Here is a 57,671-nt window from a genome sequence, read left to right as displayed (position 1 = left end):
CCTCGGCCGCCGACCTTTCGGCGTTCGTCGCCGCTTCCCTGGCCAGCCGCGCGTCGTTCTCGGCCCGGCTCGCGGCGTCACGGGCGGCCTGGGCCTGCCGCTCGGCGGCGGCCGCGCTCCGGCCCGCGATGGCCGCGTCGGCGTTCGCCTCGTTGGCGGCGGCCCTGGCGGTCTGCGCGTCGGCCCTGGCGGCCGCGTCGGACGCGTTGGCGCGCTCACCCGCCGCTCGGGCGAGTGCGCCTTCGCTCGCCGCGCGTGCCGCCGCTTCCTGTGCCTCGGCGGCGGAATTCGCCGCCGCCGCGGCCGACGACGCCGCGCGTGCGGCGGCCTCGAAGGCCGGTTTCACCGTGTCCGCCGCTTGCCTGGCGGCCTCCGCGGCGCGCTCGGCGGCCAACTGGGCCTCGTGGGCCCGGTCCCGGGCCGCCCTCGCCTGCTCGTCGCCGACGGCCCTGGCCTGGGCCGCGACCAGCATGACGAAGTCCGCGTCGATGTCCGTGCCCGCGTAGGGCGCGACGACGCGGATCGCGGTGTTCGCCGGATCGGTGATGGCCGCCGACGAAGAGCTCGCCGCCGTGGACGCCCGAAGTGCGACGGAGGCCTGCGTGGCCGCCGAAACCGACTCGTTGAAGGCCGCGTCGGCCTCGGCGCGGGTCCGTTCCGCCGCCATCAGGGACCGCATCGCCTCCTGGGAGGCCTGTTCGGCCAGCTGGACGGCCGAACGCGCGGCCTCGGCCGCCTTGGTCTCCTCCGCGGTCGCTTCGCTGGCTTTGACGTTGGCCTGGGTCGCGTGCTGGTGGGTTTCCGCCGCCGACGACTCGGCCTGACCCGCCGCCCTGTTCGCGGCCGAGGCGGCTGCCTTGGCCTCCTGTGCGGCCGCGCGCGCCCGGGCCGCGGCCCGGGTCGACTCGGTCGCCGCCTCCCGGGCGACCACGGCCGCCCCGGTCGCCAGGTTGGCCGCGTTCCGTGCCGCGGTGGCGGCCGACGCGGCCTGGCCCGCCTCCGCACGGGCCGCGTCGGCCGCTCTGCGCGCGTCGCCCTCGGCCGTCGTCCCGCGGGCCGCCGCCTCGGCCGCCGTGAGCGCGTCCGCCTTGGCCTGGGCCGTCTGCTTCCGCTGCTCGGCAGCGTAGGCGTTGTCACGGGCCGTCCGCGCGTTGCCTTCCTCGGTGACCGCCCGCTGTTCGGCGTCACTCGCGAGCCGCTCCTGGTGCTGCGCCCGCTGGTTGGCGTCCTCCGCGATCCCGGCCTGGCGCTGGGCCTCGCCGCGTTGCCGCCGCGCTTCCGCCGCGGCCTGGTCGGCGCGCTGCCGTGCGTTGGCCGCGTTGACGCGTTCCGCCTCGGCGACCTGCCGGGCGCTCTTCGCCCGGTCTCGCTGACGCTGCGCCTCCTCCCGGTGCCCTCGGGTGCGATCCGCGGCGGCCCTGGCCGCCTCGGCCGCGGCTTCCGCCTGTTCGCGAGCGGACTTGGCGCGGACGGCGGCGTCCTTGGCCGCCGCGGCCTGCGCGGCGGCGGCATCGGCGACCGCCTTGGCTGCCTGCGCGTGCTGTTCGGCGTGCAGGCCCCACTGACGTGCCTGTTCCGCGTGCCGCTCCGCGCGCTCCTGGGCGTTGCGGGCCTGATCGGTCGCCTCGGTGGCGTCGATCGCGTGCTGCGCGGTCTCCGAAGCGTGCACGGCGCCCTGGGCGGCCGCGGCCATTCCCCGGGTCATGTCGCCCCACTGCGTGCCGTAGGGCAGGCCGGCGGCGATGAGTTCGGCCGCCTGGACGCCCGCCCGCTCGGCGGCACTGACGGCGTCGGTCGCCGCGGTCCGGGCGTTGGCCACCTGACGCGCGGCTTCGGCCTTGACGAGGGTGAACGAATCCGCCGGGTGGTTCCCCGCCGCGTCGTTGGCGTCGAGGATCTGCTTGGCCTTACGGGCTTCGTTGCCCGCCAGCACCATCGCGTTGGCCACCCGCTGCAGCGCCCGCAGCGCGTCTCCGTGTGCCACCACCAGCTGTCCGCGTGCGGTCATCGCCCTGGCGGACCGCCGGGCGAGATCGCTCAGCTGGTCGGCCGCGCGTTCGGCGGCTTCCTGGTCGCGGATCTGCTTCTCGCGATCTTCGGCGTCGCGTTTCGCGGCCGCCAGATAACCGGTGGCGAGGAATTCGGCGATCGCCGCGTCACCGGCGTCGAGCGCGGCCTGCGCCGCGGTCTTCACGTGGTGCCCGGCGACGCCGAGCAGGGCGGTGACCCGCGCGCGCAGCTGGTCGGCCCTGGCCTGCGTCCCGGCGGCCATCTGCGCGTCCCGTTCCTCCGCGATCTCCTTGCCATAGGCGAGGAACTGCTCGCGATCGGTGTCGGTGCCCGCCAGCACCCGCTGGACCTCGGCCCGGAAGATCGGGCCGCCGGTGCCCGTCATCGCCTGGATCGTGGCCCGGTTCTGTCTCGCCGTCTCGGTCACGCGTGCCGCGGCGCGGGCTCTGGCCGCGTCGAGACCGCGTTCGAGGAATTCCTCCAGCGCGGCGGCGGTGCCCGCGGCCAACGCGGCCGCGGCCGCCTCGCGGACTTCCGGCTCCTCCGCCAGTTCCGCGTGGTCGGCGACGATCTGACGGACGAAGGGTTCGCCCGCGAGCGGGGGGACACCCGCTTGCCCGTCCCAGTTGCGGTACGGGTCCTCCGGCATCGGCCGCGCGGGTGACGTCGGCGGCGGGGTGACCGGCGGTGGATCGTCGGCCGAGGCGGAACCGGGCTGGATCAGCCCGGCGAAAACGGTCAAAACCAAGAAGAGAACGAGCGCTCTCAGCGCGTGTTTCGTTCTGGACATCAGAAAACCCCCGGAAAATTCGATTCCTGGAAAGGGCGGGAGAAAAGGCGGCCTCGCCGATTCCCGGCGAGGCCACCGGCGTCACCTGCGGTACGCCCATGCTCCTTGCTGCGCGGTGTGGTCGATGTTCCCGAACTGGAACATGCTCCGGCGCTTGCCCGGTTCACCCGGGACGTCCATCTCGTCGGAGATCGGATAGCCGAGCCAGCTTCGTTCCCAGCCCATCTTTTCGTAGAGATCGCGGATGGCGCCGTAGATCAGCCGCGAATCGGTGTTGGGACTCCAATAGATGGAGCGGCCGCTTTCGAGATGGGTCGCCCGGCCGATCCCGTCCGGGAGGAAGAGATTGTCGACGACTGGCAGGTTGGCCGGGAGCTTGTGCCCGCCCATGGACCAGTACTTGGTCAGGATCGGGTACAGGATGTTCTTCGGCCCCTGCGTCGGGTTCCAGAAAGCCGCGCCGTTCTGGAACTTCCGCAGCCGTACTCCGTTTTCGATGTACTCCGGCGTGGTCGCCGGCCCGAAGTACTCACGCCACCAGTCCTCGTTGAGCAGGCGGAGGTCGATCTTCGTGGAGATGTTCGGGTTCGGGTCGACGGTCTTCCACGACGCGTCGGTCGCGAAATTGCCCGTGGTGTCGAAGTTGTTCTCGTTGCTCTGGCCGTGCGCGGCCCACAGCTCGCCCCAGAACTGCCGCAGGTACCGGCCGGGGTGCGCCTTCGACTGCAGGCTCACGTTGCCGGCACTGTTGTCCAGGCCCGGCCGCGCGCACCAGGTCGCGTTGAGTTTGAACCCGTCGGTGCCGTCGTTGCCCGCGAGCTGGACCCGCAGGTTCGCCCCGACCCGCAGGTAACTGCCGACCCGGGTGGCCGATTCGAGCGAGAAGCAGTTCGGGTCCGCCAGCCCGGTGACGACCTTCCAGCTGGCCTCGCCGAGCGGAGCGGTGACGGTGTTCGCCGGCTGCGTCCCCGGGGTCGCCCACGCGTCACCTCCACCGCTGCGCACGTGCCAGCCGCGGGTGTTCACGGTGACCCCCTGGAAGCCCTGGTCCAGCGGAACGTACTGGCCCTTGGCGAGGAAGTCCTTGACCTGGTCCCAGGTCCCGGTCGCCGCGACCGAAGCCGCCGCGGCCGAGAGCCGAGGACGCAGCCTGCTCGCGTCGGCCTTCGCCTTGATGTCCCGCACCTTCTGACGGTCGGCTTCCTCGCGCTCGCGCAGGATCCGGGCGTCGTCGCGGGCGCGGGCCTCGCCGATGCCGGTGGTGATGAACCGCGCCCAATCGGCCGCTCCGGCGATCAAGGCGGCGTTCGCCGCGTTCTTGATCTCGCGGTGCGCGGGATCGGCCAGCTCCGGGGTCTTCAGCAGTTCGCGGATGAAGTCGTCGTCGGTCATCACGAGCCAGCTCGCGACGGCGACGACCGGGATCTTGTGGCAGGCGTCCTTCTTGGCCGCGACGGCCTCGGCGCGGCGGCCTTCTTCCTCGCCCTTCTGTTTCTCCCGCTCGATGTAGTCGAGCTGGTCCTGGTGATGCAGCTCCCGGATCTTGTTCTCGATGAAGTCCTTCCAGACCGCCGCGTCGCCACCGAAGGCATCGAGGGCGCCGAGCTTGAGCTTGGTGCCGGCCGGGGCCCGTTGGTAGACCTTGTAGACGAAGTTCTGGTCGTTGTCGTTGAGGATGACGTCGTCGTAAGGGAGTTCGGCGTCGATCAGCACCTCCCGCCGGATGCGGACGGTCTCGTTCCACGCGTCCTGGCGGCGCTGCCGTTCGATCCGGTCCCGCGCGGCGAAGTCGAAGACCCCGGTGCGGATGAACGCCGTCGCGTCCGGCGCCGTGGGCGTCTGCACCATGATCCGGTAGACGCGGTACGACTCCTCCCTGGTGAGCGGGAAGTCGGTGCCGTTGATCCGGTCGTAGACCTTGAAGACGAAGTTCATGTCGGTGGCGTTGCGCCATTCGGCCGTCGCGTCGCCGACCTCGATTTCGTGGACCGCCCTGACCTTTTCCAGTTCGGTCGCGGCGGGGAGTTCGGCCGCCGCCGCGTCCGGGCTCTCCAGCGGTGCCTCGGGTGCGGGCGGTGGCGGTGCGGCGCTCGCGCCGGCCGGGGCGATCAGTCCGGTCAGCGCGGTGGCGACGGTCAGGATCGCGAGGGTTCGGGTAAGTCTTCCGGTGTTCCCCAGTGTTCTTCGCATTTCGGAATACCTTCGTCGAGGTGAAAGAAGACCGGCCGGGGATCGGGATCGCCCGATCCCCGGCCGGATTCGGGCTGGACTCAGCCGATGGGGACGACGACGCGGCGAAGCACCTTCATTTCGCCGTCGGCCGCGTTCCAGGTGATGTACCAGCCGTTCTGGAAATCACTGCGGCGCCCGCCCGGGATGTCGTACTCGTCGCTGGTCGGGAAACCGAGCTGACCGGTCTCCGCGCCGAGCGAGTCCCATTTGCCGCGGATGGCGCCCATCACGAGCTTGGCCCCGGTCGCCGGGGTCCAGTAGATCGCGACGCCTTGCTGCAGCGAGATCTTCGCCGAACCGTTCCCGGTCACCTGATGGGTCAGCGGCAGCAGCCATTTGTGCCCGCCCATCGCCAGGTACCGCGCGTGGACCTCGCCGGTGACGAACCTGGACCCGGTGTCGGGACCCCAGTAGACGCGGCCGTTCTGGAAGTCCCGGTAGCGGACGCCGGCGTCGTGGACCTCGGCGGCCTTCGGGTTCCCGGCCAGGGCGCGCAGCTGGTCGTCGTTGTACCAGCCGAGCATCAGCGGGGTCGAGACCTCGGGGTTGGGGGCGACGACCTTCCAGCCCGAGTCCTCGTTGAACAGCCGGTCGGTGTCGAACCAGTTGCCGCCGCCGAGCTGGGCGACCCACAGCTGCGCGTCGATGTGCCGCAGGACCCGGCCCGGCTGCGCCTTCGACTCCAGCGCGATGCCCCAGCCGGTGCGCTTCGGGCACCAGGTCGCGTCCCGTTTGAACGCGTCCGTGCCGTCGTTGCCGTGCAGTTTGACCCGGAAGTCCTGCTGCCGCAGGTAGTTCCCGGTGCGATCGACGGATTCGAAGGAGTAGCAGAGCGGGTCGGCGAGCCCGTTCGCGACCTTCCACGTCGCGTACGGCAGCGGTTTGGTGCCGTCGGTGCCCGCCTGCCCGGGCGTGATCCAGGCGTCGCCACCGCCGCCGTGCACGTACCAGCCCCGCACCCCGGGCGTCACGGTCTGGAGGGACTGGTTCAGCACCTGGTACTGGCCCTCGCGCAGGAACGCGACGACGTCGGCGCGCGAACCGGTGAGCGCGGTGTCGGCGGCCGCGACCAGCCGGGGCCGGACACCGCCGTTCTCCGCCCTGGTCTTGATCTCGCGGACGACGCGGCGGTTCGCCTCGTCCTCCTCGCGCTCACGGCGTGCCTTGCCGCGGTCGGCCGCCTCCTTGAGGCCGGTGTTGACGAACGTCCGCCACACGGCCGGGTCGATGCTGCGCGAAGCGAGATCGGCGGCGTCCTTGATCTCGACGTTCGCCGGGATCGCGAGTTCGGGCAGGCGCAGCAGCTCACGGATGAAGACGTCGTCGGGGGCCTGCAGCCAGACGGTCTGGAAGGTGGCGGGGACGGCGGCCACCGCCGAACGTCGCTTGAGTTCCCGCTCGACCCGCTGGGCCTCTTCCTCACCCTGCTGACGCGCCTTTTCGATGGCCGCGAGGTCGTCCTGCTCGGCGAGTTCGAGGACGGTGACCTCGATGAAGGTCTTCCACGCGGCGGCGTCACCCTGGTACGCGGTGGCGGCGCCCGCCTTGACCTTGCTGCCGGTGGCGGCCCGGCTGAAGACCTGGAACACGAAGTTGCGGTCGGTCAGGTCGAGCATCGCCGGGTCCGGGGCGATGTGCGCGTTCTCCATCGCCTTCATCCGCGTGGTGACGCGATGCTGCTTTTCGGCGTCGCGCAGCACCTGTTCGTCCTGGTCGCGCTGGACGAATTCGTGGACGCCGGTGCGGATGAACACCGAGGCGTCGGGCACGGTGAGCCCGTAGACCCGGGAGGCCTCGGCCTTGGTGCGGGGGAACGTGTCGATGCTGATCTTGTCGTAGATCCGGAAGACGAAGTTCTTGTCGGACAGCCGGAGCCAGTCGTCGGTCGGTTCCCCGACCTGGATGGCGTTGACGGCGTCGACCTTCTCCCGTTGCGTGGCGGCGGGAATGACCGTAGAGCCGACATCGGGTTCGGCCGTCGGGATCGCCGGCGGCACGGCCTGCCCCGGCGGTGGTTCGACCGCGTGGGCGGGAGAGCCCAGCAGTCCGGAAAAAGCGGCGGCGACGGCGGCCACCGCCAGGCCACGGCTCAACCGTGACGTGGACATAGTCGTTCTTCGCATACCCCAGTCACCTTTTCTCGAGTGAGACGGTCGTGATCAGCTCGGGTTCTTGATCCGCTGTTCGCCTTCGAGTGCCTGCCGCAGCAGCGATTCCCAGTACGCGGCCTGGTCGACGGCCATCGAGCGGTTGTTCTCCCAATCGGCCTCGGTCGTCTTCGCCGGGTCGATGATCGCGTTCCAGTTCGGGTTCTGCGCCTGCTGGGCCGCGAGCAGGATGGCGCGCCACGTTTCGGCCTGCTGCCGCGAGAAATCGCGCGCCTCCTCCCATTTGGACTGTGCGGGCGAGGCCTGCGTGCCGACGGTCCGCCAGGCCACCGCGGCCTTGTCCCTTGCTTCCTTGCCGGCTTCGCCCTCGGTCTCCCTGGCGGCCTTCTCCGCGGCTTCCGCGTCGGTGATCAGCCTTGCGATGGTGTGCAGCCACTGCTGGTTCTGGTCGAGCACCCGCTCACGGAACGACTCGATGTCCAGCCGTGCCGCGTGCGCCCAGCCCCAGGCGAAGAAGTCGGTCAGATCGTCGTCGGTCGACCCCGTCCGCACGGCGTAGGAGGCGGCGAACCGCACCTGCGCCCCGGGGTCGTTCTGCGCCAGCATCCGGATGTAGCGGCGATCCTCTTCGACCAGCGCCCGTTTCTGCTCACCGAGGTCGGCGCGGAACTTCAGGTCGCGGGCCTTGGCGGCCTCGTAGCCGCCGCCGTGGCAGAACTCTTCCCGTTTCGACGGCGTCTGGGTCAGGTAGTACGAGGCAGCTTTGTGGACCTCCGGCGAATACTGCCTGGTATGCGTTTCCAGCAGCCTGTTCAGGAAATCGATGTTGCGTTTGTCGAGGTTCTGCGCCCTTTCCTTCGCGAAGACGAGCCCGCCATCGGGAAGCCGCAGGAACTCGATGGCCGCCGCGTCCGGATCCTCGCTCAGCAGCGCCACCCACGCGTCGGTCTTCACCGTCGCGTACACGCCGTATTTCGCGTGGTACAGCACTTCCCTCCGGGCGACCTCACCCGGCGTCGAGGCCGCGACCGAGACGACGCCCGGCACGGCCCCGACCGCCACCGGGACGGAGACCGTCCCGGTGAACAGGACGGCCGCGCACAAGGCACAGGACAGCATTCGTTGATACACGGAAGCCCCCAATAACTTCGGTGCAGAATGGATATTCGGTTGTGTGCGGAATGGTCAGCGGCGATAGGCGAGCGTTTGCCCGGTCGCCGGATAGTGGACGATCCAGCCGCCCTGGAAGTCGCTGCGCCTGCCGTTGTCGATGGCGTACTCGTCACTGGTCGGGTAGCCGAGATAGCCCGTCCCGCCGCCTTCGGCGATCCACTTGTCCTGGATGGCGCCGTAGACGAGTTTCGGTTCGATCGACCTGTCGCCCCGGTAGAGGCTCGCCCCGTTCCGGAACTTCACGCGTTGCGCGCCGTCGGGGAGGGTCTCCTGGTCGGCCTCCGGGAACGAGAACTGGAGACTGCCGAAGGCGACGTACCTCGCGACGAACGGCGAGCCCATCCACCTCGTGGCCGCACCGAGCCGATCGTGGTAGTACATCCGGCCCTTTTCGAAGTCGCGGTACCGGAACCCGTTGCCGTCATAGCCTTCGAACACCTCGGGGGCGACGGGAGCGCCCACCGCCGAGGCGGCCGCGGCGTCGTTGTACCACCGGAGCATGAGGACCGTGGTGACCTCGGGATCCGGTTCCCGTGCCGTCCACGCGGTGTCGTCCATGAAGGACGGGCCGCCGTCGAAGGCGTTGGGCCCGGTCCGTGCCGCCACCCAGAGCTTGTTCTGGAAATGGCGGAGGAACCGGCCCGGCTGGGCCTTCGATTCCAGCGCGACGTGAGCCGAGACGGGTTTCGGGCACCAGGTCGCGTCGAGTTTGAACTGGTCCGTGCCGTCATGACCCTGCACCTTCACCGCGAGGTTCTGCTGCCGGAGGTAGGTGCCCACCTGACGGGTGGATTCCAGCGAGTAGCAGCCCGCGTCGGCCAGTCCGGTCACCACCCGCCAGTTCGCCGTGGGGAACGGCCTGGTCCCCGTCGGCCGGTTCGGGTTGTCCCCGGTGCTGATGGTCCCGTCGCCGACGACGTTGCCGGTCACGTAGAAGCCACGCCGCCCTTGGCCGGTGGCCATGAGCGACTGTGCCAGCGGCAGGAACTGCCCGTCCCGCAGGAACGCGGTGACTTCGGCGGGGGTGCCCCGCAGTGCCGCGTCGGCGGCTTGGACCAGCCGCGGCCGCAGCCGGGAGGTCTCGGCCTTCGCCCTGATGTCCCGTACCTTCTGGCGATCGGCCTCGTCGCGCGCGGCCTGTTCACGGGCGTTGTCCCGTTTGACCGCGTCGTGGACGCCGCGGTCGATGTACGCCCGCCACACGAGCCTGTCGCTGCTCTGCAGCGCGGCCAGCGCCGCGGCCCTGACCTCCGCGTGGACCGGATCGGCGAGCTGGACGGTCTTGAGCAGCTCGCGGATGAAGTCGTCGTCGGTGACGCCGAGCCACGCCGGGTTCAGCGTGATCGGGACGGCGTTGACCGCGTTGGTCCGCGCGAAGTCGGACTCCAGCTTCTTCGCGGCTTCTTCGTCCCGCTCGCGTTCGCGGGCGATGGCGTCGAGCTGATCCTGTGTGTGCAGGTCGTAGACCGCGGTGGTGATGAACGTCTTCCAGCCGGCTTCGTCCCCGCCCCAGGCTTCGAGCGCGCCGTTCTTCACCTTCGGACCGGCGGCGCGCTTCCAGACCTGATAGACGAAGTTCTGGTCGGTACCGTCGAGCATCGCGGCGTCCGCGGTGATCCCGACCCAGCGCGCCGCGTCCTCCCTGGCCTTCCTGGCCAGCGCGAGCGCGCGGTCACGCCTGATCTTCTCGTCGTGGTCGCGTTCGACGAATTCGTGGATCCCGGTGCGGATGAACGCCGACGCGTCGGCGACTTCTAGTTTGTAGACGCGGTACGCCTCGGTCCTGGTCAGCGGGTACTGCGCCGGGTCGGCCCGGTCGTACACGCGGAACACGAACGCCTTGTCGTCCAGTGAGGTCCAGTCGGCGGTGATCTCCTCACCGATGGCCGTGACGGCCCTGGCCTTTTCGAGAAGGCCGGCGGGCGGGACCTCCGACGCGGTGGCGCCGGTCGCACCTTCGGCGGCCGTCGGTGACACGATCGCGAGGTTTGCGGACAGGAAAACGGCAGCGGCCATCGCCGCGATCCCCAACGGGATCGATCTTCGATACATTTTCGGTTATCCCCAGTTTCCGAGATTCCCCCAGTGAAATCCCGGTCGAGGTTCACCTAACCGCTGATGTCCGATTCGCGCAAGATCCGCTTGGACGAGTCAGGAAATCACTCTTGTGGCGAGTGTCCGGACAGGAATTCTCAGGCGCCTTCGACGCCGATGTCGAACGCGGACTCGCTGTCGGCCTTCGAGTACGAGCGGAACGCGATATGCGTGACCGTGTTCAGCACGCCGGGGACCTTGCCGATCTTCGCCGGGATCAGATCCGCGAGGTCTTCGTGGGCCGCGACGCGGACCGAAGCGATCAGGTCGACGTCGCCCGCGCAGGAGTAGACCTCGCGGACGCCCTCGATGTCCGCGATCGCCTGTGCCGCCTCGGGGATGGCATCGGCCTCGACCTGGACCAGCACGATCGCGGTGATCACTACAGCGCCTCCTACGTCAATGAATCCAGTGCCGGAATCCTAGCCCGCCACCCGTTCCAGTGCCGTCGCGCTCGCCGCCAGGTCGAGCCACTCCTGCCAGCCGCCCGCGGCGGCGGGCTCCGCCCACGGATGCGTCGTGCGCACGAGCCGGACACCCGGGCGGGTCAGCCAGCGCAGGAGGATGCCGATCTCCTCGGGGATCGCGCCGAAGAGCGGGCCGGGTCCCGGGATCACCGTCTCCGCCGAGGCCACGAGCATCTCGACGACCGGCATCGGCGGCACCCCGCGCCGCGCGACACCCGCCGACGCGAGCCTGCCGTGCCGGATCACCGCCAGTTCCCAGCCGCCGTTCCCGTCCGGCCCGGCGGCGATCAGCTCCGGGATGCCCGCCAGCGCCGACTGCCGGTGCGCGCGGCCGACCGCGCGGATCAGCCCGGCCAGGTGATCGCGATGCTGGGCGGCCTGTTCGTAGTGTTCCGCCGCGGACAGCCGGGCCAGGTGATCGGCGGCGGCCCGCAGCGGACGTCCGTCCGTCCCGGCGATGAGCCCGGACACCGCCAGCACACTCGGCCGGTACGCCTCGACCGTCTGTTTCCCGGCGCACGGCGCCCCGCAGCGCCCGAGCTCGGCGAGGACACAAGGCGTTCCGTTCGGCGCGGTGGCCGAGATGCGCTGGGTGCACGTCCGCAGGCCCGAGGCGCCGGCGAGGGTGTCCGCGGCGGTCCGGGCGTCGGTCTGGGTGCGAAAGGGCCCCAGCATCCCGTCTCGCGGCATGCGGACCACCGACAGGCGGGGGAACGCCTCCTCGGTCAGCGCGACCCACCACGCGTGCCGTGGGTTCTTGGAACGGCGGTTGTACATCGGGCGGTGGGCGGCGATCAGCCGCAGCTCCCGGACGGCGGCCTCCAGCGCGTGCGCGCATTCCACCGCGTCGACCCGTTCGGCCAGCGCGACCATCTCCCGGATCCGGCCGCGGCTCTCCGAACCGGTGAAGTACTGCCGGACCCGGCGGCGCAGATCGGACGACGTCCCGACGTAGAGGACCTCGTCGCTCGGGCCGTGGAACAGGTAGACGCCGGGCCTCGACGGCAGATGCTCGGCCAGCGAGCGTTTGCGGCGCTGGGCGGCGGTCACCTCGGGCAGGTAGTCCAGCAGTTCCTCGAGAGTGTGGACGCCGAGGTTGCCCACCCGTTCCAGCAGGGCGTGCAGGACGTCGACGGTGGCGCGCGCGTCCGCGAGCGCGCGGTGGTTGGGCGTCGTGCGCGCGCCGAACAACGCGGCCAGCGCGGAAAGCCGGTAGCTGGGCGTCTCGTCACGGGAGATGACCCGGCGGGCGAGCCGGACCGTGCAGACGACGGCCGTCTTCGGCCAGTGGTAGCCGTGGCCTTCGCAGGCCGCGCGCATGAAGCCGGTGTCGAAGGCGGCGTTGTGCGCGACGAGCACGGCACCGGAGATGAACTCGAGGAAGGCGGGCAGCACGCGCTCGATGCGGGGAGCGTCGTAGACCATCGCGCCGGTGATGCCGGTGAGCTCGACGATCTGCGGCGGGATCGGCATCCCCGGATTGACGAAGGTGGCGAATTCGCCGACGACCTCGCCGGCGCGGATCTTGACCGCCCCGATCTCGGTGATCCCGTCCGGACCGGGTTTCGTCCCCGTGGTCTCCAGGTCGAATACGACGAAAGTGATGTCCCGCAAGGGAGTTCCCAGCTCGTCGAAGGCGAGTTGCGCCGCGCCGGGCCGCCGTCCGGTGTCCATGGTCGGGCACAGTAGGGGCGGGCACCGACAATCCCGGGGTGTCCCATCGAGCGCGCCCCGAGGGTATGGGGCCTACGCTGGAGCGATGCAACCGCAGCCCGCAGTGCCCGAATCGCCCGAGGACGCCATCGGCGGCCCCTCGGGTGTCGTGGCGTCCGCGGGCGCGCAGGAGCCGTCCGAAGAGGTGCCCGCCGAAGGCTGGACGTCCTTGCCGGAGACCGTACGCGAGCGGATCGCCGAGCTGGCGGCCGCCGCCGTCGGCAAGCTGCCGGTCGCCGACGTGCCGAGGCAGCTGCGCCCGGTCGCGAAGTTCGCCCCGGCGAAACGCGCGAAACTCGGCGGGACGGCGTTGCTCGCCGCGTTGGGGGAGTCTTCGCAGTTCCGGGTCGCCGTCACCGAATGGCTGCGCGACCACCGCAAGGACGCCCTCGACCCGAACGCCCCCGATTCCGTCGCCGCCGCGGCCGCCGCCGTGCTCCTCGGCGAGGCCGGCGCGGCCGGACGGGTCCGGCTGGTGGCGAAGAACGCCGAGGAGACGGCGTTGCGCGCCGAACGCGACGCCGCGCTGGCCCGCAACCAGCGGCTGGAGACCGAACTGGCCCAGCTGCGCGAAGAGTTGCGCGAGGCCAAGGAAATCGCCCGTGGTGCGCGGGGAGAACGCGACGCCGAGGTCGAGAAGCTGCTGAAGCGTTTGCGGGAACAAGGTGTCCAGCTGCGCCAGGCGAAGGACGCCGTCGCCGAGGCTCACGCTCGGATGGAGAGCGGAGGCGCTGAGAGCGCGGAGGAGATCAAGGCGCTGAAGGCCCAGCTGGACCGTGAGAGGCAGCGTGTCGCGGCGGAGCGGGCGCGGGCCGAGAAGGCCGTCACGGACGCCGAGATCGCCCGTCAGTCCGCCCGCGAGGCGCGTCAGGCCGACGAGGTCAGGCTCGGGCTGCTGCTGGACACGATCGAAGGCGCGGTCGGCGGGCTGCGCCGGGAACTTTCGGTGAGCGCGCGGGGGCAGCGACCGGCGGACATGGTCCGCGGCGCGACGTCGGGTATCGGGGCGGGCGGCAAGATCCAGGACGTCACCGGGCTCGACCGGCATCTCGCGCTGCCCAACGTGCACCTGATCGTCGACGGCTACAACGTCACGAAGACCGGATATCCGGAGCTGGCGCTGTCCGACCAGCGCGACCGGCTGATCCACCAGCTCTCCGCGCTCGCCGCGCGGACTTCGGCCGAGGTCACCGTGGTGTTCGACGGCGCCGGTGTGCTCTCCGTGCCCGCGGCGGTGCCGCGAGGGGTGCGGGTGCTGTTCTCCGAACGCGGTGTCCTCGCGGACGACGTCATCCGGTCCCTGGTCGCGGCGGAGCCGCCCGGGCGGCCGATGGTGGTCGCGAGCACGGACCGGGCGGTGGCGGACTCGGTGCGGCGCAAGGGCGCGCACCCGGTGCCTTCCGCGGTGCTGGTGTCGCGGCTCAGCCGGGTGTGAGGTGTGATCGCCACTTGAGCGATCGCGCGTCGAGTGGGCGTTGGGGCGCGTCTCGTGAGTGGTAAGGACGGTTAGAGCCAACGGTGTCTTGCGTACCTACCGGAGGTGGCTGCCGGTCGATCGCGTGTCCGTGAAGGCCTCCTTCCCTACGCTCAAGGTAGGGAAGGAGGCCTTCACGGACACCAGAACGCCGGCAACGGCAACGGCACGTTCAGGCTGGCCCAGGTCCCTCGTGAGTGGTAAGGACGGTTAGAACCGTCCTTACCACTCACGAGCAGGTCGGGCAGGTGACGCGTTCGGCCGTCGGTCGCCACCCCTCCCGCATGAGGACCATCCGCACCTCGGCCGCGACCTGGCACGGCGAATTCCGGACGTCCTGCCAGCCGTAGACCAGGCGTGCCCGGCCGGCGAGTTCGGCCGCGTTGTCCCGCCGACGGTCCCGGAACGCGACGGCGCCCATCGCGTGGGTGGCTCGCCCGTCCAGACGGACGGTCAGCGCCGCGCCTCGCGAGTCGTAGGTGACGTCCTCCCACAACGTCTTTCCGTCGACTTCGACCGCTGTCTGCCGGTCCCCCGGCGGCAGGCCGTGTCTTTCCTCGACCTGCTCCTTGAACTCCACTTCGAGTGCTGACATGAGACCTCCGGCCACCAGTTCGAGACCTCGCTGGATCTCGGCGCGGAAGCGGAAAGGCGGACGCATCGAGACGCAGTCCCGCATCGCGGAGACCGGGACTTTGCTCCGGCTGACAAGGTCGACGACGACGTTCACCGCGTCTCGTGCGTTGGCCTGGGAGGCCGCCAGATCGACGATCGTGTCCGTGGGTTTGGTACGCGGCGGCCATGCCTCGGCGGCGGAGTACGGGAGCGCTCGCGACCGGTGCACTTTCACCAGTGAAGGCTGGGAAATCGCGGAACTGGAATAGGGCACGGTGATCTCGATCGGCCCCTCCTGGACCGGCAGGAGGCGCCATTCCTCAGCCGCGGTGCGATGGCTCAGCACCGCGTGCCCGCCTCCGTAGCCGAGCGCGGCATGAATCCTGGCAGACCTCAGGAGAAGGCCTGTGAAAGTCGCGTAGACCCGCGGCAGAACACGCTGCCAGCGCCCTGCCTGCAAGTTCGCGACGATGTCGGCCTTGCTGTGTCCATAGGCCAGAAGCTGGGCCCTGGTCACGATGCCGTGCTGTTCCTGCAGGAGGACCGGCCAGCTCGGTCGTTGTTCGGCCGGGATGGCTTCTTCCGACCAGCGTTTGTGTAGGGGCACACGTCCACGGTGGCTGGGGAGGGAGGCCGAAAAGGAGGTACGGGCGAAAGTTGTGGATGGTGGGAGAGGTTGTGGACAACTCGGGCCTCGTGAGCGGTAAAGACGGTTAGAACCGTCTTTACCGCTCACGAGGCCCGAAACTGTCGGTGGTCGCTCTTAATGTGCACCTCACCACTGAAAGTGAGGAGTCCGAGATGCATGACAAGGCCATCGCCGACATAGCGGACATAGAGACGCTCGTCATCGATTGCGACCGGTGCGCGGTCCGCGGTGACGCATGTCATGACTGTGTCGTCAGCGTCCTCCTCGGCGCGCCGCCGGCGCTCGAATGGGACGCCGACGAACGGAAAGCGGTCGACGCGCTCGCGGAGGCGGGGATGATCCCGCGCCTCCGGATGGTCGCGATCGTGGAGCAGGAGCACCGGAAGTCGGCCTGAGACACGCCACTACCGGGACATTCGACGAGTGGTCGATCCGATCGGGTGAACGGTAGGTAGTCGCGACAGGTCCCAGGATGTAACGCCCGTCACATCTTTCCGCTCATGCTGGTCCGAAGGTGTTTCGGCGCATCACGGAGAGTTTTTGCGCCCGCCATGGTGGACGTCGTGCCCGCGGTTTCGTAACCTGTCCGAGATCTCGTGGCCGGAAGTCGTCGCCAGACGACGACACGGGATCGCCACCGAGGCAGCTTTGTCGGGGAGTTGCAGCAGAACCAGCCGTGCGTCAAACCTGTTGCGATAGCTCTCGGCCAGGCGCAAGGCGGGAACGCGGGGAACCGCGCGGGCCTCACGGCCGGCGTCGCGGCTCCGCGGAAGAGGGCCCCCGACCTCTTCGTCCCGGGTTCCGAGTCGGTGGCCGACAGCAAAGGAGACACGCGCGACCGTGCAGTCGCATCCAGTGAAGCGCGTGGTGTCAGGAGCTTTGGCCGCGGCCGCGGTGATCACCGCGGTGACCGTCGTCCAGGCCCCCGCCACTGCCGCCCCAGGCCCCGCCCTCCAACAACCCCCGTCCGGCTCGGACGCGCTCGCCAAGTACCGCGACCTCGCGGCACAGGCGGAGAAGGCGAACGAAGACCTCCTCAAGGCGAAGGACGACCTCGCCGCGAAGCAGAGCGAGCTCGACAAGGCGACCGCCGACGCCGCCGCCGCCAAGGAACTCGGTGTCAAGGCGGCCGGTGACGAGAAGACGTTCCAGGCCGAGGTGAACCGGTTCGCCGGTGCGTCCTTCACCAGCGGTGTGCAGCTGAACAAGCTGTCGTCGCTGCTGTCGGGCGCCTCGACCCAGGACTTCCTGGAGCGCTCCTCGGCGCTCGAGGTCCTCGCCGCGAACAAGAACACCGCCCTGAACAACCTGAGCGGTGCCGTCGCCCAGGCCGCGGCCGCGGCCAAGCAGGCGGCGGACGCGCAGAACGCGGCCACCGCCGCCCGTGACACGGCCGCCAAGCTGACCACGGACATCGAGGCGCGGCAGAAGACGCTGAACGACCAGCTCGCGGAGATCCAGCGGGCCAGCAACAACCTCAGCGCTTCGGACCGCAACGCCCAGAAGGACAAGGGCGGCGCGTTCCCCAACGTGCCCGCTCCGGGTCCCGCCGCGGCGACCGCCCTCTCGGCCGCGAAGAGCAAGCTCGGCAGCCCGTACGGCTGGGGCGACACCGGCCCGTCGTCCTTCGACTGCTCCGGTCTGATGCTCTGGGCGTACAAGCAGGCTGGGCTCACCCTTCCGCGGTCCAGCCGCCAGCAGTCGACCTTCGGCGCCGCGGTGCAGCGTTCGCAGCTCCAGCCGGGCGACCTGGTGTTCTACAACTCGCCGGTCTCGCACGTCGGCATGTACGTCGGCAACGGCATGATGGTGCACGCGCCGACCACCGGTGACGTCGTCAAGGTGTCGCCGCTGCAGAACAACTACGTCGGCGCCCGTCGCCCGACGGCCTGACGAACGACCGAAAACGGGGCGGTACCGCGCAGGCGGTGCCGCCCCTTTCGCGTGCCAGGGGCCAAGTAGCCTGCAGGGGTGCTGAGGACCCTGCTGGTGACCAACGACTTCCCGCCCCGGCCAGGCGGTATCCAGAACTACCTGAACTCGCTGGCCACCCGCCTGCCCGCGGACGACCTGGTCGTCTACGCGCCGTCCTGGGAATCGAGCACCGGCTCGCACGGCGAGTTCGACGCCGCCGCCCCCTTCGAGGTGGTGCGCCATCCGACGTCGCTGATGCTGCCGACCCCGGACGTCCTCAAACGGGCCAAGGAGATCATGCGTGCCCGCGACTGCGAGGCCGTCTGGTTCGGCGCCGCGGCGCCGCTGGCGTTGCTGGGGCATCCGCTGCGGTCGGCGGGCGCCCGCCGGGTGCTGGCGTCGACGCACGGCCACGAGGTCGGCTGGTCGATGCTGCCGGGCTCCCGGCAGGCGTTGCGGCGGATCGGCGACACCGTCGACGTGATCACCTACGTCAGCAAGTACACGCGCTCCCGGTTCTCGGCCGCCTTCGGCCCGATGGCGGGGCTGGAGATGCTCCCGTGCGGTGTCGACACCGCGCTCTACCGCCCGGATCCGGCCGCGGGCAAGGAGATCCGCGAGCGGCACGGGCTCGGCGACCGTCCGACGATCGTATGCGTTTCGCGGCTGGTCCCGCGCAAGGGCCAGGACATGCTGATCAAGATCCTGCCCGAACTCCGCAAACGGATCCCGGACGTGGCGCTGCTGCTCGTCGGCGGCGGCCCGTACCGCAAGACGCTCACCGGGCTCGTCGAGGCGCTGGGCGTCGAAGACAGCGTCGTCATCACCGGCTCGGTGCCGTGGAAGGAGCTGCCCGCGCACTACAACGCGGGTGACGTCTTCGCGATGCCGGCGCGGACGCGCGGGAAGGGGCTCGACGTCGAAGGCCTGGGCATCGTGTACCTGGAGGCCTCGGCGACCGGGCTGCCGGTCGTCGCCGGGAATTCCGGTGGCGCGCCGGAAACGGTGCTCGACGAGGTCACCGGGCACGTGGTCGACGGACGTGACGGGCAGCAGCTGCGGGAGACGCTGGCCGCGTTGCTGGCGGATCCGGTGCGGGCGCGGCGGATGGGGGCCGCGGGCCGCGAATGGGTCGGCGAGAACTGGCGCTGGGACACCATGGCGGGCAGGCTTTCCGGGCTGCTCGACGGCGACCCCGTCGCGGCGGTGCGCTGAGGAGTCAAGGTTCGTAGCGCGCCGGATGCTTCGGATCGTCGACGCGGATCACCACGTCGGACAACGCTGACGGGCCGACTTCCCGTTCGTAGCGTTCGTAGGCGGGGAGCGCCCATTCCTCGGGCACCCGCCGCTTGAGTGCCGCGGGCGAGAGCCACAGGTGCACGCTCAGGTCGAAAGGGAGCCCGGCGCCGAAGAGAAACTCACCGTCCAGCAGGACGACGCCGCCCTCGGGCAGTGTGACGCGTTCGGCACGCGTGGCGCGATCACGGACCGGGTCCCACAGCGACGGGAGAACCAGGCCGCTGCCGTCTTCGGCGAGCGGGTCCAGCACCTCGCGGCGCAGGGCGCCGAGGTCGAGCCAGTCGCTGTAGCGAGAATCCGGGTCCTCCTTGCCGCGTTCGAAGCGCAGCGAGGCCGGCCTGAGGAAGTCGTTCGCCGAGATCCGCAACGCCGCGTGACCGGCGATCCGCAGGGGATCGACCAGGGCGTCGGCGAGTTCTGTGGTGTTGGTCGCACCGGCCGCGCCGTCGATCGCGACCGCGATCCGGCGGCGGCCCGTGATCGCCGTGATGCGCTGGGTCAATTCGGAGACCAGCAGAGCGGGGGAAATCGGACGGTAGCGCACAGACAGAGATCCTCCACCCGGACCGGTGACTGTCGCACGGTACACCCGATGGGATGATGGCCCGGTGGTAAAAGCAACGGCCAAAACAGCCGGAAGTGGTTGGCAGGTAGGCGTTTCCCAGACGGTGCCGTTCACCAGCACCCAGGTCTGGGACTTCCTGGTCGGACGCGAGGGCGTGGGGATCTGGCTCGGCCCGGGCGCCGAGCTCGGCACCGAGCTGGGCGCGGCGTACGAGACGGCGAACGGGACGACCGGCGAGATCCGCGGCCGGTCCGAGGGCGACAAGCTCCGGCTGACCTGGCGACCGAAGGACTGGGACCACGACTCGACCCTGCAGATCACGGTGAGCGGCACCGAGCAGAAGACCACGCTCCGGTTCCACCAGGAATGGCTCGCGGGCGCCGACGAGCGCGAGGAACAGCGGGCATACTGGACGGAAGTGACCGAGCGAGTGGTGGCCGCGCTGGCCGAACGCTGACCCGCGCGCCGGGGGAGGCGTACCGATGGGGGCAGCCGAAAGCGTACGCAACCTGGCCGAGGATCTCGTCCAGGAACCACACCGGGTCTCCGAGCTGTTGCGAGCGGAAGGCCCGGCCCGCAAGGTGCGGATGCCGCGCGGTCTGGACGTCTGGATCGTCACCGGATACGCCGAGGCCCGCGCGCTCCTTTCGGATTCCCGCGTGGGCAAGGATCCGGCGGCCATCCGGCGGCTCTTCGACCGGGACGGCTTCGAATCCGCGGCCGACAACGCCGTACGCGCGCTCGGCGGGCACATGCTCAACTCGGACCCGCCGGACCACACCCGGCTGCGCAAACTGGTCAACCAGGCCTTCACTTCGCATACCGTTTCCCGGCTGCGGCCCAGGATCGAGCAGATCACCGCGGAACTGCTGGACGGCATCGGCGACGCGGAGCGTGCCGACCTGCTTCCCGCTTTCGCGGTTCCGCTGCCGATCCGGGTGATCTGCGAGTTGCTCGGCGTCCACGCGGGCGACCAGCCGGCGTTCGCGACGTGGTCGAACACGATGGTCGCCTGGTCGACGCCGGAGGAACTCCAAGCCGCGGCGGCGAAGATGCACGCGTATCTCGTGGACCTCATCGAGGAAAAGCGCGCCGAACCCGCCGATGACCTGCTTTCGGGCCTGATCCACGCCAGCGACGAAGGCGATTCGCTCTCTGCGGAGGAATTGCTGGCCATGGCGTTCCTGCTGCTGGTGGCGGGGTTCGAGACGACGGTCAACCTGATCGCGAACAGCGTTTTCGCGCTGCTGCGCGAGCCGGACCAGCTGGCCGCGCTCCGTGCCGATCCCGCCCTGCTGCCCGGCGCGGTCGAGGAGTTCCTGCGCTACGACGGCGCGATCCACCTGGCGACCATCCGGTTCACCCGTGAACCCGTCCCGGTCGGTGACGTCGAGATCCCGGCGGGTGAATTCGTGCTCGTCTCCCTGCTCGGCGCGAACCGTGACGCCGGGCGGTTCGAAGACCCGCACCGGCTGGACGTCACGCGGTCGGCGACGGGGCATCTCGCGTTCGGACACGGTATCCATTACTGCGTCGGTGCCCCGCTGGCCCGGTTGGAGGCCGAGATCGCGTTGCGCGGGCTGCTGGACCGGTTCCCGGCGCTGAGCCTGGACGCCGAGCCGGAAACCTTGCGGTGGCGGGAAAGCACCCTCGTCCACGGGCTGGAAACCCTCCCTGTGCACCTGCGCTGAGGAGAGGGTGTCGTAGGGTCGCCGGATGGACGCCGCCGAACTCCTCGCGCTCGACGCGGAACACGTCTGGCACCCGTACGGACCGATGCCGAGCACGATCGATTCCCTGCTCGTGCGGGAGGCGAGCGGGGTCCGGCTCACCCTCGACGACGGCCGTGAACTGGTCGACGGCATGTCGTCCTGGTGGGCGGCGATCCACGGCTACCGGAACCCGGTGCTGGACGCGGCGCTGGCCGAGCAGGCGGGCCGGATGAGCCACGTGATGTTCGGCGGGCTCACCCACGAACCGGCGATCAGGCTGGCGAAGACGCTGGTCGACCTCGCACCGGAGGGCTTGCGGCACGTCTTCCTGTGCGACTCGGGGTCGGTGTCGGTCGAGGTCGCCGTCAAGATGTGCCTGCAGTACTGGCAGTCGTTGGGGCGCAAGGAAAAGCGGCGCCTGATGACCTGGCGCGGCGGTTACCACGGCGACACGTTCACGCCGATGAGCGTCTGCGATCCCGAGGGCGGGATGCACTCGCTGTGGCGCGGGATCCTGCCGGACCAGCTGTTCCTGCCCAAACCGCCCGGCGGTTTCGCCGACGAGCCGGATCCGGCGTACCTCGAACTGCTCGCGACCGAGATCGGGCGGCACGCGGGCGAGCTGGCCGCGGTCATCGTCGAGCCGGTCGTGCAGGGCGCCGGCGGGATGCGGTTCCACCCGCCCGCGTACCTGCGCGCGCTGCGCGAGATCACCGAGGCCAACGACGTCCTGCTCGTCTTCGACGAGATCGCCACCGGTTTCGGCCGCACCGGCACGATGTTCGCCGCCGAGCACGCCGGCGTCACGCCGGACGTCCTGTGCCTCGGCAAGGCGCTGACCGGTGGTTACCTCACGATGGCGGCGGCGTTGTGCACGCCGGAGATCGCCGACGGGATCTCGCGCGGTGAGCTGCCGGTGCTGGCGCACGGCCCGACGTTCATGGCGAACCCGTTGTCCTCGGCCGTCGCCAACGCCTCGCTGGGGATCCTGGCCGAAGGCGGCTGGAAGTCCGACGTCCCGCGGATCGAGGCGGCGCTGAAGGCCGGGCTCGAACCGGCTCGCGAGCTGCCCGCGGTCGCCGACGTGCGAGTGCTCGGCGCCATCGGCGTGGTGGAGCTGGACCATCCCGTGGACATGGCGGTGGCGACCGAGATCCTCACCGCGAACGGGGTCTGGCTGCGCCCGTTCCGGAACCTGATCTACACGATGCCGCCTTACATCTCCGAGGCGGACGACCTCGCCGCGATCACCTCCGCAATGGTCTCCGCCGCACAAAAAGCGTAAAACGGCGAAATTCAACCCAAAGAGTGTGACTGCGGCCACAGCAAACCGGAGAGGCCACGCTGGGTACAGAGCGTGGTCGCGAGTTGATCTTGGTCAAGCGAACGGGCGAGTCCGATCGAGGTCCAACTCGGGTGCTTTGTCGTGAAAGCGTGATATGTCCTAGTTCCCCAGCGCACAAGCAAACCTGAGAAACCTTTGCGTAGCGGACTTTTGCGCGCCGATCGGGTTTCCTGCCCCCATGATCGACATCGTTGGTGACGAGCACGACACCGGACCTCCGGGCCGCCGCAATCCCGCATCGACCCTCCTGAAGAACCTCCGCCACGACCTCCCGGCTTCGGTCGTCGTCTTCCTCGTGGCAGTCCCGCTTTCCCTCGGCGTCGCACACGCCGCCGGCGCACCCTTGCTCGCCGGCCTCATCTCCGCCGTCGTCGGCGGAATCGTCGCGAGCCTCTTCGGCGCCTCCGTTCTGCAAGTCAGCGGTCCCTCCGCCGCGTTGACCATCGTCATCGCGGAGACCATCGCCACCTTCGGCTGGGCCGCCACCTGCGCGATCACCGCCGGGGCGGGCCTGGTCCAGATCCTCTTCGGCGTCTGCCGCGTCGCGCGGGCGAGCTTGGTGATCTCACCTGCCATCGTGCACGGCCTGCTCGCCGGGATCGGCCTGATCCTGGTCCTCGGCCAGCTGCACGTCGTGCTCGGTGGCACGCCGCGGAGTTCCGCGATCGAGAACGTCCTCGCGCTGCCGGGCCGGATCGTCGGGCACCACGACCAGGCCGCGCTGATCGGTGTCGTCACCGTCGGTGTTCTGCTGGCCTGGACGCGGATGCCGCGTTCGGTGCGCCGCGTCCCCGGCCCGCTCGCCGCCGTCGCGCTGGCGACCGGCCTTTCCGTCGCGGCCGGGATGGACCTGCCGCGCGTCGACCTCCCGAACGGCTTGCCAGGGCTGGGTTTCGTCCCCGAGGCGCCGTCCGGGTCCTGGGCCGCGATCATCGCCGCCGTCCTCTCCATCGCGCTCATCGCCAGCCTGGAGAGCCTGCTTTCCGCCGTCGCCATCGACAAACTCCGCGACGGGCCGCGCACCGACCTCAACCGCGAACTGATCGGACAAGGCCTGGCGAACGCCGCTTCCGGGTCGCTCGGCGGATTCCCGGTCACCGGCGTCGTCGTGCGCACCATGACCAACTTCGAAGCGGGCGCCCGCACCCGGATGTCGGCGATCCTGCACAGCGTCTGGATCCTCGGCTGCTGCCTGTTCCTGGCGGGCGCGCTGCGGCTGATCCCGCTCGCCGCGCTCGCCGGTCTCCTCGTCTACGTCGGCGCCAAACTGGTCAACCTCGCCAACCTCCGTGAAGTCCGCCGCCACGGTGACGTGCCGGTCTACCTCGCGACTCTGCTCGGCGCGGTCGCGGTCAACCTGCTCACCGGTGTCGCCGCGGGGATCGTGGTGGCGCTCGCGCTGATGCTGCGCCGGATGCTGTTCTCCGGGATCCACGTCGAACGGGACGGCCCGCGGATCCGCGTCGTCATCGAAGGGGCGCTCACTTTCCTTTCCGTGCCAAGGCTTACGACCGTCCTGGCCGAAGTCCCCGAAGATTCGGAAGTCACGCTCGAACTGTTCGTCGACTACCTCGACCACGCCGCTTTCGATTGCCTGCGCGGCTGGCAGCGCGCGTACGAACGCGCAGGGGGAACCGTGATCGTCGACGAGATCGGGCATCCGTGGTTCGGGCGCGGGAAGGCGGGCGTCCCGACCGTGCGCCGCGGCGTCGCCTCTCGCGTGGTGCCGCGATGGCTCGCGCCGTGGTCGCAATGGCAGGCCGAACATCTCGAACTGCCGAGCCAGCGCGGCGGCAGCGTTCCGTTGTGCCGTGGCGCTTCGGAGTTCCAGCGGCGGACGGCGCCGCTGCTGCGGAGCACGTGGGACGGACTGGCGAACGGGCAACGGCCGCACACGTTGTTCGTCACCTGTGGCGACGCGCGGATCGTGCCGAACCTGATCACCACCAGCGGGCCGGGAGACCTGTTCACCGTGCGGAACATCGGAAATCTCGTCCCGCACGCCGGCGCCGAAGCGGATTTCTCGGTGGGGGCGGCGATCGAGTACGCCGTCGGGCTGTTGCGGGTGCGGGAAGTGGTGGTGTGCGGGCATTCCGGCTGCGGGGCGATGAAGGCGCTGCTCGGTGACGCGCCCGCCGGTCTCACGCGCCTCGGTGGCTGGCTGCGCCACGGCGAGGCGACGGTGCGGCGAAGGGAAAGCGAAGGGCCGGTGCTGCTCGACGGTGTCCATCCCGGCTACGAGGCGGACCTGCTCGCGTTGCACAACGTGGTGCAGCAACTGGAAAACCTGCGCTCGTACCCGGTGGTGGAAGCCGCGCTGGCGCGTGGCGAACTCCGGCTGACGGGGATGTACTTCGACGTCGGGAAGGCGAACGTGTACCTGCTCGACGAGGCGCTGCGGTCGTTCACTTCGGCGGCGACGCCGGTCAAGTCCTGAGCTTGCTGGGGTCGTGAGTGGCGATTCGGGTCAGGGCCGAGAGCGTCTTGGGTGCCTACTGGATTTGGCTGGGGCTGATCATGTGTCCGTGAAGGCCTCCTTGCCTACCCTGAGGGTAGTGAAGGAGGCCTTCACGGACCTTCAGGGTCGCTGCTCTCGTCCCAGGTACACCAGTGACCGCGGCGGGCACAGCGGCCCGCGTGTGAAGGACCCCTTCCCTCGACTCAGCCGAGGGAACTCGACCTTCAGGTACTTCAGGCGGGCACGGGCGCAGGTGCCGAGTGGGTCACCGGGGTCGTGAGTGGCGATTCGGGTTAGAACCCGAATCGCCACTCACGACCAACCCGACCCACCACGGTCCGGCGCTTGGTCATTGGCCGGGCGGCCGACCGATACATCCCAGGATTCGGGAGTCCGTAAGGCTTTTCGCAACGAGCGAGACATCTCCGGGCAACGAAACGGGCCGAAAGTGGGCCACACCACTCTCCTGTGGGGTGATATTCACTCGATAGGGTGGTGCATATCGGACAATTCACCAGTTTCCTGGTGATCATGATGGTGATCATCAAAAAGCCCCTCGCCGTGCTCCGGTACGACCTGCCCGCCTCGTTGGTGGTGTTCCTCGTCGCCGTCCCGCTTTCACTCGGGATCGCTCTCGCCTCAGGGGCGCCGATCGTCGCGGGGTTGATCGCCGCCGTGGTGGGAGGTGTGGTCGCCGGAGCCCTCGGCGGCTCACCGCTTCAGGTCAGTGGTCCGGCCGCCGGGTTGACGGTGATCATGGCCGAAACCATCGCGACCTTCGGCTGGGCGACCACCTGCGCGATCACCGTCACCGCGGGCGCGCTTCAGATCCTGCTCGGGCTGAGCCGCATCGCCCGCGCGGCGCTCGCGATCTCGCCCGCCATCGTCCACGGCATGCTCGCCGGTATCGGCGTCACGATCGTCCTCGGCCAGCTCCATGTCGTACTGGGCGGAACGGCCCAGAGTTCGGCGCTCAAGAACATCGCCGAACTGCCCGCGCAGATCGTCGGCCACCACGACACCGCCGCGTTGATCGGCGTGCTCACCATCGGCGTCCTGCTGCTGTGGCCGCGGCTTCCCGAGTCCGTCCGCAAGGTGCCCGGCCCGCTCGCCGCGATCGCGCTGGTGACCGTGCTGTCCGTCGCCGCCGGGATGACCCTGCCCCGCGTCGACCTGCCGGGTGATCTGCTCAACATCCGCTTCGCGCCGGAATTCCCGGACGCGGGCTGGGGCGCCTTCGCCGTCGCGGTCATCACCATCGCGCTGATCGCCAGCGTGGAAAGCCTGCTGTCGGCGGTCGCCGTCGACAAGATGCACACCGGGCCGCGGTCGAACCTCGACCGCGAGCTCATCGGGCAGGGCGCCGCGAACATGACTTCCGGCGCGCTGGGCGGCCTCCCGGTCACCGGCGTGATCGTCCGCAGCTCCACGAACGTCGCCGCCGGCGCCCGCACCCGCGTGTCCGCGATACTGCACGGCGTCTGGATCCTGGTGTTCGTCGCCGCGTTCGCCGGGCTGATCCAGAACATCCCGCTCGCCGCGCTGGCCGGCCTGCTCGTCCACGTCGGCGCGAAACTGGTGAACCCCGGACACATGAGGCAGGTCCTCAAACACGGCGACCTGGGGCTGTACCTCGTGACGCTCGCCGGGGTCGTCGTCTTCGACCTGCTCACCGGCGTCCTGCTCGGGATCGCGCTTTCGGTACTGCTGATGCTGCGCCGCACGGTGTGGTCCGGGATCCACGCCGAACGCGACGGCGACGATTGGCGCGTCGTCGTCGAGGGCGTCCTGACGTTCCTTTCGGTGCCGAGGCTCAGCCGGGTGCTCGCGACCGTGCCCGACGGCGCGAAGGTGACCCTGGAGCTGGTCGTCGACTACCTCGACCACGCCGCCTTCGAAAGCCTGTCGAACTGGCAGCAGGCGCACGAACGCTCCGGCGGGCAGGTGACCGTCGACGAGATCGGGCATCCGTGGTTCGCCAACGGCAAATCCGGTGATCCCACGCTGACCAGGACGGCCGCGATGCGTTCGGTACCGCGGTTCCTCGCGCCATGGTCGGACTGGCAGGCCAAGGACATCGAGGTGCCCGGCCAGCGTGGCGGGCCCACCCTGCGCGGGGCGACCGAGTTCCAGCGGCGCACCGCCGCGCTCATGCAGCCCGCGCTCAGCAAACTGGCGGGTGGCCAGTCGCCGCACACGCTGTTCATCACCTGCGGTGACGCGCGGATCGTGCCGAACATGATCACCACGAGCGGTCCCGGCGATCTGTTCACCGTCCGCAACATCGGGAACCTGGTGCCCGCCCGCCGGGCCGACCCGTCGATGGGCGCCACCGTCGAGTTCGCGGTCGGGGTGCTGAAGGTGCGCGAGATCGTGGTCTGCGGGCATTCCGGCTGCGGCGCGATGCAGGCGCTGGCCACCGGCGCCCCGGACGGCGCGCCGATGCTGGCTTCGTGGCTGCGGCACGCCGAGCCGAGCGCGAACCGCAAGGTGGCGGTGACCCTCGACGGCGAACGCCCGGAATCCGAGGTCAACCGGCTGGCCCTGCAGAACGTGCTGCAGCAGCTGGAGCACCTGCGCCACTACCCGCTGATCGCCGAGGCGGAGGCACGCGGCGAACTGCATCTGACCGGGATGTACTTCGACGTCGGGGCGGCGCAGGTCTACCTGTCCGACGACGAGAGCCCGGCGTTCACGCCGGTCGGTGCCGTCGCGGCGGTGCCCGAACAGGGGAGCTGACGGTCCCGTTCAGCGTTCCTTCACTCCGACCCACTAGATTCAACGCACGTGAGCATGCTGGTCATGACCGGCACCGGTACGGGTGTCGGCAAGACGATCTCCACCGCCGCCATCGCCGCTCTGGCCGCCGGTCAGGGCCAGCGTGTCGCCGTGCTGAAACCGGCGCAGACCGGAGTGGGCCCGGACGAACCGGGCGACCTCGCCGACGTGCTGCGGCTCGCCGGTCCGGTCACCACCCGTGAGCTGCGGAGATATCCGGATCCGCTGTCGCCGGAGGCGGCGGCCAGGCTCTCGGGACTGCCGACGCTGGGCCCGAGCGAGATCGCCGCCGCGGCGAGCGACCTCAACGGCGAGCACGACCTCACGCTCATCGAGGGCGCGGGCGGCCTGCTGGTCCGTTTCGACGCCGACGGGGCCACGCTGGCCGACGTCGCGTGGTCGCTGGGCGCGCTGGTCATCATCGTCGCCGAGGCCGGGCTGGGCACGCTCAACGCGACCGCGCTGACCGCCGAGGTCGCCACCAAACGCGGGCTCACCGTGGCCGGGGTGATCATCGGTTCGTGGCCGGACGAGCCGGATCTGGCGGCGGTGTCGAACCTGCGGGACCTGCCGGTCGCCGCCGGCGCCCCGCTGCTGGGCGTGCTGCCCGCCGGGCTGGGCACGGCCGGGCCCGAGGAGTTCGCCGACCGGGCCAAAGCCGGGCTCTCGCCGTGGTTCGGCGGGGAGTTCGACCCGGAATGCTTCGTCGGCCGCGCGTCGGCGCAGAAGTGACCTGCGTCGCTGTGGCCGAGGCCCCCGGTCGTGCACGATGATGTGCCTTTGCTTCACCGCCCCACCCCGAACAGGAGCCGCCTCGTGACCACTGCCCCGGAGACCGTCGACATCCTCGCCGTGGCGCGTGACCAGGTCCTCGAGCGTGGTGTCGGGCTCAGCGAAGAGCAGATCCTCGAGGTCCTGCGGCTCGGCGACGATCACCTGACCGACCTGCTGGCCCTGGCCCACGAGGTCCGGATGCGCTGGTGCGGCCCCGAGGTCGAGGTCGAGGGCATCATCAGCCTCAAGACCGGCGGCTGCCCGGAGGACTGCCACTTCTGCTCGCAGTCGGGCCGCTTCCCGACGCCGGTGCGGTCGGCGTGGCTGGACATCCCCGGCCTGGTCAAGGCCGCCCGCCAGACCGCCGAGACCGGCGCGACCGAGTTCTGCATCGTCGCCGCCGTCCGCGGCCCCGACAAGCGGCTGCTCTCGCAGGTCCGCGAGGGGATCAAGGCCATCCGCGAGGACGGCAACGACATCCAGATCGCCTGCTCGCTCGGCATGCTCACCCAGGAGCAGGTCGACGAGCTCGTCGAGATGGGCGTGCACCGCTACAACCACAACCTGGAGACCGCGCGCTCGCATTTCGCGAACGTCGTCACCACGCATACGTGGGAAGAGCGCTGGGAGACCCTGCGCATGATCCGCGAGGCGGGCATGGAGGTCTGCTGCGGCGGCATCATCGGCATGGGGGAGAGCATCGAGCAGCGCGCAGAGTTCGCCGCGCAGCTGGCCGAGCTGAACCCGGACGAGTGCACGATGAACTTCCTCATCCCGCAGCCGGGTACGCCGTACGAGGGATACGAGGTCGTCGAAGGCAAGGACGCGCTGCGCACCGTGGCCGCGTTCCGGCTGGCGATGCCCCGCCCGCTGCTCCGCTTCTCCGGCGGCCGTGAGCTGACCTTCGGCGACCTGGGCACCAAGCAGGGGATGCTCGGCGGCATCAACGCGATCATCGTCGGCAACTACCTGACCAACCTCGGCCGCCCGGCCACGGCGGACCTGGCGATGCTCGACGAGCTGAAGATGCCGGTGAAGGCCATCAGTGACGTCCTCTGACCGACCGGCGTTCTGCGTCCACTGTGGACAGCCGTCCGACGGTGGCGCGGAACATCCCGCCTGCCACAACCCGAGAACGGCGCTCGAACCGCCGCGCTACTGCACGTACTGCGCGCGGCGGATGGTCGTCCAGATCACCCCGGTCGGCTGGACGGCCCGGTGCAGCCGTCACGGCGAACTCGCCGGCTGACTTCGCCCATTTCGTCCTCTGAATGCGGTGGTTGCGCGTGCAACCACCGCATTCAGAGGACGAAACGCGGTGGAGGCGCGTGCGCTGGGGGCGTCATTGGTTACGCTCTGCACAAGCAGCACGAGGGAGGAGTCCGGGGTTGGGCGAGACGACCGGTAAACCGGCGCACCTGTCTTCCAGCGTGCCCGACCCCTGGTCGGTGCCCGTGCTGCCGAGGCCGCGCCGTCCGTACCCCAAGGTCGTCGTCAAGGCCGATCTGCTGCCGGCGGTCAGCGTCCTGTCCACGGCGGGGCTGCTCGGCTTCCCGCTGGCCTGGCTGTGGTCGAGGCTCGCGCCGCCCCAGCGGATGCGCGTGATCAACGACCGCGGCACCCTCGCCCCGCTGGAACTGGAAAGCTGGCACCGCTTCGACGACCTGGCCGTCTACGGTTTCCTCGCGCTCGGCGCCGGGCTGCTGATCGGCATCGTGACCTGGCTTCTTCGGGAGCGCCGCGGCCCGGTCGTGCTGATCGCCGCGACCGGCGGCGCGACCCTCGCGGGCTGGCTGGGGACGACGATGGGCGTCGCGTTCGCCAACTGCCGTTACGAGATCGCCGCGGCGCCCGCCGTCGGCGACGTCATCGCGAAGGCGCCGCAGATCGAATCCCCGTGGATCATGCTCGCCGCGCCGTTGATGACCACGCTGGCGTACACGTTGCTGACCGCGTGGAACGGACGGGAAGACCTGGGCCGCCGCCTCGGCTGACGAATTTCCTCTAGGGTGGGCGGCAACTTCTCTAGGGGGCTTTCTTGACCGACGACATCGAGGTTTCCCGGCACAACGCCGTCCGCTTCCCGGGTATCAGCCCGCGCGCCTACGAACACCCCGTCGACCGCGGCGCACTGGCCACGCTGCGCGCCGTTCCCGGGTTCGCTCAGGTCGTGAAGGCGGTTTCGGGCTTCTACGCCGAACGCGGGGAGCGGCTGATGGCGCTCGCGTCCGCGATCAGGGTCGGCCCGAAGCAGTATCCGGAACTGGACAAGCTGCGCAACGAATGCGCCGAAACGCTCGACCTCGACCGCGTGCCGAACCTGTTCGTCGCCCGCAGCCCCGAGGTCAACGCGCAGACGATCGGCATGGACGAGCCGTTCATCGTGCTCAACACCGCGGCCGTCGAGGCGATGGACCTCGCGTCGCTGCGGTTCGTGATCGGGCATGAGATGGGGCATGTGCTTTCCGGGCACGCGGTGTACCGCACGATCATGATCCGGCTGATCGGCCTGCAGATGTCGATGTCGTGGACGCCGGTGAGCGCGATCGGCATCCGCGTCGTCATCGCGGCGCTGCGCGAGTGGTATCGCAAGGCCGAACTGTCCTGCGACCGCGCCGGGCTGCTGTGCTCCCAGGACCCGACGGCGGCGCTGCGCTCGCAGATCCTGGTCGCGGGCGGGATCGACCCGTCGAAGATCGACATCCCGGCCTTCCTGCAGCAGGCGGCGGAATACGAGTCGGTCGAGGACATCCGGGACAGCTACCTGAAGCTGCGCTACGTCGAGACGATGTCGCATCCGCTGGCCGTCGTGCGCGCCGCGCAACTGCAGAAGTGGGCCGCGTCGGAGGAGTACCGGGGGATCCTGGCCGGCGAGTACCCGCGCCGCGACGAGGACGCGCCCTCGTCCAACTGGACCGACGACCTGAAGTCGGCCGCGAAGTCGTACAAGGACTCCTGGAACAGCTCGGCCGACCCGTTGACCAAGGTTTTCAGCGACGTCGGCGAGGCGGTGTCCGGGGCGGCGGGCAAGGTGTGGAGCAAGTTCGGGTCCGAGAAGGGGCCGGAGTCCGGTAAGTAGTGGGTCTCGTGAGTGGTAAGGATGGTTAGAACCGTCCTTACCACTCACGAGGTCCGCTCAGTTCAGGTTCGAGGGGCGCGTGAACTCGCCGAGTTCCCCTGGCGGCATCGGGACCGCGCCGAGCGTGCTGAGGAACCCGGCCTCCCGCGTCAGCAGCCGGCACGCGATCCGCAGCCGCCGCAGCGGGTTGGTCTCCTCCAGCAGACGCTGCCGGTCCTCCAGCGGGAGCAGGCAGTCCGCGGTGAGCCGGTACGCGAGTGCCGCGATGTCACCGTCGTCGGGCGGCGTCGTCCAGTCGTCGGCGTCCCAGGCGGATTCGCAGTAGCGCCGGTGCGCGGCCTTCGCGACGTCGGCGAGCCTGGTCACGGTGTCGCCGTGCACCGTGGCGACCTTGTCGTCGGGCACCCACTCGACCGAGCCGATCAGGTACGGCGCGGAAACACGGTCGATCTCGAGCAGGCGGAACCGGCGCCGCGCGGTGGTGACGACGTCGAATCTGCCGTCCGGCAGCCGTTTCGCCTCGCGCAGCACCGTGCTGCAGCCGAACTCGTGGACGTGCTCCGGCCCGCTGACCTCCCTGACCATCGCCGAACGCAGGGCGACGACCCCGAACTCGCGGTCCGGGACGACCTCGCCGACGAGGTCGGCCATCAGCTGCCGGTACCGCGGTTCGAAGATGTGCAACGGAAGGTGTGTTCCGGGCAGCAGCACGGTCTGTAGCGGGAACAGCGGCAAGATCGCCTTCCCGGTGGACTCCTCGCTCGGCTCGGTCACCCGTTCAAGGTACGGGGACCGGGAGGACTTCGCAGGACGGTCACTTCCCGGTGGGCGGGCGGAAGACCGCGAACGGGTCGGTGATCTGCATCCCCTTGCCCGCGAAGGAGAAGAGTGCCGCCGGACGTCCGCCGCTGCGCCCGGGTGGGGCGGTGTGCCCGGTGGGGACGAGCAGCCCGCGCCGGGACAGCACCCGCTGCAGGTTCGTCGCGGACACCCGGTAACCCAGCGCAGCCGAATACAGGCCCCGCAACGCCGATACGGTGAACTCTTCCGGGGCGAGCGCGAACCCGAGATTCGTGTAGCAGAGCTTCGAGCGCAGCCGGTCCCGCGCGCGCAGCACGATGGACTCGTGGTCGAACGCCGTCCGCGGCAGCTCGGAAACGTCGTGCCACTCGGTGTCTTCGGGGACCTCGGGGTCCACATCGGACGGTACGAGGCCGAGGAACGCCGTCGCGACCACGCGGGGTCCCGGCACCCGGTCCGGCGCGCTGAAGACCGCCAGTTGCTCCACATGCTTCAACTGGCGTACGTCGACCTTCTCCGCGAGCTGCCGCCGGATGGACGCCTCGACGTCTTCATCCGGGCGAAGCCTGCCGCCGGGAAGGGACCAGCGGCCCAGATGCGGATCGAGCGCGCGCCGCCACAGCAGGACCCGGAGTGTGTCGGAGCGCACTTGCAGGACCGCTCCCAAAACCTCGTGGGCGAGGGGGGTCTGGGTGTTAAGATGACTTCGCACGGTTTTCGATTGTAAGGCGAAAACCGGAGATCGGTCCAGGAGGGCCAGAACGATGACGAGCACCCTGCAGAACGACCTGACCCCGTACGGCGGAGTTGTCGCCGACGCTGCTTGGGCGGAGGAGGTGCGGAGTCTCGCTCGCAAGCGTGACGCCGTCCTGCTCGCGCACAACTACCAGGTCCCCGAGATCCAGGACATCGCCGACTTCACCGGCGACTCCCTCGCGCTCAGCCGCATCGCGGCGAGCAGCGACGCGTCCACCATCGTCTTCTGTGGCGTGCACTTCATGGCCGAGACGGCGAAGATCCTGGCGCCGGAGAAGACGGTCCTGATCCCGGACGCGCGGGCGGGCTGCTCCCTCGCGGACTCGATCACCGGCGACCAGCTGCGTGCTTGGAAGGCCGAGCACCCGGGCGCGGTCGTCGTGTCGTACGTGAACACCACGGCCGAGGTCAAGGCGGAGACCGACATCTGCTGCACCTCGTCGAACGCCGTCGACGTGGTCGCCTCCATCCCCGCTGACCAGGAGGTTCTCTTTCTGCCGGACCAGTTCCTCGGTGCGCACGTCAAACGCGTGACCGGCCGGGAGAACATGCACATCTGGGCCGGGGAGTGCCACGTGCACGCCGGGATCAACGGCGCCGAACTGGCCGAGCGTGCCTCGGAGAACCCGGACGCCGACCTGTTCATCCACCCGGAATGCGGCTGCGCGACCTCGGCGCTGTACCTCGCCGGCGAGGGCGCCGTCGCACCCGAGCGGGTCAAGATCCTCTCGACCGGCGACATGGTCCACGCCGCCCGCGACACCAAGGCGAAGTCGGTGCTCGTGGCCACCGAGATCGGGATGATCCACCAGCTGCGGAAGGCCGCGCCGGAGATCGACTTCCGCGCGGTGAACGACCGGGCCTCCTGCCGGTACATGAAGATGATCACGCCGGCGGCCCTGCTGCGGTCGCTGCGCGAGGGAGCCGACGAGGTCCACGTCGACGCCGAGACCGCCGCCCGTGCCCGCGCTTCCGTGCAGCGCATGATCGAGATCGGGCAGCCTGGCGGCGGAGAATGACCGACTCGGTTACCGCTCTTCAAGCGAAAACCCACCCGGTCTGGGAGGCCGCCGCCGATCTCGTGGTGATCGGCAGCGGCGTGGCCGGGCTGACCGCGGCGCTGCGCGCACAGGAGCTCGGCCTGCACGTCCTGGTGGTCACCAAGGCCGCGGTCTCCGACGGGAACACCCGCTGGGCGCAGGGCGGGGTCGCGGTCGTGCTGGAGAACGAGCACGAGCGAGGCGACTCGGTCGGCAAGCACGCCGCGGACACGCTCACCGCCGGTGCCGGGCTCTGCGACGAGGACGCCGTGCGGTCGATCATCGCCGGTGGCCCCGCCGCGGTGGCCAGGCTGCGCGCCGAGGGCGCTCGTTTCGACCCGGCGGCCGAAGGACGGCCCGAGCTCGCCCGGACGCGGGAAGGCGGGCACAGCGCGTTCCGCGTCATCCACGCCGGTGGCGACGCGACCGGCGCGGAGGTCGAGCGGACGCTGGTCGCGACGGCCGGTGACCGGCGGATCCCGGTACTGGAGCACCACATCGCCGTCGATGCGATCCGCACGTCCGCGGGCGAGGTCGCCGGCGTGACCGTCCTGGACCGCAACGGCGTGCCCGGGGCAGTCCGGGCGCCGGCGGTGCTGCTGGCCAGCGGCGGGCTGGGGCAGCTCTACCAGGCGACGTCGAATCCGGAGATCGCCACGGGGGACGGGCTGGCGCTCGCGTTGCGCGCGGGGGCGCAGGTCGCGGACGTCGAGTTCGTCCAGTTCCACCCGACGGTCCTGTTCACGCCCGGCGCGCGCGGCCGTCTCCCGCTGGTCACCGAGGCGGTGCGGGGCGAGGGCGCGACGTTGCACGACGCGACGGGCGCTTCGGTGATGCGGGGAGTCCATCCGCTCGGCGATCTCGCGCCACGGGACGTCGTGTCGGCGGCGATCACGCGCCGGATGGTGCAGGCACCCGGCGGTATCGACGACCACGTTTTCCTTGACGCGACTGGGATCTCCGGGTTCGCCAAGCGGTTCCCGACCGTGCACGCGGCGTGCGCGGCGATCGGATTGGACCCGGCGAAGGAGCCGATCCCGGTCACGCCCGCGGCGCATTTCGCCTGCGGTGGTGTCGTGACCACTGTGGACGGACGCTCCGGCGTCCGCGGTCTCTACGCGGCGGGCGAGGTCGCCAGGACCGGTCTGCACGGCGCGAATCGGCTGGCCTCCAACAGTTTGCTCGAAGGACTGGTCGTCGGGCAGCGGGTGGCGGAAGCGGTCGCCATCGATCTCGCCGCCGGCTTGCTGGCCGACCCGCGCCGCGGCGTGCTCATGCCTCCGGCGAAGGTCGCGGTGGCCGATCGTGACGCGTTGCAGCGGGCGATGAGCCGGTACGCCGCCATCGGCCGGGACGCGGAAGGTCTTTCGGTCGTGGGTTCGGTGCTGGATCTCTCGGTCATCGAAAGTCCTTTGTGGACTCCGCAGCTCGTGGAGGACGCGGCGCTCACCTTGGTGGCGGAGGCACTGGTCGCGGCGGCGGCGCGCCGGACGGAGTCCCGCGGCTGCCATGTGCGGACCGATTTCCCCGAACGCGACGACAACGTCTGGCAACGCGGCCAGCTCATCCGGCTCAGCCCGTCGGGGCAGCCGGTACTGGCCGATCCGATCGCTTTGGAGGGTGTGGCATGAGCGAATTCTCCCCGTGGGTCACCAAGGCGCTGGCCGATCACGGTCTCGACGTCGCCGATGTGCACCGTGTCGTCACGACGGCGCTGGCCGAGGATCTGCGGTACGGGCCCGACGCGACGACGAACGCCACCGTGCCCGAATCCGCCCGCGCGCTGGCCGAGCTCACGCCGAGGACGGCCGGTGTGGTCGCCGGGATCCCGGTGGCGCTGGCGGTGTTCGACGTCGTGCTCGGCTCGGGCCTGGAGATCCTGGCCGCTCGCGACGACGGCGACCGGCTGACCGCCGGCGAACCCGCGCTGGTGCTCCGCGGCCCGGTGCGCGGCCTGCTCACCGCCGAACGCACGGCGCTGAACCTGCTCTGTCACCTGTCCGGTATCGCCACCGCGACCGCCGCCTGGGTGGCCGCAGTGGACGGGACCGGTTGCCGGGTCAGGGATTCCCGTAAGACGCTGCCCGGGCTGCGGTTGCTGGAGAAGTACGCCGTGCGGGCCGGTGGCGGGGTGAACCACCGGCTCGGGCTCGGCGACGCGGTGCTGATCAAGGACAACCACGTGGTCGCCGCCGGTTCGGTGACCGCCGCGCTGACGGCCGCGCGCGAGCACGCGCCGGAACTGCACTGCGAGGTCGAGGTCGACGACCTGGCCCAGCTGGAGGAGGCGCTCGCCGCGGGCGCCGACGAGGTGCTGCTGGACAACTTCACCCCCGACGAATGCGCGAAAGCCGTCGACCGGCGAGACGAGGTTTCGCCGAAGACGAGGCTGGAATCCTCGGGCGGCCTGCGGCTGGACGTCGCGCGGGCGTACGCGGAGTCCGGTGTGGATTTCCTCGCCGTCGGAGCGCTCACGCATTCCTCGCCCGCGCTGGACCTCGGGATGGACCTCCGCTGACCTCCGGCACTAGAATTCCCTTGTGTGACAAGGGAATTCTGGAGGAATGGTGGGCTTTGCCGGTAAAAGTGCCGTCGCGGGATGCGTGGCTTTCATGGCATCGCTCGGCATCGGAGTCCCGTCGACGGCGGTCGCCGAACAATGCGCGAACCCGACGGGCACCTACACCGCGGCGGTCCCGTGGGGACAGCGGCTGATCGATCCCGTGCGGATCTGGCCGCTGTCCCGCGGCACCGGCCAGCTGGTCGCGGTGATCGGCACCGGGGTCGACGGCGGCAACGGGCAGTTCGCGCCCGGTCAGCTCCTCGGCGGCCAGGGCACCCAGGCCGACGACTGCGACGGCCGGGGCACCATCGCCGCCGGGATCGTCGGCGCGCAACCGGATCCGTCCACCACGTTCACCGGTATCGCGCCCGGCGCCAAGATCCTGCCGATCCGCTACACCCAGGTGAACGGCGGCGGTGACCCCGGGCAGCTCGCGTCCGCCATCGAAACCGCGCTGAACCGCGGCGCCGGGATCATTCTGATCGCCGTCCCGGCCGCTTCCGACAGCCCCGCGCTGGCCGGTGCCGTATCGCGTGCCAGGGAGAAGGGCGCGCTGATCGTCTCGCCCGCCGCGGGGTCGCAACAGGGCCAGACTTCCTACCCGACCGCGACACCCGGCGTGCTCGCCGTGGGATCGACCAACCAGGCCGGTGAGGCGGTGCAGACGGAAGCCGGTTCCTACGTGGGGATCTCCGCACCCGGCGCCGAACTGGTCAGCACGTCCGCGGGCGCGGGTGGGACGGTGGCGCACCGGTGGCCGGTGAGCGACCCGAGCCTGGCCGCCGCGCATGTCGCGGGTGTCGCCGCGCTCGTGCGCGCGTATCACCCGGGGCTGTCGCCGGAGCAGGTCGTCACGCGGCTGACGCTGACCGCGCACCGCGGCCCGAGCGGCGGGCACGATCCCCGGCGGGGCTGGGGCGCGATCGACGCCTACGCCGCCGTTTCCGCCTCGATCCCGGCCGGCACACCCGGACCTGGAGGGCCGCCGAGTACCGGCCCGGAAACCTTCGTCGTCCCCGCCGCCGCGCCCGCGCGGGCCAACGCGGACAAGGTTTCCGGTGTGCTCGCCATCTCCGGGGTGGCCGCGGCCATCGCGGCGGGCGTGGTGGTGGCCGCGGTCCGGCGGGGCAAACGCCGGGGTTGGAAGCCTTCGCGATTCCGCGCCTCGTGAGCGGCAGCGGTGTACTGGGGGACACCGCCGCCACTCACGAGGTCTTTTCGCGACCCCCTGGGGTTTAGGGGACGGATACGCAGGCCGTCGAGCCCACGATGGCCACGCCGTCGCCGGCACGGGAGACGTGCACGTTGAAGTCGGCGCCGTCCCGGCTGAACTGCGCGATCAGCTCACGCGGGTTGCTGCGGTCGCGCGTCCGCCAGCCCTGGCTTTCCAGCAGGGGCAGGACGACGTCGACGAGTTTGCGGATCGCGTCGGTCGCGTCGTCCACCCGGAGGCCGTACTGCCAGCAGAGCAACCGGCCCGGCTGGGTCGGGTCGCAGTCCAGCTCGCCGTCCACGGTGCGCTCCGCGCTGGAGCCGAAGGTGCCCGCGACACCGTCGATGACCGCGGTCAGGTCCTCGGCCAGCGGGTCGAGCTCGGTGTTCCTGGTGATCATGGTGAACCCCTCACAAGCCTCGTCCGACGCCTTCGATGACCATCTCGCGCAGCGAGCCACCGGTGAAGCCCTCGTGCGTGACCGCGCCGCCCGTGATCACACCGTAGATGTTGTTCCACGAATCGGAACCCGGCTTGAGCACACCGCTGTGGGACTCGAAGCCCCACTGCAGATCGCCGTTCGCGTCGCGGCCGGTTTCCAGTTCGACGACGCCGGGGAAGCGGTCGGGGTCCGCTCCGTGCCCGGCGCCGAGCCATTCGAAGAGCCCCGCGTTGCCCTGTGCCACCACGATCGGGTCGAAGGGGGCCGTCATGGAGTACCGCTGCACACCGGCCTGGCTGGCCGGGAGGTCGTCCGGGCCCCAGATCCCGTGTCCCATGCCCGCGGACTCGACGTGCAGCACCTGGTCGGCCCTGAGCCCGAGCTGCTCGGCGAGCCCCACGGTCGCGCCGCCGTAGCTGTGCCCGACGGCGGTGACCACGACGCCCGGTCCGGCGTGGCTGTCGATCTGGCCGCGCAGTTCGTCGCCGAACGCCTTGAGATCGGGCGCCATCGTCTGCGCGTAGTGCGCGGCCGGCCCTTCGGTGATGACGTTCTGGGGGAAGACTCCGTCGGCCCAGACCACCATCGCGGTCCGTCCGGTGGCGTCCGCGGCGACCAGGCTCTTGCCGAGGTCGGCGTAGCTCTGGAAGTTGTCGAACGAGGTGTTGACGCCGGGGACGAACAACCCGACGTTGCGCGTGCCCGGCTCGATGCGGCCGACCAGTTCGACGATGCGCCCGTTGCCAGACGGGTCGAACCGCAGGATCTGCCGGTCGTTGGCGAGGATGTCCTCGTACAGCGCGATCCGGGTGCGCGCGCTCGCGATGTCGTCGGCTTTTCCGCCGTGTGCGAGGAGATTCGCGAGCCGTTCGCGTTCGGCGGTCAGCGCGTCGGTGACCTTCGTGCGGTTTTCGGCGATCGCGGTGGCCCACGAGCCGGTGTCGGCCGCGCCGCCGACGCCGGACGGATTCCCGGCCTTGGGCAACGGGTTCTCCGGCATCAGCGACCGGTACGCGGCGGCGATCTGGACGTCGGTGCGCCGGTAGCCGCCACCCGCTGAGGTGAGGCCTTGGTGGATCACCGTCGCCTTGGTGATCTGGCCGTCGAGTTTGCTGGCGACGTCCTTGATCGTCTTGGTGTACGTCGCCGAAGCCGCGCTGGAAGCCGAAACCTGGCCGAACGCGGTGGCCGGGACGTTCTCACCCGCCAGCGCGGTCTGCGCGGTCTTGAGCACACCGGCGCGCTGTTCGAGTTCGGCCGCCGCCGCTTCGAGCCTGGCGGGGGCGACTCGGTAACCGCCCGCACTGGATGCCATCACCGAGCCGCCTCTCCTGTTCGGGAAAAATCAGTACTGTTCGGGTTCTTCGCCGAGCACGGCGGGAGCGACCGGGGACGACTGACCCCAGACGTTCTCGGTCTCCACGAGCCACGGCGGGATACGCCGTCCGGAACCCATGTCGCCGCCCGCGCCCATGCCCATCGGCATCATGGGCATCATCGGCATCGCGCCCTTGGCCGCCGCCGCGCCCGCGGCACCGGCCGCTCCGCCCGCCAGGCCGCTCATCGCGCTGCCCGAGCCGCCGTCGCCTGCCAGGCCGGAGAACGCGGCCGGGACCTCACCGGGGCCGGAGACTCCGCCGCCGCCCGCGCCGATCGCGCCGCCGTCCAGCGACGGCGCTCCGCCACCGCCGATCGGGATGCCGCCGCCGGCGCCGCCCGCGGTCGCGCCCGCCGCACCGGCGCCTCCGCCCGCGGGTTCGCCGTTCTTGTCCTTGCCGTCGTTCTTGCCGCCGGCCCACGGGGGCACCCGCGGCATGATCGAGCCGAACCGGCCGAACGCGGCGGCCGAGGCCGCGGCGAGACCGGCGGTGAACATGTCGCCGAACAGCGGGTTCGACTTGGGGACCTGGCCCGGCTGCCCGGTGGTGGGCGGCGTGGAGCCGTCCGAGGGCAGCGGGTGTGTGTTGTCGCCGGGAACCAGCCCGACGCCGGGCGTTCCGCCGATGTTGTTGCCGACCGAGCCACCCGGGGCGGTGCCGCCACCGGCGACCGGCGGCGGGGTGACGGCGTTCGGCGAGGCCGGAATGGACTCCTCCACGGAGGAGTACTCACCCGCGAGCTGGGTCATCACCACGATCGCCTTGCTGTGCGCCGCGCTGGCCGCGCCCGCGGCCTGCTGCTGCGCCTCGACGTTCGCGATGGCCTGCTGCCGCTGCTGGGCGGCGCTGATGATCGTCGACGGCGACGAATCCGGGGGCAGGAGCGGAGGATTGACGGCCAGCGCGAGGTCGGCGGGGGAGACGTCGGGCACCGCGACCGGCGGCGGCATCTCCTTCTTGGCCTTCACCAGCGCGTCCGCCGCGTCCTCGAGGAGGTTGTTCATCGCGTGCGCGGTCTGGGCGACCTTGCGGATTCCGCCGACGAGGTCGCTGATCATCGTGTGGTACTTGTCGGCGGCGCCACCGGTCCAGTTGCCGGAGAAGTCCTTCAGCTCGCCGGTCAGGTTCTCGGCCTGTTCGAACAGCCCGGTGCCGGTGGACTGCCATTTGTGGGCCGCGTGACGCGCCGTGTTGGGGTCGCCCGCCTGCAGCATCGCGTAGAGCTGCTGGTGTGAGTACGCGGCGAAGTTCGTGTGCGCGGTCTCGGTCATCCCTTGTTCCCCCCGCCGTTCGAGCCGCTGTTACCGCCCAGCACGCCCCCGAGGACGTTGAGCAACGGATCGAGCAGCCCGGTCTGCTGGCTCGCGTGGTTGATGTCGCCCGCCACCGAATCGTCCGCCGCCGCGTAGCCGTCGGCGACGGTCGTCGTGACGTCCTGCGCGAAGGTGATCGCGCCCTTGACCTGGTCCAGCAGGCCCTGCATCTCGGCGACGGCCGCCTGGTGCGCCTTGTTGAGTGAGCCCGCCTCCCCGAACTCGCCGAACAGCAGCGGCTGCTCGCCGAGGGTCAGCAGGAAGTCGTTCGGCTTGGACATCGCGTGGATCTGGGTCTCCAGTTCCCGCACGAAGTCCTTCAGTGATTCCAGATGGACGTAGTACGACTGGTCTTGCATTGATCCCGGCTCTCTCGTGAACGGCCACGCCGACAAGGGGGACGACTACGCGCAAAGCCGGCCGGCCGGTGCCGAGGGGGGTGAAAGCACCGGCCGGCCGACGGATGGGGATCAGCCGGCGAACAGGCCCTGGTTACGGTTCTCCAGGCTGTGCTGGAGATCGTGGGCGTCGCCGACCTTGCCACCGAACTGCGCGATGATCGCCACGATGTCCGCGGTGGCCTGGCGCAGGCGGGTTTCAGACGCACGGGCGGCCTCACCGGCGGAGCTGCCGGAGGCGTACCAGGTCTGGGTGATCGGCTGCAGGTTCGTGTGCAGCTGTTCGAGCTGGGACGTGAGCGCCTTGGCCTTGGCGGCCAGCGAGGCCGAGCTGTGCTGCAGCGCGGCGAAGTTGATTTCGACGACGTCAGCCATGATTGGTGGTCCTCTCGCGGATCAGGGGTTCAGCCGGTGGATCACGGTCTGGTCGACGACTCCGCTGACCCCGGTGAGGCTTTCCCGGACCTGCTCGTCACCCGAGTTGTAGTTCCGGTTGCTCTCGTGCACGAGGCGCGACATCGTGTTGAGCTCGTTCACGGCGATGGTCATCTTCTCCTGCAGACGACGCTGCAGGTCCCAGAACGCGATCGCCTGGTCACCCTTGTAGTTGTGCAGGGTCTGGGTCAGCTCGCTCTCCAAGCTGGCCATCGTGGTCTTGGCGTTCGACGCGGTCTCCTCGAACCCCTGGACGGCGCGCGCCATCGCAGCTGCGTCTGCCTGATATCCCGTACCGGTCATTGATGGGCCACCTCCTCTCATCTCGCTGGAAATCCCGGTGAGCACCAGGGGACGCCCTGTCTGCTCTTGTGAAGGACACGCTAGAAAAGAGGTGAGTGCGGTCAAACGGCACAACTGCCGGTCGCACTGACGGCACTATTACCCACAGGTCGGTGGTAGGGCCTTCCCCACCTCCGATCAGGGGGAGCGCTCCAGTGTCCGGATCGGAGCTTCCCGGCACGCTCGATCCCATGGTGGACAGGGGATCCAGGGTTGTTCTGCATCGACCGTTGATGATCTTGGCGGCGGCGATGGCGGTACTCGGGGTCATCGCGCTCGGCGGTCTCGTTTTCGACGACCGCAGCCTCGTCAACGCGCCCATTTGGCTCAAACCGCTCAAGTTCACGATTTCCGTGGGACTCTACGCGGTGACGCTGGCCTGGCTGATCGGGCAGCTGACCCGGGGTAAGCGGCTCGGCTGGTGGCTCGGGACGGTGTTCGCCGCCGGGCTCGGCCTGGACATGGCGTTGCTGTTCTGGCAGATCGCCATCCGCGGCCGGACACTCCACTTCAACCGGGAGACACCCGCCGACCAGTGGATCAACAACATGGTCGCGAACGGCGCCTTCACCGGCTGGGGAGCGACGGCGGCCATCGCGCTTCTCCTGCTGTTCCAACGTCTTCCCGACCGGGCGATGAACTCCGCGTTACGCGCGGGTGCCGCATTGTCGGTCGCCGGAATCGGGGTCGCGTTGCTGATGTTCGGGCCGAACGAGCAGCAAATGGCCCAGTTCCGCGCCGGCGAACGGCCGTCGATCCTCGGCGCCCACGCGGTCGGTGTACCCGACGGCGGCCCGGGATTGCCGGTGCTGGGATGGAGCACCGTGGGCGGGGACATGCGGATCCCGCACTTCTTCGGCATCCATGCGATCCAGGTGCTGCCACTGGTCGCCTTCGGGCTGCTCAAGCTCGCCCGGCGGTATCCGGTGCTCGAATCGGAATTCGTGCGGCGGAATCTGGTGCGGACCGCTTCGGCGGGCTTCGCGGGGGTGCTCGTGCTGCTCACCTGGCAGGCTCAGCGAGGACAGTCCATCGTGCACCCTGATTTCTGGACGCTGGTCGCGGGTGCGGGAATCATCGCCGTCGTGGCCGCCGGTTCGGCACTTTCGCTTCGGGCTTCGCGGCCGATGCATCACTTGACGTGAGCCTAGGCGAAAAGGGACCGTTCGGGGTGAACGGTCCCTTTTCCCTTTCGGCTCAGACTCCCGCGGTGTCGCGGATCCAGTCGCGGCTCGCCGCGACGCTGGCGTAGTTCTGGGTGCCCTGCGGGTTCGTGCCGGAGTTGCCGCCGGTCGAGCAGACACCGACCTGGACGCCGTTCGCAAGCTGCGGGCCGCCCGAGTCGCCGTGCCAGGCCGAACCGTTGACGCCGACGCTGGCGATGGCCTGGCCGCCGTACGCGTCACTGCTGATGCCGGTGATGCGGACGTCGGCCGTCTTCAGGACGCTCGAAGGCGGGTTGTCGCCCTGCGTGCGGCCCCAGCCGTAGATCTGGTTGGTGGTGCCGTTGGCCGGGTTCGCGGTGCCGAGCTTCATGTACGTCGTGCTGACCGCGGTCGTGAGGTGCAGGAGGGCGATGTCGCCGCTCGGGGCGGCCTTCTGCTGGTCGACGTCGGCCTCGGTGCCCTGGTTCAGGTTGACCTTGCCGACCTTGACGTGCATGCCTGGTTCGTTGAGGCAGTGCTTCGCGGTGAGGACCCACTGCGGGGCGATGATCGTGCCGGAGCAGTTGAAACCGCCGAACGCGGTGGCGTCGTCCCAGTAGATCTGGGCGCCCCACGGTGCGGAACTCACGGTGCCGCCGCCGATGATGTCCTGGCCCGCGTTCGCGGCGGGGGTGGCGGCAAGGGGCAGCGCCGCGGCGGCACCGGCCACCGCTGCGATGATTTTGGACATACGCATGAATACGCCCTTCGGCCTGCGTCGGGGATTCAGTATCGAGTTGAAACGGTTTCACCGAGTTAGGTGGCGGTAAGAGTTTTGGTAACCTGCCGAAGTCGGTAGACGATTGGTCCGTCCTGTGCGAATTCCGGAATGGGATGGATGCTGCCCTTTGCCGTGGACGTCCGTTGTATCCGGTTCGCTGGCTGTGGCTTGCCTGCCGGCGTCTAGGGTGTTCGCGTGACGACAGTTATCGTGCTCAACGGCGGCTCCAGTTCGGGTAAGTCGGGGATCGCCAGGTGCCTGCAAGCGGTGTTGCCGGAACCCTGGCTCACCCTCGGCGTGGACACCTTGATCGACGCCATGCCGTCCACTGTGGACGACGGGATCGACTTCGCGGCGGACGGTGGAGTGAGTGTCGGCTCCGGTTTCCGGCGGCTCGAGAACGCGTGGATGGCCGGTGTCGCGGCGATGGTCCGGGCCGGGGCCCGGGTCATCATCGACGACGCGTTCCTCGGTGGGGCCGCGTCGCAGCAGCGGTGGCGTGCCGCACTGGACGGACTCGAGGTGCTGTGGGTCGGGGTCCGGTGCGACGGCGTCGTGGCCGCCGGGAGGGAGATGGCGCGTGGGGACAGGGTCGCGGGGATGGCGGAGGCGCAGGCCGAAATCGTGCATCGAGGTGTGGTTTACGACCTCGAAGTGGACACGGGGGTGAACGAAGCCTTGGCCTGCGCGCGGGAGATCGCCGCACGGGTGGAATGAGTTCGCTGGGTGGGCTGGAGACGGGTGGTGCCCTGTGGTCACGACGATGAGGGCCGGCTCTGACGTGGAGGTGGCGCTCCGGGCTGTAAACGCCGCGTGTGAGGTGATCCGGCGTGCTTACGGTGGCGCGGTCGAGCGATTAGGGAAGGGCGGCGGAGATTTCGCCACCGGGGTGGATCTCGCCGCGGAGGGCGTGATCCGGAGGAGTTTGCGGAAAGCGTGTCCGCGCGATGTGATCCTCGGTGAAGAGTACGGCGCGGACGAGGGGGACGGGGCCCGGACCTGGCTGGTCGACCCGTTGTGTGGGACGTTGAACTACGCGGCGCATACCCCACTGGTGGCGGTGAACATCGCCCTGCGTGTCGGGAACGACGTGACCGTGGCGGTGTCGGCGGATCCCTTGTCCGGCGAGGTGTTCTGGGCAGGGGACGGTGGAGCCGTCCTGCGCCGCGACGGCCGCGACGAGCCTCTGACGCCCGCGGCGGGCGATGGACTCGTGGACGTCAATCTCGACCCGCCGTTCCCCAACGCGGCCTCCTTCCGCGCGGTCCGGATGCTGTCGGACGACGCCTTTACCGGACGCTTCCGTCCCCGCGTCTTGTCCACGACGCTGGCGTTGGCCTGGGTCGCGGCCGGACGGCGGGCCGCCTACGTCACCGATGGGCACTTGCGGGACAGCGTGCACTTCACCAGCGGTATCGCGTTATGCCAAGCCGCCGGCTGTGTGGTGACCAACCTTGCCGGGCAAGCGGTCCACACCGGCATCCAAGGATTGGTCGTGGCCGCTGATCCGGCGACACACCAAGACTTGATCGACCTCGTGGCACGCCACCGTGACGACTGAACGAACCGGCCATGATCGAAGCGCGGGTCCGGCGGGGATGAGCGTGCATCGCGAGTCAGGACATGGCGAGTTTACCTTGCTCGCGAAGGAGATAGGGGGCCTTACGCGAACGCAGGGACCCCTTTGGACCTGGCCCGGCTCGAACGGGCAGCCTCCCTCTCCGCTGCGGAAACACCCTTACCGTGTAGGCACGCCTAGGGCAGCTTCGCATTGAGGATATGCGGCTGCCTCAGCTCAGGTGAACACGTTTCGCATCGTTGCGCGGTATGCCGAGCCGCCCTTTGTGAACGTCGGGCTGCCGATGGAATCGCGATTCCTCGATGTGTCCATCGTGCCTTGGTACGGGGATGTCGGGCGAGTCCGGACTTCGGACCGGGGCACTGGTGTCATGGTCGTCCCGGTATCACCAGGAATCAGATCGGCGAGTGGCGAAGGGCTCCTGCAGTACCCACAGGGTAGGCAGGGACGACAGGGAGGCCTGCACAGCCAAGTGAATGCTGCGTGGGTGATTCGGACTCGTGAGTTGTCAGTCGCCGGAAGGGGGCATGTCGCCTTTCTCGCTCTGCCCGGGGAGTGGGCGGCCTTAATCCTGCTGGCGTAGTCGCGAAAGGCGTGGTCGATACCCCGCACACGGCCCTCAGAAGGGTGGGGTGTCGTCTTCTGGTTGGGGGCGTGGGTCGTGGAGTGGTTCGGGTGTTGCGTGGTAGGTGTGGCCGGTGGGGGTGGTGATGGTCATGCCGCCGTTGCCGGTGGGTTCCGCGGCCCAGCCGGGTTCTTCTTTGAGGAGGTTGTGGATCTTGCAGGCGGCGTGGCAGTTGTGGTGATCGGTGTTCCCATTGCTGGCCCAGGTGGTGATGTGGTCGATCTCGGAGAACTCCGCCGGGCGGTGGCAGCCGGGGTGGGTGCATTCCCGATCCCGGGCTTTGATCAGGCGGGCGAGTGAGGCCGGGGACCGGTAGGTGCCCGGACTGGCTTCGAGAAGCTGCCCGGTGACGGGATCGGTGATCAGCCGCGACCACGTCGAGCCGGGGTCGGCGGCGATCTCTCGCACGAGCCAGCCGGGAATGGGGCCGTAGCCGGCGAGGGTCGCGGGATCTTCCCGGGCGCCGGTCAGGGTGTACCAGCAAGTCGACATAGACATGGACATGCGCGCGTGGTGTGCCGTGCCCGTCCTCGGCCAGCAGCCGTTCGGCGAAAATATCCGCCCGGTGCTGGTCGAGGGTGCGGGATGTGTCGGTCCTGCGCCGTGTCGTGGCCGCGTGGCTCAGGGACGCGTAAATCGAACTGGCCACCTCGGCGGGGAGCCAGCCCGACAGCTTCGACATGGTCTCGTCCTCATGCTCCAGCGACACATGCCGTAACGCGCGTTTGGCCGCGGCGCGTTCCCGGTAACCGCCGGGATCGAACTTCTGCACCGCGCGATCCACCGATTTCCGGATCGCGGTGGGATCACGGCCGGCGAGACGCTTCGCCATCCAGGCGTCCACCCGCGCGGCGACATCATCGGACACCTCGCGGGTCAGCTGGGACACTTTCGACGCCTTGTACAGATCGATGTCACCGTCCTCCAGCGCCGCCAACGTATTCGGCAACCGGGTCACCAGCGCACACGAGGTTTCGACCAGCAGATACGCCTGATTACGGGAGACCGAGAACGCCAACGCGACCTCCTCGGTCACCGATCTTCGCGACCCGCCCACCCCGGCGAACCCCGCTATCGAACGCACCTGCCGCCCCTGCGCCCGACGAAGCACAACCTCCTCGTCGTAAGCGGCATCCAGAAAACGAGCGGCTTTCGGATTAAAAGCAAGAGATGTGGTCATGACCAAGATCATACTCGAACAGGAGTTCGATCGCCACTGGCTCGGCGGATTGCAGTCAACTGCCTGAGATTTCCTTGGAGGATAAGGAAATGTGGCGCGACAGGGTCGATAGTGGGAGTGGGTTCACCAAAGATTCCTGGCGCATTATCGGCTGTTCGAAGGGGAGCTATTTCAGGTCGGCACGTCCCGGTTTGGGTGCTGCACTGTCCTCCTTTGCTGCGAGCGTCCAATGCTGAACTGCGCATCTCCGGTTCCTCGATAAAAGCAGAAAGCCAAAGGGGGTCACCTCACGACCGGAACGGCGTCCGAAACAGCACGAACGAGTTCCTCGACACCCTGCCCCCACCGGGAAACGATGACGAGATCACGATCGGGATCGATCCACAACAAGTGCTGATCCGCGCTGCCACGCGCGAACCGGCCGGTCGGCGGCGCGGACGGGAACCCGTTGAGCCACCAGAGATAGCCATAGTCGGGGTTCCGGGGACAGGGCGTCCAACTGCGCTCGATCCAGCTCTTGCTGAGCAGCCCGTTGTGGAGAAAGAGCAGCCCGAGCAGGGAGAGGTCGGCGGCGGAGATCCAGAGCCCGCCTCCCCAGTGGGCGCCACCGCTGACCACCGGGACGGTCTCGCCGTCGATGGTGGTCAGCGAGTTGCGGTAGCCGTGCCAGGACCACGTGCCGGACGCGCCGAGCGGGCCGAGGACGTGTTCGTCCAGCACCGAAGGCAGTGCCCGGCCGAAAAGGTGGGTGAGGGCCAGGCAAAGGAGGTTGACCCGAACGTCGTTGTACTCCCAGGCCGAGCCCGGCGTGCCGTCCCGGCGAGGGCCGTCCAGCCAGGACGGTTTGCCCCAGAGGTACCCGTCCCATTCGCTGATCTGCTGCAACAGGTGATGCCAGGTGACCGAGGTCCCGGCCAGCTCCGGCAGGTCGAGAGTGTCCGCCACGGGCCGGTGCGGGTCGGGGAGCAGGCCCCGGTCGAACGCGACCCCGGCGACGATCGACACGACGCTTTTCGTGACGCTGAAAGCCATTTCCGGCGTATCCGGGTCGCCCCAGGCGACGACGCGCTCTCCGCGGTGAAGGATCACTCCGCTGGTGCCGGACGCCGGCCGCAGCGGCCCCAGCACCTCACGGTGGGAACGTTCCTTCACTTGGCTCGCCAGGTACGCGCTCATGTCCTCGATGCCCGGCGTGACGCGCTCGGCCTGTGCCGCCACGGCGGCCTGAACAGCGGACAGATCCAGTGCCATGCCCCGAGATCAGTCCTCCACAGGCTTCGTCCAGGCAACCTGAACGAGCCCGGTCCCATGCCGCCGCGACACCAGCACGCCCCGTCCCGCGGGCTGAGGCCCGGGCTTCACGTCCCCGAGCAATGCCCCTTCGTCCCGCGACCCGGACATCACGAGGCCAGGGGAGCCCAGCTCCCGGATCCGTTGCAGCACAGGTTCGAACAGGGAACGCCCGGCACCGCCGCTCCCGCGCGCGATGACGAGGTGGAGCCCGATGTCCCGCGCCTGTGGCAGGAATTCCAGCAGCGGCTGCAACGGGTTCCGGCCGACGGTCGCGACCATTTCGTAGTCGTCGACGAGCACGAACAGCTCCGGCCCTCGCCACCACGACCGGTTCCGCAGCTGGTCCGGCGTGACGTCCGCGCCGGGGAGCCGGTTCCGCATGGCCTGCCGGCATTGGTCGATCAGCCCGGTCAGCACGGTTTCGGAACCCGCGTAGCCGAGCAGATGCGAATCCGGCACCGCGCCCAGCATCCCCCGCCGATAGTCGGCGACGACGATCGCGGCTTCTTCCGCCGAATACTTCGACACGATGCCTTGCGCGATGGCGCGAAGGAGCGAGCTCTTGCCGGATTCCACGTCACCGAAGGCCAGGAAATGCGGTTCGGTGGCGAAGTCGAGGTGCACCGGCCGCAGATTCGATTCCGCGATACCGAGCGTGACCTGCTTGCGCGGACCGGCTTCCAGCGAGTCCAGCGGCACTTCGGCGGGCAGCAGGCGGACGGCGGGCGCGGGATTCCCCTTCCAGGCGGCGGAAATCCGGCGGTTCAGGTCCAGGCCACCGGCGCCGACGGTGTCCGGGCGCTGGTCCGAGTCGATACGCGGGAGCGCCGCGAGGAAGTGCAGCTTGTCGGCGGTCAGCCCTCGGCCCGGCCGGTCCGCCGGGACGTTCTGCGCGATCTTGCGGTCGATGAGCGAGTCCGCCGGTTCACCGAGCCGCAGTTCGAACTTGGTGCCGATGGCGTCGCGCAGCGTCGCCCGCATGCCCATCCACTGGTTGATCGAGACGACGACGTGGATGCCGAAACCGAGCCCGCGCGAGGCCAGGCTGGTGATCTGTTCCTCCAGCTGTTCGTATTCCTGGCGGATCGTGGTCCAGTTGTCCACGAACAGGAAGACGTCGCCGAACTCGCGGCCTTCCGTGCTCTCCCGGAACTCCGAACGCCGCTGGCGGAACGCCGTGATCGACTCGATCCCGTTGGCGGAGAAGAACTCCTCGCGCTGTTCGAGCAGGGTCGTCAGTTCCGCCACCACCCGGCGGCAGCGCTGGGCGTCGCGCCGGGTCGCGTAGCCGGACACGTGGGGCAGCCCGGCGATCGGCGCCAGCGCGCCACCGCCCATGTCCAGCACGAACAGCTGGACCTCTTCCGGCGTGTGGGTGAGCGCGAGCATCGCGGCGATGTCGCGCATCAGCGTGCTCTTGCCGCTCTGTGGCGCCCCGACGATCAGCGCGTGCCCGGCGGCACCGGAGAAATCGGCCCACAGCATGTCGCGCCGCTGTTCGAAGGGCTTGTCCACCAGGGCGACCGGGATCATCAGCTTGCCGTTGCCACCCCAGCCCAGCGGACACAAGCCGCGCACCGGGTCTTCGCCGAGCGGAGGCAGCAGCTGGTCCAGCGTCGGCGGTTCGGCCAGCGGCGGAAGCCAGATCTGGTGCGCTTCCGGGCCTTTGCCTTCGATCCGCGAGATCATCGCGCCGATGATGGTCTCGCCGGTGCCCTTTTCGACCGGCGCCTCGGCCTCGACGGTCACCGGGATCTCGACCGGTGCCAGCGTGAACGGCATCAGCCCGAGACTCTGCCCGTCCTTGCGCACGATCTTGCTGCGCGGCGGCAGTTCCCCCGAGACGTACGCGGCCTTGAGCCGGATGAGGGTGTCGTTGTCGGACTTCAGATACGCCGAACCCGGCACGGGCGGCAGCTGGTAGGCGTCGGCGACACCGAGCACCGCGCGGCTCTCCGACGCGGAGAACGTCCGCAGGCCGATCCGGTAGGACAGGTGCGAATCCAGCCCGCGCAGCCGTCCCTCCTCCAGCCGCTGCGAGGCCAGCAGCAGGTGGATCCCGAGACTCCGCCCCAGCCGCCCGATCGCGACGAACAGGTCGATGAACTCCGGCCGCGAGGACAGCAGCTCGCTGAATTCGTCGATGATCACCAGCAAGGACGGCAACGGCCGCAGGTTGGCGCCCGATTCCCTGGCCTTCTCGTAGTCCCGCACGGACGCGTAGTTCCCGGCCGCGTGCAGGAGTTCCTGACGCCGCAGCAGTTCGCCGTTCAGCGCGTCCGCCATGCGGTCGACCAGCGCGAGATCGTCGGAAAGGTTGGTGATGACGGCGCAGGTGTGCGGCAGCCCGGTCATCCCGGCGAACGTCGCGCCACCCTTGAAGTCGATCAGCGCGAGGTTCAGCTTCTCCGACGAATGCGTCACGGCGAGCGCGGTGACCAGCGTCCGCAGCAGCTCGCTCTTGCCGGATCCGGTCGCGCCGATGACCAGCCCGTGTGGCCCCATCCCGCCTTCGGCCGATTCCTTCAGGTCGAGTTCGACCGGCCTGCCTTCGGGGTTCACGCCCAGCGGGATGCGCAGCCGGTCCCGCGCGGACCGCGGCGCCCAGGTGACTTCGGTGTCGGTGTCGCGCGGATCGCCGATGCCGAGCAGCCCGGCCAGTCCGAACGTCGCCGACATCGGCGCCTCGCTGACCACCGCCGTGCCCTGGAACAGCGGCGTCAGCATCCGGGACAGCGCTTCGGCGGCGCCGCGGTCCAAGGTGTCCGGCTTGCCGAGGAAACCGAGCCGTTGCTCCGTACCGTCACCGACGACCATCCCGAGCTGCTCCGGGCTCATGTGCAGGCTCAGCAGCCGTTCCGACGAGACCGACCGCGGCTGCTCCGCGCCGATCTCGATCACGGTGACACCGAGCCTGCCCTCCTCGGCGACGAGCCGCGTGTCGCCGTGGGTGTGCCCGCCGTCCACGATCACGACGATCTGGGGCAGGTCCAGCCGGGCGTCCGGCCGCCGGGTGAACGCGGGCCGGTCGCCGAGGTCGGGGCCGAGCAGGTCGGCGAGCTTCCCGGAGCCGGCGTCGACGAGCCGCCGCGGACCGGCGGCGTCGGCGGCGGTGGAGGCGACGTGCGGCAGCCACTTCGCCCATTCCCAGTCGTGCAGCCGGTCGTCCTTGACACACAACGCGATCCGCAGATCGCCGGGCGAGTGGAACGTCGCCAGCTGGGTCAGCAGCGCCCGCGCGGTCCCGAGCGTGTCCGGGCGGCGGCCGGACAGGACGACCTGCGCGAACGACCGCAGCGAGACCGCGACCGGGAGCCCGTCGACCGTCGAGTAGGTGCGGATGAAGTGCTTGAGGTTCGTCGAACACACCGGATCGAGGTCTTCCAGCGGGACGGTCTGCGGTGCCTTCAACGGTGTCGCCAGCCGCTGCGGCCCTGTTCCGATCCGCACCTGCCCGAACTGGGCGTCGGACCGTCGGCGATCCCACAGCCTGCCCGTCTCGACGTAGGCCCACAGATCCGCCGGGTCGGGTTGCAGCGCCGCCATCGCCGCTCGCTGGTTGTCCGCGATGTCCCGGACCTGGCCGCGCAAACCGGTCAGATACCGCTGGTAGTCACGGCGTTCCTCGTTGATCTGCGCCTTCTTCGCCGCGCCGCCGCGGCCGAGCGACATCACGACCATGCCCACCATCGCGGTGAGGAACAACGCGCCGAAGATGTACGTCATCACGCCACCGTCGCGTCCGATGTAGACGAACGACATGGCTCCCATGCCCAGCATCATCGGCATGAACATCAGCAACTGCATGGCTCCGCCGGAGGAGCCCTTCGGCAGCATCGGCGGGGACTGCAGGACGATTTCACCGGGCTGCTCGCCCAGGGCCGGCAGGCGGTCGCGAGTGGCGATCATCAGGGTCTTTCTGGCCGCTTGTGGGTAATCCTGCCGATCATTCTGGCCACTCGTGCCGCCCTCTTGGTGGGTACTTTTGCCGTCCGCTCACGTCTGGTGGCGAACTTACGCTGCTGGTCAACGCAGACGTGGGGGAAGAGAGTAAGGAGAGCCATGGTCGGCACGGGCGAGTACCGGGCGGAGCCCGAGGCCATGCGCTCGGCGGTCGGGAACCTGGGCGGCATCATCATGCAGGGCATCAACGTCGTCGCCGACCTCGAACGCACTGTCCTCCAGCCGATGTCGTTCGCCACGTTCGGCAGCGCGGTGGCGGCGGCCAACACGGCCATGCAGAGCCAGCAGGTGGTCGCGGTCCGGACGCTCCTGCAACTGCTGCAGCAGATCAACGGCTTCATCAAGAGCAGTGCCGACGCCTACCAGGCCGCCGACGAGGCGGTCGCGGGCGGATACGGCGGCCGTCCGGGCGGCGGCGCGGGATCGACGTCGTCGTCGATCTGGGGCAACTCGCACGCCTCCGAGCTGGCGACGCTGGCCATCAACGACAGCGCCGGCGGCGAGGGCGAGCCGTCGTCGGTCGGCAACGTGCTGCGCTACCTGGGGGACGCGCGGCTGGGGCAGCTCGGCGACCACCCGATCACCGACACGCGGTTCCACGGCGTCTCGGATTTCAACGACTGGCTGGCCGGTGACGCCGACAACCAGGCGCGGGTCGGGGTCATCGAGGTCTACGCCGGTACGGCGCGCAACTTCGGCGACGTGCCGGGCGGGGTGCACAGCGGCGACGTCGTCGTGGTCGAACCGCTCCTGTTCTCCGACAGCAAGCCGATCATCGCCATCGCCGGAGAGGGCGGGCTGCTCTACAACCACGGGATCGTCGACGCGGACATCAACGGCCTGGCGAAGGTCAGTGTCTACCGCCCGGCTTCCGTCTGACTTCCGGCCTGAGGAGCGACCATGCTGACTTACCCCAATTCCAGCGCGATGGACGCCACGGCGTCCTCGGGCGGACCGATCACGATCCTGCCGCAGATCCTCACCGGTCAGCCGGAGCAGATCGCGAAACACGTCCTCGAAGTGCTCAAGAAGGCCAACGAGTTCCTCACCATGTACAACGAGGTGACGAAGGCCGCCGAGCAGCTGGGCAAGATCTGGTCCGGCGCCGCGTCGGATTCCGCGTTGAAGAAGATCACCGACTCCCTGAACTCGCTGACCAAGATCATCCAGGTCGTGCAGAAGGGCGCCGAACTGCTCGGCATCGCCGGGACGCTGATCAAGACCGCGCAGACCGCCTACAAGGCGGTGGTCTCGGCGGTGAACCCGACGGTCGCGGGCCTGATGTCGAATCCGTGGACCTACGGCGCCGCCGTCGCGCTTTCCACCGCCACCAGTGCTTCGCTGCGCGCGTTCATCACCGCGATCGGCGCGCTGCTGAAGGCGCTCGGCGTGGTCGACCTCGCCAACCAGATCACCCAGATCGCCACCATCATCGGCGAGGTCCAGAAACTGTTCGGGCACAACGACGCCGGTGACAACGGCGCGGCGGGCAACTCGGCGGTCTCGGGCACCCCGGTCACCAACCCGCAGGCGCCGGGCTCGGTCGCCAGCGGTTCGGGACAGGCCGCCATCGGCGGTTCCGGTGGCGGTGCGGGCGGTGGTTCGACGCCGGGCGAGACGCCACCGTTCACCCAGTACCGGCCGCCCGCGCTGGGCGGGAACGGCTCCCAAGGCAACTGGCCCGGCGGCGCCGACGCCTGGATCCCGGTGGACAGACCCTCGGGTGGCGGTGCGGGTTCCGGATCCACCGGTGGAGCGCTGCCCAGCGCGGGCAACGGGAACACGGTCACCATCACCACCGACCTGAGCACCGGGAAGTCCACCGTGCAGGCGCCGGGTGGGCAGGACATCGATATCGACATCGACATGAACTACGGCGGCAAGCACTTCGAGCAGCACATCGATATCGATGCGGGAGCTGACTCACCGGCGAAGGGCAGGTAGCCGTGTGGGGGAGCGGTGTGGTCGACGCGTCGGGCGTCGTCAGTTCGATCCTGTCGAATTACCGGCGGCTCGTGGTCGAATACCAGCGGCGGGTCACCGGTGATCCTTCGGCGCTGACCGCGGCGGGCCAGCGGTGCGGCGATCGAGCGTCGACGGTTTCGGGCCGGGCGGACGAGATCGGCAAGGCGGCGAAGGCGCTCAACGCGTCTTGGGAGGGCGACGCCTACACGGCGTTCTCCACCTCCGCCGCGAAACTGAGCCAGGAACTCGGGGAGCTCGGCGCGAAACTGAGCGACCAGTCGAGCCGGCTGCGGGCGGGCGCGCAGGCCCTGCAGGGTGCGAAGTCCTGTGTGGACTCGATCCTCGCCCAGTTCGACCAGTACGCCGCGCAGCTCATCAGCCAGGCGCGGACGGCGAACGCGAACGCGGTCAACGCGTTCATCTCCGCCGCCCGGCAACTCGGTGAGCGTGCCGCGCAGGCGGCGCAGGAGATCGCCGACGAGCTGAGCGAAGAACTCGCGCGGCTGTTCCCGCCGGAGGGCGCCGGCCGGATCGAGCACGAGCTCGGCAAATGGGGCCGCGGCCCGTTGTACTGGCTCAACGGTGAAGCCCTCGACGGCCGCAAACGTCCGCGCTCGCATCCTTCCTGGTTCGGCAACTCGGGCTGGAAGAAGCTCACCTGGGACGGTCTCGAAGGCACGCGCGCCCCGCGCGCGGGTGACACCCCGTTCGGCAGGCCGAAGCCGGAAGGCCTGCGCGACAAGGCCTGGGGCAACACCGAGATCACCTACGCCAAGTGGAAGCAGGAGCAGGACGGCTTCACCCCGGGTTGGGACGCCAAGATCTCCTCGCAGGGCTGGGACGTCAAGGCGTCCGGGCACGCGGAACTGGCCGCCTTCAAGGAAGAACTCGAACGCAAGGGCGAGTGGGGCGTCGCTTCGGGCAGCGCCAAGGGAACCGCGTTCGTCGGCGGTGAGGTGAACGGATCGCTGCAGGCGGGCGCGCACGGGGTCGGTGTGCACGCCAACGCCTTCGTCGGCGGCAAGATCGAAGGCGAAGTCGCGGCGGACGTGGCCGGTGTCGGCGTCGGCGCGAGCGGAACCCTCCAATATGGACTCGGTGCGCAGCTCGACGGCCAAGCCGTCTACGACGCCGGGCATATCAAGGTCAACTTCAAGGCGGGTGTCGCGCTCGGCCTCGGTGCCGGGATCGGCGCGAAGATCGACATCGATCTGCCGAAGATCGCGGACACCGTCGGCGAATACGGCGGCGCGGCCGTCGACGCGGTGAGCGGCGCGGCGGGCCAGGCGGCGGACGCCGTCGGCGAGGCGTGGGACGACGCGATCACCTACGTGGGCACGTGGTGACGGGGATGAGCGAAACGATGACGCAGGACCGGGTCTCCCTCCCGCTCGGATTCGACATCCCCGAGGGCTGGGTGCCGGTCGAGCCGGCGTCCGTCGGTGCCGAGGGCGCGGTCTTCGTGGCGGTGCACTCCGGGACGTACGCGGAGTTCACCCCGAACATCACCCTGAGCATCGGGCAACGGCCCGACCCGGCGGAGATCACCGGCATCGCCGACGAGGCCGTCGAACGTCTCGGCCGGTCCATGGCCGCGCTCGAAGTGGTGCGGCGCAAGGTGATCGGCACCGGGATCGCGCCAGGGGTGACGCAGGTGCTGCGCATCCGCACCGGCGAAGGACAGGATCTCGTACAGACGCAGGTGCTGCTGACCGTGCCGGGGGCGACCCCGGCCGAGCGGCTGATCCTCGAAATCGCTTGTACCGCAACGCCCGAGGCGGCCCGTGGCCTCGGTGACGACTTCCGGCGGTTCGTGGGCAGTGTCCACGTCCGGCGGGATTTCACCGCAGATGAAGGAGAAGACTCGTGACCACCGACCCCTACGCCATGCCGGACATGGACGAGTTGCTGGACCAGGTCCGCAAGCAGACCGAAGAGGTGCAGCGCATCCAGCGTTCGGTCGAGGCGATGGAGGTCAAGGCGCACTCGCGGCAGAACGAGGTCACCGTCGTGCTGCGTGGTGACGGCCGGTTCACCTCGATCGACATCGACCCGCGCGCGGTGCGTCAGTACGACGCGCGCAACCTCTCGGAGATCGTGCTGGAGGCGGTCAACAACGGGCTGCAGAAACTGGCCGAGGCCAGCAGCGCCAAGTTCGCCCCGGTCATCGAGTCCGCCAAGTCGATCGAAGCATGACGGCCGCGATCGCGGGCTCCACCCGGCGCGTCACGGTGGTGACACCGCGGGCGCGCGTCGATGTGGCCCTGCCGCAGCAGAGCACGTTCGCCGAACTCGTCCCGCAGCTCGTGCGGCTCGCGGGCGCGTCGGGGCAGGCGTCGGCCGAGCATCCCGGCTGGGTGCTGTCCCGGCTCGGCGGCGCTCCGCTCGCGCTCGGGCTCACGGTCGCCGCGGCACAGGTGCGCGACGGCGAAGTCCTCCATCTGACCCCGCGGGAACGCCCGCGGGGTCCGCTGCTGTTCGACGACGTCGTCGACTCGATCGCCAGCGTCGCCGAGTCGGGCACCGGGCGGTGGGGGCCGCCGGTGGCGCGCAAGGCGGGCATCGTCGCGTCGGTGATGCTGCTGCTCGTCGGTGGGCTGCTGGTGCAGGCCGCCGCGTCCGGCAGTGTGCTGGCGCCGATCGGGGCCGGGCTGCTCGCGCTCGTCCTGGTGCTGGGCGGCGGCGCGCTGAGCCGCGCGTACGGCGACGCGGAGGCCGGTGCCGCCGGCGCGCTCGCCGGGGTCGGCGCGGCGCTTCTGGCGGGGATGTCGATCCTGCCGCCGCATCCGCTGTTCTCACTGTCGGCCGGACCGCTCGCCGCCGGGCTCGCGATCGTGACCGTCTACGGCGTGATCGCGGCCGTTTCGGTGGCGGACCGGTTGCCGTGGTTCGTCGCGGTGACCGTGTCGGCCGGGCTCGGCGCGATCACCACCGCCATCGTCCTGCTGGCCGATGTCCGCCCGGTTTCGGCGGCCGCCGTGGTCGCCGTCGTGGCGACGGCGCTGGCCGCGGTCGCGCCGATGATGGCGCTGCGGCTCGGCAGGCTTCCACTGCCCCGGGTGCCCGACGACATGGACTCGTTCCGTGCCGACGAGAACCCTTCGCTCGGCGAGGACATGGTCGGCGGCACGACGTACGCGCAGGCGTTGCTGACCGGGCTGCTCGTCGCGCTCGGGCTCGTCGTGGTTTCGGCGTCGGTGGTCCTGTCG

At 69.7% G+C, this 57,671-nt stretch carries 47 protein-coding genes and 1 pseudogene (2 of these 48 only partly in view); 27 read left to right on the top strand and 21 right to left on the bottom strand.

Annotation, left to right across the window (positions count from 1 at the left end):
* From AC069H_RS31260 to AC069H_RS31230, 7 genes are all read right to left on the bottom strand, one after another.
* Positions 1–2,800, bottom strand: partial view of a nucleic acid/nucleotide deaminase domain-containing protein gene (locus tag AC069H_RS31260; RefSeq protein ID WP_478234709.1) — the 5' portion only. 1,097 nt of this gene lie to the left of the window's left edge; the window shows 2,800 of its 3,897 coding nt (coding positions 1–2,800); it begins with the start codon at positions 2,798–2,800; its stop codon lies beyond the left edge, outside the window.
* A gap of 81 nt (positions 2,801–2,881) precedes the next feature.
* Positions 2,882–4,990: an AbfB domain-containing protein gene (locus AC069H_RS31255; RefSeq protein WP_478234708.1), complete on the bottom strand. Its 2,109-nt coding sequence runs from the start codon at positions 4,988–4,990 to the stop codon at positions 2,882–2,884.
* An 80-nt stretch (positions 4,991–5,070) separates the two neighbouring features.
* Positions 5,071–7,155, bottom strand: a complete 2,085-nt coding sequence (locus AC069H_RS31250; RefSeq protein WP_478234707.1) for an AbfB domain-containing protein — start codon at positions 7,153–7,155, stop codon at positions 5,071–5,073.
* A gap of 36 nt (positions 7,156–7,191) precedes the next feature.
* Entirely contained in the window at positions 7,192–8,271 is a 1,080-nt protein-coding gene (locus AC069H_RS31245) for a hypothetical protein (protein WP_478234706.1), read from the bottom strand.
* Positions 8,272–8,325: 54 nt separating this feature from the next.
* Positions 8,326–10,365, bottom strand: coding sequence for an AbfB domain-containing protein (locus AC069H_RS31240; protein WP_478234705.1), 2,040 nt, complete (start codon positions 10,363–10,365; stop codon positions 8,326–8,328).
* 140 nt (positions 10,366–10,505) lie between these two features.
* The gene (locus AC069H_RS31235; protein ID WP_340687499.1) at positions 10,506–10,790 is read right to left on the bottom strand and encodes an Lrp/AsnC family transcriptional regulator; all 285 of its coding nucleotides are present in this window, start codon (positions 10,788–10,790) and stop codon (positions 10,506–10,508) included.
* A 39-nt stretch (positions 10,791–10,829) separates the two neighbouring features.
* Positions 10,830–12,548 carry a DEDD exonuclease domain-containing protein gene (locus tag AC069H_RS31230; protein ID WP_478234704.1) on the bottom strand — a complete coding sequence of 573 codons (1,719 nt, stop codon included), beginning with the start codon at positions 12,546–12,548 and terminating at the stop codon, positions 10,830–10,832.
* Positions 12,549–12,633: 85 nt separating this feature from the next.
* Here AC069H_RS31230 and AC069H_RS31225 point away from each other — a divergent pair, with 85 nt between their 5' ends.
* Entirely contained in the window at positions 12,634–14,022 is a 1,389-nt protein-coding gene (locus AC069H_RS31225; protein ID WP_478234703.1) for an NYN domain-containing protein, read from the top strand.
* 268 nt (positions 14,023–14,290) lie between these two features.
* Here AC069H_RS31225 and AC069H_RS31220 read toward each other — a convergent pair whose 3' ends face one another.
* Positions 14,291–15,283 (bottom strand): hypothetical protein, encoded by a 993-nt coding sequence (locus tag AC069H_RS31220; RefSeq protein ID WP_478234702.1) that lies wholly within the window; start codon positions 15,281–15,283, stop codon positions 14,291–14,293.
* Between the two features lie 194 nt (positions 15,284–15,477).
* Between AC069H_RS31220 and AC069H_RS31215 the strand changes: the two genes are divergently transcribed.
* From AC069H_RS31215 to AC069H_RS31205, 3 genes are all read left to right on the top strand, one after another.
* Positions 15,478–15,720 carry a hypothetical protein gene (locus AC069H_RS31215; RefSeq protein ID WP_478234701.1) on the top strand — a complete coding sequence of 81 codons (243 nt, stop codon included), beginning with the start codon at positions 15,478–15,480 and terminating at the stop codon, positions 15,718–15,720.
* 445 nt (positions 15,721–16,165) lie between these two features.
* Positions 16,166–17,218 carry a C40 family peptidase gene (locus AC069H_RS31210; RefSeq protein WP_478227240.1) on the top strand — a complete coding sequence of 351 codons (1,053 nt, stop codon included), beginning with the start codon at positions 16,166–16,168 and terminating at the stop codon, positions 17,216–17,218.
* Positions 17,219–17,296: 78 nt separating this feature from the next.
* Positions 17,297–18,454, top strand: a complete 1,158-nt coding sequence (locus tag AC069H_RS31205) for a glycosyltransferase family 4 protein (protein WP_478234700.1) — start codon at positions 17,297–17,299, stop codon at positions 18,452–18,454.
* 4 nt (positions 18,455–18,458) lie between these two features.
* Here AC069H_RS31205 and AC069H_RS31200 read toward each other — a convergent pair whose 3' ends face one another.
* Positions 18,459–19,082 (bottom strand): nucleoside/nucleotide kinase family protein, encoded by a 624-nt coding sequence (locus AC069H_RS31200; protein ID WP_478234699.1) that lies wholly within the window; start codon positions 19,080–19,082, stop codon positions 18,459–18,461.
* Between the two features lie 124 nt (positions 19,083–19,206).
* Here AC069H_RS31200 and AC069H_RS31195 point away from each other — a divergent pair, with 124 nt between their 5' ends.
* The 10 genes from AC069H_RS31195 (at position 19,207) to AC069H_RS31150 (ending at position 31,249) form a co-directional block, all read left to right on the top strand.
* Positions 19,207–19,560, top strand: a complete 354-nt coding sequence (locus AC069H_RS31195; protein WP_478227237.1) for an SRPBCC domain-containing protein — start codon at positions 19,207–19,209, stop codon at positions 19,558–19,560.
* Between the two features lie 25 nt (positions 19,561–19,585).
* On the top strand, positions 19,586–20,794 hold the full coding sequence (locus AC069H_RS31190) for a cytochrome P450 family protein (protein WP_478234698.1): 1,209 nt from the start codon (positions 19,586–19,588) through the stop codon (positions 20,792–20,794).
* Positions 20,795–20,819: 25 nt separating this feature from the next.
* A complete protein-coding gene (locus AC069H_RS31185) occupies positions 20,820–22,100 on the top strand; it encodes an adenosylmethionine--8-amino-7-oxononanoate transaminase (RefSeq protein ID WP_478227235.1) in 1,281 nt (426 codons plus the stop codon).
* A gap of 238 nt (positions 22,101–22,338) precedes the next feature.
* Positions 22,339–24,597 (top strand): bifunctional SulP family inorganic anion transporter/carbonic anhydrase, encoded by a 2,259-nt coding sequence (locus AC069H_RS31180; RefSeq protein ID WP_478234697.1) that lies wholly within the window; start codon positions 22,339–22,341, stop codon positions 24,595–24,597.
* Positions 24,598–25,149: 552 nt separating this feature from the next.
* A complete protein-coding gene (locus AC069H_RS31175) occupies positions 25,150–27,357 on the top strand; it encodes a SulP family inorganic anion transporter (protein WP_478234739.1) in 2,208 nt (735 codons plus the stop codon).
* A 48-nt stretch (positions 27,358–27,405) separates the two neighbouring features.
* Positions 27,406–28,128 (top strand): dethiobiotin synthase, encoded by a 723-nt coding sequence (gene bioD / locus AC069H_RS31170; protein WP_478234696.1) that lies wholly within the window; start codon positions 27,406–27,408, stop codon positions 28,126–28,128.
* Positions 28,129–28,212: 84 nt separating this feature from the next.
* Positions 28,213–29,229: a biotin synthase BioB gene (bioB, locus tag AC069H_RS31165; RefSeq protein ID WP_400562928.1), complete on the top strand. Its 1,017-nt coding sequence runs from the start codon at positions 28,213–28,215 to the stop codon at positions 29,227–29,229.
* A complete protein-coding gene (bsaP, locus tag AC069H_RS31160) occupies positions 29,216–29,419 on the top strand; it encodes a biotin synthase auxiliary protein BsaP (protein ID WP_125684417.1) in 204 nt (67 codons plus the stop codon). Before bioB ends, bsaP begins: the two co-directional genes overlap by 14 nt.
* Before the next feature lie 139 nt (positions 29,420–29,558).
* The gene (locus AC069H_RS31155; RefSeq protein ID WP_478234695.1) at positions 29,559–30,164 is read left to right on the top strand and encodes a DUF2567 domain-containing protein; all 606 of its coding nucleotides are present in this window, start codon (positions 29,559–29,561) and stop codon (positions 30,162–30,164) included.
* Positions 30,165–30,208: 44 nt separating this feature from the next.
* On the top strand, positions 30,209–31,249 hold the full coding sequence (locus AC069H_RS31150) for a M48 family metallopeptidase (RefSeq protein ID WP_219150237.1): 1,041 nt from the start codon (positions 30,209–30,211) through the stop codon (positions 31,247–31,249).
* A gap of 57 nt (positions 31,250–31,306) precedes the next feature.
* Here AC069H_RS31150 and AC069H_RS31145 read toward each other — a convergent pair whose 3' ends face one another.
* A complete protein-coding gene (locus AC069H_RS31145; RefSeq protein WP_478234694.1) occupies positions 31,307–32,023 on the bottom strand; it encodes an LON peptidase substrate-binding domain-containing protein in 717 nt (238 codons plus the stop codon).
* 40 nt (positions 32,024–32,063) lie between these two features.
* The gene (locus AC069H_RS31140; RefSeq protein WP_478234693.1) at positions 32,064–32,699 is read right to left on the bottom strand and encodes an NUDIX hydrolase; all 636 of its coding nucleotides are present in this window, start codon (positions 32,697–32,699) and stop codon (positions 32,064–32,066) included.
* Between the two features lie 115 nt (positions 32,700–32,814).
* Between AC069H_RS31140 and nadA the strand changes: the two genes are divergently transcribed.
* From nadA to AC069H_RS31120, 4 genes are read left to right on the top strand one after another with little or no spacing between them, the layout of a single operon-like run.
* Entirely contained in the window at positions 32,815–33,825 is a 1,011-nt protein-coding gene (gene nadA / locus AC069H_RS31135; RefSeq protein ID WP_037344779.1) for a quinolinate synthase NadA, read from the top strand.
* A complete protein-coding gene (locus tag AC069H_RS31130) occupies positions 33,822–35,477 on the top strand; it encodes an L-aspartate oxidase (protein ID WP_478234692.1) in 1,656 nt (551 codons plus the stop codon). The genes nadA and AC069H_RS31130 overlap by 4 nt, the downstream gene beginning before the upstream one ends.
* The gene (nadC, locus tag AC069H_RS31125; RefSeq protein ID WP_478234691.1) at positions 35,474–36,364 is read left to right on the top strand and encodes a carboxylating nicotinate-nucleotide diphosphorylase; all 891 of its coding nucleotides are present in this window, start codon (positions 35,474–35,476) and stop codon (positions 36,362–36,364) included. Before AC069H_RS31130 ends, nadC begins: the two co-directional genes overlap by 4 nt.
* 46 nt (positions 36,365–36,410) lie before the next feature.
* Positions 36,411–37,580, top strand: a complete 1,170-nt coding sequence (locus tag AC069H_RS31120; protein WP_478234690.1) for a S8 family serine peptidase — start codon at positions 36,411–36,413, stop codon at positions 37,578–37,580.
* Positions 37,581–37,644: 64 nt separating this feature from the next.
* Here AC069H_RS31120 and AC069H_RS31115 read toward each other — a convergent pair whose 3' ends face one another.
* From AC069H_RS31115 to AC069H_RS31090, 6 genes are all read right to left on the bottom strand, one after another.
* Entirely contained in the window at positions 37,645–38,022 is a 378-nt protein-coding gene (locus AC069H_RS31115; protein ID WP_340687519.1) for a hypothetical protein, read from the bottom strand.
* 10 nt (positions 38,023–38,032) lie between these two features.
* Positions 38,033–39,379, bottom strand: a complete 1,347-nt coding sequence (locus AC069H_RS31110) for an alpha/beta hydrolase (RefSeq protein ID WP_478234738.1) — start codon at positions 39,377–39,379, stop codon at positions 38,033–38,035.
* A 30-nt stretch (positions 39,380–39,409) separates the two neighbouring features.
* Entirely contained in the window at positions 39,410–40,714 is a 1,305-nt protein-coding gene (locus tag AC069H_RS31105; protein WP_478234689.1) for a WXG100 family type VII secretion target, read from the bottom strand.
* Positions 40,711–41,115, bottom strand: a complete 405-nt coding sequence (locus AC069H_RS31100) for a hypothetical protein (RefSeq protein WP_478234688.1) — start codon at positions 41,113–41,115, stop codon at positions 40,711–40,713. Before AC069H_RS31100 ends, AC069H_RS31105 begins: the two co-directional genes overlap by 4 nt.
* Positions 41,116–41,226: 111 nt before the next feature.
* Positions 41,227–41,529, bottom strand: coding sequence for a hypothetical protein (locus tag AC069H_RS31095; protein WP_005155348.1), 303 nt, complete (start codon positions 41,527–41,529; stop codon positions 41,227–41,229).
* A gap of 21 nt (positions 41,530–41,550) precedes the next feature.
* Positions 41,551–41,892 (bottom strand): WXG100 family type VII secretion target, encoded by a 342-nt coding sequence (locus AC069H_RS31090; RefSeq protein ID WP_125684394.1) that lies wholly within the window; start codon positions 41,890–41,892, stop codon positions 41,551–41,553.
* Between the two features lie 230 nt (positions 41,893–42,122).
* Here AC069H_RS31090 and AC069H_RS31085 point away from each other — a divergent pair, with 230 nt between their 5' ends.
* Entirely contained in the window at positions 42,123–43,076 is a 954-nt protein-coding gene (locus tag AC069H_RS31085) for a hypothetical protein (RefSeq protein ID WP_478234687.1), read from the top strand.
* A 52-nt stretch (positions 43,077–43,128) separates the two neighbouring features.
* On the opposite strand, the gene AC069H_RS31080 is transcribed toward AC069H_RS31085, so the two are convergent.
* A complete protein-coding gene (locus AC069H_RS31080; protein WP_478234737.1) occupies positions 43,129–43,827 on the bottom strand; it encodes a S1 family peptidase in 699 nt (232 codons plus the stop codon).
* A gap of 225 nt (positions 43,828–44,052) precedes the next feature.
* Here AC069H_RS31080 and cpt point away from each other — a divergent pair, with 225 nt between their 5' ends.
* Both cpt and AC069H_RS31070 read left to right on the top strand, forming a co-directional pair.
* Positions 44,053–44,574, top strand: coding sequence for a chloramphenicol phosphotransferase CPT (gene cpt / locus AC069H_RS31075; protein ID WP_478234686.1), 522 nt, complete (start codon positions 44,053–44,055; stop codon positions 44,572–44,574).
* 46 nt (positions 44,575–44,620) lie between these two features.
* The gene (locus tag AC069H_RS31070; RefSeq protein ID WP_478234685.1) at positions 44,621–45,418 is read left to right on the top strand and encodes an inositol monophosphatase family protein; all 798 of its coding nucleotides are present in this window, start codon (positions 44,621–44,623) and stop codon (positions 45,416–45,418) included.
* Positions 45,419–46,055: 637 nt separating this feature from the next.
* Here AC069H_RS31070 and AC069H_RS31065 read toward each other — a convergent pair.
* From AC069H_RS31065 to eccCa, 3 genes and pseudogenes are all read right to left on the bottom strand, one after another.
* Positions 46,056–47,097: pseudogene (locus AC069H_RS31065) on the bottom strand (HNH endonuclease signature motif containing protein).
* A 426-nt stretch (positions 47,098–47,523) separates the two neighbouring features.
* On the bottom strand, positions 47,524–48,492 hold the full coding sequence (locus tag AC069H_RS31060) for a serine hydrolase domain-containing protein (protein ID WP_478234684.1): 969 nt from the start codon (positions 48,490–48,492) through the stop codon (positions 47,524–47,526).
* A 9-nt stretch (positions 48,493–48,501) separates the two neighbouring features.
* On the bottom strand, positions 48,502–52,443 hold the full coding sequence (gene eccCa / locus AC069H_RS31055) for a type VII secretion protein EccCa (RefSeq protein WP_478234683.1): 3,942 nt from the start codon (positions 52,441–52,443) through the stop codon (positions 48,502–48,504).
* Positions 52,444–52,596: 153 nt separating this feature from the next.
* Here eccCa and AC069H_RS31050 point away from each other — a divergent pair, with 153 nt between their 5' ends.
* The 6 genes in view from AC069H_RS31050 to eccD are tightly spaced (at most 21 nt apart) and all read left to right on the top strand, a layout consistent with a single transcriptional unit that may run on beyond the window.
* On the top strand, positions 52,597–53,376 hold the full coding sequence (locus AC069H_RS31050; protein WP_340687526.1) for a WXG100 family type VII secretion target: 780 nt from the start codon (positions 52,597–52,599) through the stop codon (positions 53,374–53,376).
* Between the two features lie 21 nt (positions 53,377–53,397).
* A complete protein-coding gene (locus AC069H_RS31045; protein WP_478227220.1) occupies positions 53,398–54,441 on the top strand; it encodes a hypothetical protein in 1,044 nt (347 codons plus the stop codon).
* A gap of 17 nt (positions 54,442–54,458) precedes the next feature.
* A complete protein-coding gene (locus tag AC069H_RS31040; protein ID WP_478234682.1) occupies positions 54,459–55,808 on the top strand; it encodes a WXG100 family type VII secretion target in 1,350 nt (449 codons plus the stop codon).
* 5 nt (positions 55,809–55,813) lie between these two features.
* Positions 55,814–56,332 (top strand): hypothetical protein, encoded by a 519-nt coding sequence (locus AC069H_RS31035; protein ID WP_340687529.1) that lies wholly within the window; start codon positions 55,814–55,816, stop codon positions 56,330–56,332.
* Complete coding sequence (locus AC069H_RS31030) at positions 56,329–56,658, top strand: YbaB/EbfC family nucleoid-associated protein (RefSeq protein WP_016336001.1); 330 nt, start codon at positions 56,329–56,331, stop codon at positions 56,656–56,658. Before AC069H_RS31035 ends, AC069H_RS31030 begins: the two co-directional genes overlap by 4 nt.
* On the top strand, positions 56,655–57,671 hold the 5' portion of the coding sequence (eccD, locus tag AC069H_RS31025) for a type VII secretion integral membrane protein EccD (RefSeq protein WP_478234681.1). Its footprint extends 360 nt past the window's final position; 1,017 of the gene's 1,377 nt are visible here — the first part of the coding sequence; its start codon is at positions 56,655–56,657; its stop codon lies beyond the right edge, outside the window. The genes AC069H_RS31030 and eccD overlap by 4 nt, the downstream gene beginning before the upstream one ends.

The organism is Amycolatopsis sp. NPDC043887 (assembly GCF_056435665.1).
Note: the sequence above shows the minus strand (reverse complement) of the source record. Positions and strands in the feature narration are given on the sequence as shown.

Coding starts and splice junctions, on each gene's coding strand:
- AC069H_RS31255 (WP_478234708.1), bottom strand. CDS start 4,990: ATGCGAAGAACACTGGGGAACACCGGAAGACTTACCCGAACCCTCGCG.
- AC069H_RS31250 (WP_478234707.1), bottom strand. CDS start 7,155: ATGCGAAGAACGACTATGTCCACGTCACGGTTGAGCCGTGGCCTGGCG.
- AC069H_RS31240 (WP_478234705.1), bottom strand. CDS start 10,365: ATGTATCGAAGATCGATCCCGTTGGGGATCGCGGCGATGGCCGCTGCC.
- AC069H_RS31230 (WP_478234704.1), bottom strand. CDS start 12,548: ATGGACACCGGACGGCGGCCCGGCGCGGCGCAACTCGCCTTCGACGAG.
- AC069H_RS31225 (WP_478234703.1), top strand. CDS start 12,634: ATGCAACCGCAGCCCGCAGTGCCCGAATCGCCCGAGGACGCCATCGGC.
- AC069H_RS31215 (WP_478234701.1), top strand. CDS start 15,478: ATGCATGACAAGGCCATCGCCGACATAGCGGACATAGAGACGCTCGTC.
- AC069H_RS31190 (WP_478234698.1), top strand. CDS start 19,586: ATGGGGGCAGCCGAAAGCGTACGCAACCTGGCCGAGGATCTCGTCCAG.
- AC069H_RS31185 (WP_478227235.1), top strand. CDS start 20,820: ATGGACGCCGCCGAACTCCTCGCGCTCGACGCGGAACACGTCTGGCAC.
- AC069H_RS31180 (WP_478234697.1), top strand. CDS start 22,339: ATGATCGACATCGTTGGTGACGAGCACGACACCGGACCTCCGGGCCGC.
- AC069H_RS31175 (WP_478234739.1), top strand. CDS start 25,150: ATGATGGTGATCATCAAAAAGCCCCTCGCCGTGCTCCGGTACGACCTG.
- nadA (WP_037344779.1), top strand. CDS start 32,815: ATGACGAGCACCCTGCAGAACGACCTGACCCCGTACGGCGGAGTTGTC.
- AC069H_RS31130 (WP_478234692.1), top strand. CDS start 33,822: ATGACCGACTCGGTTACCGCTCTTCAAGCGAAAACCCACCCGGTCTGG.
- nadC (WP_478234691.1), top strand. CDS start 35,474: ATGAGCGAATTCTCCCCGTGGGTCACCAAGGCGCTGGCCGATCACGGT.
- AC069H_RS31120 (WP_478234690.1), top strand. CDS start 36,411: ATGGTGGGCTTTGCCGGTAAAAGTGCCGTCGCGGGATGCGTGGCTTTC.
- AC069H_RS31115 (WP_340687519.1), bottom strand. CDS start 38,022: ATGATCACCAGGAACACCGAGCTCGACCCGCTGGCCGAGGACCTGACC.
- AC069H_RS31110 (WP_478234738.1), bottom strand. CDS start 39,379: ATGGCATCCAGTGCGGGCGGTTACCGAGTCGCCCCCGCCAGGCTCGAA.
- AC069H_RS31105 (WP_478234689.1), bottom strand. CDS start 40,714: ATGACCGAGACCGCGCACACGAACTTCGCCGCGTACTCACACCAGCAG.
- AC069H_RS31100 (WP_478234688.1), bottom strand. CDS start 41,115: ATGCAAGACCAGTCGTACTACGTCCATCTGGAATCACTGAAGGACTTC.
- AC069H_RS31095 (WP_005155348.1), bottom strand. CDS start 41,529: ATGGCTGACGTCGTCGAAATCAACTTCGCCGCGCTGCAGCACAGCTCG.
- AC069H_RS31090 (WP_125684394.1), bottom strand. CDS start 41,892: ATGACCGGTACGGGATATCAGGCAGACGCAGCTGCGATGGCGCGCGCC.
- AC069H_RS31085 (WP_478234687.1), top strand. CDS start 42,123: ATGGTGGACAGGGGATCCAGGGTTGTTCTGCATCGACCGTTGATGATC.
- AC069H_RS31080 (WP_478234737.1), bottom strand. CDS start 43,827: ATGTCCAAAATCATCGCAGCGGTGGCCGGTGCCGCCGCGGCGCTGCCC.
- AC069H_RS31070 (WP_478234685.1), top strand. CDS start 44,621: ATGAGGGCCGGCTCTGACGTGGAGGTGGCGCTCCGGGCTGTAAACGCC.
- AC069H_RS31060 (WP_478234684.1), bottom strand. CDS start 48,492: ATGGCACTGGATCTGTCCGCTGTTCAGGCCGCCGTGGCGGCACAGGCC.
- eccCa (WP_478234683.1), bottom strand. CDS start 52,443: ATGATCGCCACTCGCGACCGCCTGCCGGCCCTGGGCGAGCAGCCCGGT.
- AC069H_RS31050 (WP_340687526.1), top strand. CDS start 52,597: ATGGTCGGCACGGGCGAGTACCGGGCGGAGCCCGAGGCCATGCGCTCG.
- AC069H_RS31045 (WP_478227220.1), top strand. CDS start 53,398: ATGCTGACTTACCCCAATTCCAGCGCGATGGACGCCACGGCGTCCTCG.
- AC069H_RS31035 (WP_340687529.1), top strand. CDS start 55,814: ATGAGCGAAACGATGACGCAGGACCGGGTCTCCCTCCCGCTCGGATTC.